The sequence below is a fragment of the Paenibacillus lacisediminis genome (assembly GCF_046567315.2).
In genome coordinates, this window is the sequence record NZ_JBKIAX020000012.1 from 57672 (window position 1) to 115342 (window position 57671).

A 57671-nucleotide genomic window follows, 5' to 3' on the forward strand; every position below is an offset into this window, starting at 1 on the left:
CTCCCAAAAATATCGCTTTTGGATTTCAACTTAGCGCTGGAACCAGAGAAAACGGCCAAACCGTCTGTATCCGCGGCGGCGGCGGGCAGATGGTGCTTGGAGGATTGGATGGTCCGATTCCCTTTAATGCCGACCTTGACCTGGCGTTTGCGAATGTAAAATACAAACTCATCTATCACGATAACATCGATGCTTGGCTGAAAAACCATATCGTCCCCATTTTGGCGCTCACTTACGCCGTAACCATCCATGAGCGCCGGATGAGGAAGATTGCTGGAGACAGCAAACTGCTGCGGCAGATCGTCGCGGCCATGGACGAAGGCTTTCGCGTGTTGGAAGCCCAGGGTTATCCCCTGGTACCGGCCGGGCAAGCTTCATTTATCCGTAAACACCCCACGCTAATGCGTTTGTTTTTAAAAATATATCACCTGCTGCCGGCCAGCCGGCTGGTCGATGGTTCCGCCTACGAAATTGCCGCTTTAAGCAGCGTATTCCGCGTGTGGAAGAACAGGTCTAACGCCTCTACTCCCAACTGGGATATCCTCGAGGAGCAGTTTCTAGCGAAAGGCCCTTTTTGAAATTAGCTATTTTCCATTGATAATCGCCAAAAAATTAGCTAAAATAAATCTATAAATTAGCTAATTCGAGGTGAACCTTATGCGCGTTTCTTCCACCGATATGCAAAACAATTTCGGAAAGTATTTAAAGTTTGCGGAGGCGGGTGAGGAAATCATCGTGACAAAGAACGGCAAGGATGTAGCCAAATTGACGACGTTCACCGGGGAGGTTGATGATCCCTTCCTTAAGGAGGAAGCGGCCAGATACGAAAGCGGCGATTGGGTGACTTATGAGGAGTTTCTCCATCTGACTGAGATGGCTGAACAACGTTTCGAACTTATCGACGGCGTCGTCTATAACCTTGCCTCTCCTTCTTACAAGCACCAACAAGCGGTAAATGAACTACACGGTACGTTTTATCTTTGGTTTAAAGGAAAATCCTGTACACCGCTGACCTCCCCTTTTGACATCACGCTGAAGAAGTCAAAAACGAATATTTGTGTCGTACAGCCGGATTTGGTTGTCATTTGCAACAAAGATCAAATCAACGAGCTCGGCAAATATATGGGCACGCCGGAACTGGCTGTTGAGGTGCTGTCTCCTTCCACACGAAGCAAAGATTTGATCCAAAAGCTCGAATTATACCGGAAATGCGGCGTGAAGGAATACTGGATCGTCGATCCGATGAAGGAGCAAGTGACGGTGTTCACTCTGACTGACGGCGACATCGCGGATATAGCCTATTATTCGAAACCCGGCGACCAGTATGCGGAATCCCAGCTTTACGAGGGCTTGCGCGTTTCGCTGCAGGACTTGTTCGCCTAATCCCCGGCTCGTCAACAAAAAGCAGGGGCCAGCCTAGGCTCCTGCTTTTTTGTCCAGATATTTTCCCATTGTCTTTATGCCTTCTTTGCGTTTTTTGGCATATTCCGCCGTTGCCGTGAACAGCACATCGGAAGATGAATTGAGCGCCGTTTCGAAAGAGTCCTGCAATACGCCGATGATGAAACCTACACCAACGACTTGCATGGCAAGATCGTTGGAAATGCCGAACAAGCTGCAGGCCAGAGGTACAAGCAACAGCGACCCGCCGGCCACGCCTGAGGCGCCTGCTGCAGATATGGCGGAGAGTACGCTAAGGATCAGCGCCGTGCCAAAATCCACTTTTACGCCCAAGGTGTGAACAGCCGCGAGCGTTAAGACGGAAATCGTCACCGCCGCCCCCGCCATATTAATCGTCGCGCCCAAGGGAATAGACACCGAATACGTGTCTTTATCCAGCCCCAATTTTTCGCATAATCTCATATTGACCGGAATGTTGGCCGCGGAACTTCTTGTGAAAAATGCCGTAATCCCGCTTTCCTTTAAGCAACTGAACACGAGCGGATACGGATTCCTGCGGATGTTCAGATAGACGATCAGCGGATTCACCACTAGCGCCATAAACAGCATGCATCCAATCAATACGAGGAGCAGCTTCCCGTAATTGAGCAAGGACGAAAGACCGTTTGCGGTAATGGTGTCAAACACAAGCCCCATGATCCCGAACGGTGCTAATTGAATGACCCATCTGACGATTTGCGATACGGCGTCCGAAAATTGGGTGAGCAGGTTTTTCGTAGGATCGCCAGCGCTTTTTAGCGCCACGCCAAGCAGGATCGCCCAGGCCAGGATGCCGATATAATTGGCTTCGATCAAGGCTTTTACCGGGTTGTCCACCACCTGGAACAGCAGGCCCTTCAGCACTTCGACAATACCGCCGGGCGGAGTCAGGTCTCCGCTGCCGCTAGCAAGCGACAAACTTACCGGAAAAATAAAACTGGCTACAACCGCGATTAATCCGGCCAAAAATGTGCTTAATCCATAAAGGACAAGAATCGATTTCATGTTCGTTTGACTGCCCTTCTTATGGTTCGCAATGGCAGCCATGACTAGGAGCAAAACCAATACGGGAGCAACCGCCTTCAAGGCGGATACGAATAAGGTACCGAAAATAGCAATCCCCGTTGCACCTGGTACGGACAGAGCCAAGCCAATCCCCACGATAATTCCCAGAAAAATTCGATTTACGAGACTCATTCGATTCCACTTGAGTAATAATGTTTTCATTTTCTCCTCCGGGTTTAAATTATGAAAAATATCACCGAGCACCGCCGCGACGCTGTAGCGAGACATAGCGTTAGTTTATCACGTAATTTGGCGGTTGTGCGCGGGTGGAAATATCTGTTTTATTAATTTTCACAGAACTTTCAATTTTTGGTTGCGGCGGTGAAAGCCATTGAAAACGACATTAATGTCGTTTATAATGAATCAAACAATCAAAACGACACATATGTCGGTTTTAGCGAGGTCAAGCCTATGGCTCCAAAAGTAAGCGAGGATTACAAAAAACAAAAGAAATTGGACTTGTTGCAAGCGGCGAAACGGGTTTTTGTCAACAAAGGCTATACCCGGGCAACCATGCAGGACATTATCGACGAGGCCGGAGTATCGCGAGGCGCTTTGTACGCCTATTTCGGCAGCATAGAACACGTTTATCTGGAACTGCTGCAGCATGAAGATCAGCGAGATGTACATTACTTCCGTACGGATGGCGAAGGAACGTCCTGGGAACAGATCGTTCGTTGGATCTTGGAGCGGCGGCGGGAAATGGAAACGATGGACCAAACGCTGTTGCTGGCCAATTCGGAATTTTTCTTGTCCGCCAAATATCAAAAAGACAAACCGGGATACCTCTATACCGTAGCAAGATACGAACAGCTCATTGACGCGTTAACCGGCTTTTTGCGGAGAGGAACCGCTCGAGGCGATATCTCCCCCCGCCTTCCCGTGGAATCCATCCCCCACTATTTCGTCACGTTTATCGATGGGTTGATGATCGATTCCGCTCACCTCGGTTCCGAAACCACGAAGATGAACGAGCAAATCGAAGTCCTGTTGTTTACTATGAAAGCCCTGCTTTGTCCGGTCAAACCAGCAAGCAATGAAAACGACAACGGAGGTAGAAATCATGTTATTTGAATCCGCGAGAGTAAGGCTGAGAAAAATGACGGAAGATGATGCCGCAGTTTACCATAAGTGGAGAAATGATCCCGAAGTGATGAGAACAACCAGTCCGTCCCTAGATCTGTTTACATTTGCCGATACCAAACAATTCGTCGACCATGTGATTTTAGGATCAAGTGCATCAAAGAGCTACCTCATTCTCGATAGGGAGTCTGAGAAGCCGCTTGGAATCACGTCACTCATACAAATCGATTGCAAAAACCGCAATGCTGAATGCATCATCGATATTGGCGACAAAGAGTACTGGGGCAAAGGTTACGGGACAGAAGCGTTGAAGCTGCTGCTCGATTACGGCTTTTTGGAGTTGAATTTGCACCGGGTATCCTTACGCGTCTTTTCTTTTAATGATAGAGCCATAAACATGTACGAAAAAATCGGATTCATGCGGGAGGGGATATCGCGCCAGACCCTCTTTAGGGAAGGAAATTGGCACGACATCATTCATATGGGCATCCTGCAAAGTGAATACGTGAAGCGGTGAAAATTCAGGCAGCCCGATTACTTATCGGCCTAGGGCTCCCTCTACCTTGTAATTCGCCAAATCAATATCGACATCCAATCCAAAAACCAGCTTGGCCAGTTGAAACCCGATATACGGTCCCATCGTTAGCCCCGATGCCCCTAAGCCATTGGCCACGTAAATGCCTGTCCAACCGGGCAAAGTGCCGATCACCGGAAGAAAGCCCGGAGTGAACGGGCGAAAGCCGACTCTCGCCTCCAAAAAGCTGCCTTCCGCAAGCCCGGGAGCATGCTCCAACCCCTTATTCAGAACCTCCTGCAAACCGCCCGCCGTAACGCGCGTGTCGAATCCTTGCGGATCGTTCTCATGGGTGGCGCCGATCACAATCCGCTGACCGTCGAAGGCCAATATATACTGATCGCCGGGCGGCATAACAACAGGCCCATGCCCCGTGTCCGCATCCGGCAAAACCAAATGAACGATTTGCGCTTTTTGATAGGTCACTTTAAAATCCACACCCAATGGCTTCAGCAGTGAATTAGCCCATGCCCCTGCGCAGACCAGGACCGCGTCGGATTCGATGAATTGGTCCTCAACTTGTACCCCGGTAACGGAAGTTCCGGCGAATCGGATTGCGGCTTCTCCGTTTAGCAGCGCAGCGCCATGCCCGATCGCGGCGCGCAGCAGCGCATCCCGCAGGGCGCGCCCATCAACACGGGCGGCCCCGCTGATATGCAGAGCGGCATAGTCGTCCGCCAGCGGAGGAAACAGCCGCTTCACTTCACCGGGATTCAGCAGCGTGATCTCGCCGATTTCCGGGGCATCCTGCCTGCGTTTTGCAGCAAGCTTTTCCAGTTGGACAAGCTTTTCAAGCTCCTTATGTAAACGAAGCGCTCCCACGCGAGCATAACCGGTTTCGTTCTCCCCGCCCTGCTCCAGCTCTGCGATCAAGGGCGGGTAAAACCGTGCCCCCTCCTTGGCCAACCGATACCAGGCTTGGTTGCGCCGCTGCGATATCCACGGGCAAATGATTCCCGCAGCAGCAGCGGTCGCCTGTCCCGGGTCTTTCCGGTCGACAACGACCACTTCCGCTCCCCTTTTAGCCAATTGATAGGCCGTAGCAGCGCCTAAAATCCCCGCGCCGATGACAATAAACTTTTGCATGGTTCAGCATCCTTTTTTGTCTTAAGTCATGATGTATTTTTCCTTACGCTGGCTAATCGCAAACAATATAATCGATAAAATCTGCAAAAGTAACATAGGAATCGCCAGCCAGAGGAAAAAAAGCGATACGATCGGCGCCAAAAGCATCACAACGGCTTCCACGCTCCGAACGTAATTAAATGGAACCATTCTTGAATGGCCTTCCATCAACAAAGAAATAATAGCGGCCACCAGCGCCATGCTAAAAAGAAGTGAAATGTATGCGGCGGTCACGGCCAGTCGGCTTAACGCGGTGTCCTGCACCAGAAACGTCACCAAGTATAAAAATGCAACCACACCCACGGCAAACATGAAAATAATCGGTTTCAGCGGGCTGAACAGTTTGGAGACCGTCTCGACCACATCCGTAGGCATCGTTAATGGAGACAGTTTTTCCTTGACTCTGTCTAAACGATCGATCTCTTTTTGGACAAGGGACAGCAGAGTATCAAGGACAAAAGCATCCTCTCCCGAATAATAATCCCTCAGTATTTGGCGAGTCTCCCTCGTAAAATACGAGCTTGCTTCCCCTAACTTTACGTACAAATGCTGCTTGGCTTGCGAATCCTCCGGGTTGTTGATTGCCTGCGCGATCGCGGCCTCAACCCCGGCGTACAAGTCCATCCGCTTTTGAATTAGCGACAACTTGGCCCGATTGCTCTCTTCCATCATGCCCTTAAATTCTTTATAAAGCCAAACGAGGGCCGCAAATGCAATAGCCATAGTCAATGACCAAACGGGAGAAAGCTTTAAATATTCTATTAATTTGTCCAACACGAACCAAACACCTCATAACCAGAGTTCTTTTGCCACCTTAGCCATTATACTATAATCTGGAAACCTGTCGAACTGAACTTTTTTTGCCGCGGAAAAAATAAAAAGGGCAACTCAGAACTGAGTCGCCTTTAATTTATCATTTCGGCTATTCTATTTATTTCAGCTTTGCTACCGTGACGGCGACCTTCTCGAGCTGTGCCTTGCTTAAGGTATGATCCGGCGAACTCAGCGTGACGAAACGGTCGTCCAGCTTGAAGCTTAAGAAAGGCGTCTCATCCGGCGTATACCATTTCGCTTCACCCCCGCCCTCCAAGGTTACTGTTTTGCCTTCGTAAAGATAAGCATAATCCCGGGGAGAAACATTTATCGTCATGTGGTTGAAGATGAGGTTCACCCCGTCATCCGAGGCGAGGGCCGACTTGAAAGCATCCCCTTTAACCATTTGCATAGGTGCATAAGGCGTCTTGAAGGATTCGAATTTCGCGAACGCATCGGTGATCTCCTTGAGTTGAGCTTTCGTGTAATTCACTTCGGTCAGGCTTAAGTTTGTGCCGCTTTCTCCGGAATTTCCGCTACCAATCAGTACCTGATGCTTTTGCGCGTTATAAGAAACCGGGACATTCAGCACCTCGGCGATTGCCCGTACCGGCAAATACGTTGTGTTGTTATAGGTAATCGGCGTTAATTTGCGGCCTTGTTGGTCGGTCAGGGAATAGGCTTTGCCATCCACCTGGATGCCGATTTGGTGATTCAGATATGCCGTAATTTTCTGTAGCTGCGTTCCTGCGTATACACCGGCTGCTCCCGTAACGGTCATGCCCAGCACGGCCATAGCTATAATTGATTTTTTCATGTTGTTCATTATTTCCATTCCTCTCTGTTCGGTTTATTTAAAATCGATAACCTGTGTAACAATAAGCGATTTTGGGTCGTCTACCGTAATCCCCAACCGCTGGCCGGACGGGCTCCAGGTTAAAGGGTACACGGGATGGGGAACCGGATCGGCAGACGCATAATACGGTGCGAGCGGCGAAACCATACCTGAATGAGTGTCGAAAATATACACTCCGTTCATGCCCTTCGTCTCCTCGGTGTAGACGTCAAACGCCAGTTTCGCGGAATCCGGGGACCAGGAAATATCGGAGATCAGGTCGCCTTTGCCGATAAGCGAGCCCTGGAGAGTCCCGGCGGAATCGTAGATCAGCAGCTCGCTGCCCTGGCCCCCACCCAGCTGGGCAACCGTGGATACGGAAATATATCTGCTGTCCGGCGAGATTTCAAAATTCCAAACATCCTGTATCAGACTAACCGGCGTCGCTTGCCCTGGTTCAAACACCTTCAGCACCTGGCGGTTGTCGGTATAATAAATCCGGCCATGACTGACGCCAAATTGCGTAAACATCTCGACCTCCCGATCTTCCAGCGGAACCATTGTCACCTTCCCGTCCGCCGCCGAGATTTGGCGGATTTCTCCGCGCCCGCTCATGGAGCCGGCCGCCAGAATATACGTATCTTCGTTCAGCCAACCGCCCAGCTCCAAATAGTTATCGCCTTTGATCTGAATCGTTTGGCCAGTAGCGCGATTTTCCACGAAATTGTCCGCCGTGTATTTGTCCTTCCATTTTTGGATGAAGCTGTACCGGCCGTCCGGCGAAATGATTTCCTTGACAAGCATGTATCCGTCCATCTGTCCTCCCCCCTCTCCGGTATTTTCGCGGCTTTGGCCGGTGTCGATATTCACGATCGAAGCCTTATATTCATATTGCGGCTCCTCCGTGGCAGTTCCCGGTTTCACCAGCTTGGTCGTCTGGATGCTGACCTCATCCTCCGACAGCCAGGCCTCAATGTTGGCCGCCTCAATCCGGTGGGTGCGAGCTACCGACACTTCCCGGCCGTCCGGCTGAATCGGTGTCTCTATGACGGTCAGCTTCCGTTTGCCTTCGGAGGAAGGCGCCGCGTTTTGACCCGTCTGCTGTCCGGTCCCGCTTGCGGCGGGATCGACCACGGTCAGCCGGGCTCCAGCCGATTGGCAAGCCGTCAAGGCAAGGGACAACGTCATTGCCGCCAAAAACTTGATGCCATAAGTCCCAATGTTGTGTTTCATCACAGGTACCTCCCGCGTTCCCGCCACAGGTGCTTTACCCAAAGACCGGTTAAAGTGAATCGGTTCGCTTTAGCTTGCCCTGTTGACTTAAGTATAGAAAGAGAATATCTCCGAAAAATATCCGACTTGTAACGATCCTGTAAACTGCAAAAAAACAAGCCCAGACTCTAATCCAAGTCTGGACTTACGCCGGCGGTTATAGTCTCCGGCCGTTCCGGCCGCTGCAGCAGCAGCGTGAGCACGAACGCGGAACCCTCCGGCCCCGTTTCGGCGAGTTCGACTGTACCGTGCTGCTTTTCGGCGAGGCCGCGCACGAGCGGCAGTCCCAATCCCGTCCCCCCGTAAGCTCTCGACCGGTCGCTGCTAACCGTATAAAAAGGATCGAAGATTCTGGTGCGTTCCTCCGCCGGAATACCGATCCCGGTATCCCGGACCGTGATCTTCATCCGGCCTTGTCCCTCCGCATCCCGCGCCGTCTCGTTGGAAAGAAGCACCCTACCGCCCGGCTTGTTGTATTTTATCCCGTTGTCCAGCAAATTCAGCATCATATGCATCAGATTTTCCGGATCGGCCCACACTGTGCCTTCCTCCAGCGCCGTTACGAGTTCGATACCGTATCCCTCCGCCTTGGCTTGCAGGCGGGCGGCCGCCTCTTGCAGCAGCGGCTTTATGTCTACGGATTGCGCATGGGTCTCAAACTCGTACACATCCATCGCGGAAAGTTTCAGCGCCTTCTCGACGAGCCCGTACAGCCGCGCCGCCTCCTGTCCGATTCGCCCCCGCGCTTCCTCCAGAAGCGCCGGGTCGTCCCGATACATTTCCAGCAGATCGGCATAAGCGAGAATCGAGGTCAGCGGGGTTTTCAACTCATGGCTGATGTTTCCGATAAACCGCTTTTGCTGCTGCTCCAGCTCGCGCAGGCGGGTAATCGCCTCGAGCAGCTTGCTTTTTTCGGCGGTCAACTGGCTGAGGGACGCGGATATTCTTCCGCTCATCTCGTAAATGCCCTGCGCCAGCTCGCCAAGCTCATCGTTCCGGCGCACTGTGGGGGCGGAAAGAAAATGGCCCTCCCCAATTTGCCGGGCGGCACCGTTTAACCGGCCGATCACATGGGCCTGCCGCCATACGTAGAGGTAGCCGAGCAGGAAGCCCCCCGCCAGCACCAACACGCCGGCAACCCCAAACAAATTTTTTATCCGATCATAAAAAGCATGCTGCTCCGCCAGCGACACGTGAAACTGGATCGTCCCGATCCGCTCATTATCGGCAAGGTACAGCGGCGCCAAGTACAGCAATTGATCCCCTTCGGTGATATACGCGGCCTTCCCTTGCGCCGTATAGGCCAAGGCATCCTGCACGTCCGCCTTCGGCTGGAACGGCAGCGAGGTGCCGGCAAGCGTTCCGTCCGTTTCATAGAGAGTCACGGGCAGGCCGCTTTGCGCGCCGAGGTCCACAGCCAGCCGCTGGCCGTTTTGCGCCAACAAATCACCCGGAGCCTTCGCGCCGCTTGTCATCGCCTCCTGGCGTACCCGCAAATTCGCGGCCTCCGCCTCCCCGGCGAGCGACTGCTCCAACCGTAAGCGTTGGTCCTCCCGGATGCCGGCCAGCACCAGCAGGCTTAGCACTGCGATGACGGAAGCCAGCAGCAGGGCCAGCAGCACGGCGGCCTTCCACTTTAGGCCAAACCGCCAGGTCCGCCGCTTCATGGGATTTTCTCCGTGCTTTTATAGCCAATGCCGTACACGGTCTGGATCACCTCGTGCCAACGGCCCAGCTTCTTGCGCAGCCGCTGCACATGCATGTCGACCGTCCGCGTTCCGCCGGCAAAGTCCATGTCCCACACCTGCTCCAGTAATGCCTCCCGGGAATAAACCCGTTCCGGATGCTGCGCCAATAAAGCCAGCAGGTCAAACTCCTTGGGCGTCAGCTCGAACTCCGCCGCCTCATCCTCCTCGTGCACCGTGCGGCTGAGCAGGTTGATCGTTAGGCCAGCCAACCGCACTTGCCCCCCAGCCTCGGCGGACCGCTCCTTCGCCATTGGGCTGCGGCGCGACAATGCTTTGACCCGGGCGATGATTTCCCGCATGTCAAATGGCTTGGTCATGTAGTCGTCCGCGCCGAGCTCGAGGCCAAGCACCTTATCGACGATATCGTTTTTTACCGTTAACAGGAGGATCGCCGGCCGCGACTCCCGCCCCTCAAGCTTGCGGCACACTTCGTATCCGCTTACCTTCGGCATCATCACATCAAGCACCATCACGTCCGGATGAAACGTATCGACGCGGTCCAACGCCTCCTGCCCATCCGCCGCTGTTTCCACCGTATATCCCTCTCGCCTGAGCGCATATGCGACAGCGTCGGAAATGCTCGCTTCATCGTCTACGACTAACACCTTGGTCATGGGAATACTCCTTTATTCTATTTAGGCTTCCTTCTGCCCGCCTGTCTCATACAACTCCAGACTAAGAATCATTTAGAATTTCGCTTATGTATGTATGTCCAAGCGGCTGGCTACGATGGAGAACTCGTTTAAATCTGTTTTTGGGGAATCCAACAGTAGACAGAGCTCGAACAGGCCGGATTCCAGCAGATAAACTTCTTCGTACAGACACAAACTACGGACTGGGTCGGCATCGCAATAGAGCGATTTCACCTCAAAAAACTTGCAACGGACCGGGCAAATATTTGAGCATATACGGCTTGATCAGCAAGAACATTTGATAGGCCTCTTCCTCGAAATCCCTGCCGTTCTCCAGATACCAAGCCTTATCTTCTGCCAAATCCTGTTCCGTTTCCGGATAAACGAGATAACCGCGTATCTGCATTTGCTCATACATTTCATTGGTAAAGTACTTTCAACGATTCCCCTCCTTGCCAACTCCCCCTTGCCTAAAGGCAGGGGATTCTTGGGAGCGGCCAGCTAAAGCTGATTCGTATCCAAGTTACACCTTCATATTATTACTGCTCTATGGCCTTTCTTTATTTTAACATTCTAAGAATGTTAATCCGAATTTTTCATCTAATCAGCCTACTCGGCTTCCTTCAGTGGTCAGTGGCAAGCCTTTGCGAACAGCCTTCTTGTCGACCTGGATCATGCCAGCGCCCTTTTTCCCAAGCACTTCAATCTCCTATCTTAGCAACATCTATTGGCAAAGGAGACCTACTTTCTGTACTCGGAAAAGGGCAAGCGAAACATCACCGAACGCAAGCCACGAAAACGAGGCGGAAAAGCCAAATATCGCGGCATAAGAAAATGACTTACTCTGGCGTTCTTGGGCGTGGTCGCATTCGGACAACGAAATTAGATGAGGCGGATGGACCGCTTCAATGGTGTTGCAACCAAATATTTGCAACATTATTTGGCTTGGTTCCGTTATATAGACAGCAAGGAATGTCACCGACACAAACACAAAGCTTCGGCTTGCTGCTTATTCTTGTTAAGCTAACTGGCAGGATACTTCAAGTGATACATTGAAATATTAGAGCGTTTTGAGAAAATGTATGTTAGGAAGGTGATGAAATGGGGCTATCTAACGAAATATTAAATTCATTTAATCTTTGTGGGGATATTATTCCATTGACTGGTGGGCAGAATACAGCAGTAAGAGTTGGTAATGCTGTATTAAAGCCTGTGGATGACATAAATCATTGTGAATGGTTACTTAATATTATTTACAATTTAAATCCTCAGGGCTATAGGTTATCTAAGCCTATTAAAAGTAAATACGGTACTTTTGTGTATAGAGGATGGGCTTGCACTCAGTATGAAATGGGCAAGGATACGAAAGGTCGAATAGAAGAAAAACTTCATGTATCGAGGTTATTTCACCGAGATTTATCTTCAATTAATTTTCATGACTTCCCTTATACTGAAAATCCTTGGTCAAAGGGTCATCGTATAGCATGGCAAATAGATGAATTGTCAAGGGACTTGCCAAGAGAGACGCGAGAAATTATTATTTCTATACTTAGAATGGTAAACCTAAAAGAGCAATATAATATGCAGATTGTTCATGGCGATTTGTCGGGCAATATTCTTTTTGACGAGGCTATGAATCCTTTAGTAATTGATTTTTCCCCTACAATTGCCCCAGTAGAATATGCAGAAGCCATTTTAGTTTGTGATTGTATAGCATGGCAAGGAAGCAAGGTTTCTGAGATAGACCTGCTACCAAATGATAAACTGTATAGAGAAATGATAATACGAGCTATTATTTTCCGTTTAACGGTTTCTGCAATTTTTTCAAAAGGTAATTTTGATAAATTTTCGAAAGAGTATGAGGCATTCAAACCCATAATTGAGTATATCAAGTAGAGTTTATTAATTGAGGACAGGTACGATAGCTTAGAAAACCGCCTTTTCAACAAGGCGGTTTTCTTATGGTCAAATAACATTGGTCACATATTATGTCATGAAGTTTAGCGAAACCACCAAGAGATACGCGCCCACTCAATTCTTCTGCACGAACAATTAAGGCTACTTTTTCTCTGTCACTAACTTCTCGTCCGCAATTACTACATGTTAACTTTGATTTATTCAACACTTCCACTCACCTCTAATCTGAATCTTCAAACTAATTTCTTTATTCTATTTGAAAAGGTACATTATCAAATAATAACACACCTTAAAATGTTAATCCGAAATTTTTAGTTGTCATCGATAAAAGGTAACGTTCTAACGTATATATCACGCCTTATAATACACCGTTCATTCCACCAAATATCCGGCCAAGAACATTAAAATATATCATGATAAAAGATAATATCAGGGATATCGGAAGAATGACCAAAATGTTCATTTTCTTTTTCGGAATGGTAAAAAACAAAACAACGATCATAATTAAATATATTCCCATAAGCAATGGTATTAAATAATAATGCTGGTGAATAGGCAAGTAGGCGTTGCGCAATTCAAACCCTTCTGACAGCAATAGTGTGATTGGAAGGGAGGAAACAATATTAGCGAACAATCCGTTTCCACGCGCATACCACATCAAATAAGCACAAACAGGAGATACCACCGCGCAAATCCCCCAAAAAACAATGGCTCTTTGTGGAAAAAAATGCAGCACCATCGTTGTGTAAGCATAATAAACGGCCAGCATCGCCCCAAAGAAGGCGAATACTTTTACAGCTGCTAGTTTCGGCGAATTGCTGAAAACCGATAATAGTGCTGCAACAAATACCCATATACCAAGACGTCCACCGATATCGTCAAAAATCGGATTGATATTCGGACTATCCACAAGTTTTGCTGCTAAACCCAAAATAACCCCGATAATAATAGCGTATATTATTGATAAAATTTTTTGTTTTCTATTTAAAATCTCTATTTAACTCTCCTCCTTTCAGCCCTTGAGCTGAAGGTGTTCAAAGAATTAATATAGGGGCTGGCAAAATAGAAAAACACCGCTTCGTTTGGTAAAGCGAGAGTGATGAGCTTCTACGATCAGACAGAAGAGGTGTCTTTCATTGTTATAGACCATCAGCCCCGACCTAAATCAGCTGCTAAGGGCGTTGAAAGCTTGAGGATAGGGAAGTGGGGTGAGCGGCAGATCAACACTCGCTGTCCGGAGACTTTGCACGATTATCCCGTTTGATCAGGTAGCAGCAAGAAAGACAAGCTCGGGAGAAAAAAATGCCCCTTCATCGCGATCAGCGCTTCCATGCAGGCCTGCTCGCTGTTATAACGGCTGCTGAATGGTTGAAGTTCCGTTCCCGCATTGATCTCCATGTTCGCTTGCCCCCGAATCACGAATTCACGAACATAAGTTCGATATTCAATTATACCAAACTAACGTTCCCTTATCAAGCCGAAAATCTCACCCGAACCGCCTCATTTTTTCCTCATCTTTTTTTGTTTTTTTCTTTTCTCTTTTTTGGAACCCTTGCTCTAGCCCCCCCTGCTCCCTGAACGATAGGGATAATCGTGCAAAGGCAGGCAACAGGCAGGGACACCAAGACAGCGTGACGGTTTGAAGTTGCTTCTAATACCATAATAAACAGATCACAGCAGCATGGAGGCAGACAAAACTTCGCGATTCAGCAGCTGAGGAGGAAAGAAATTGCCTGGATACTTGATTTATTTTATGACTTTCTGCCCGACTGCAACGCCCTAACAGCTAACCTTTCGGTACTGGTTATCCCAGGCTCATAGATATATATTTGGTCTCCAGGAACTCATCCAAGCCCCAATATCCGCCCTCGCGGCCAAGTCCGCTTTCCTTCATCCCGCCGAAAGGCGCCTGTGCCGTGGCAGGGAAGCCGTCATTCAAGCCGACGATGCCATATTCCAAGGCTTCACACAGGTGGAAGGCCTCTGTGAGCTGCTGACAGAATACATAGGCCGCCAAGCCATAAGGAGTATCATTCGCCTTCCGGATGACTTCCTCAACCGTTTCATAGGCGGAAATAGGCGCGACCGGCCCGAAGGTCTCCTCGGTCATGCACAGCATATGCTCATGAACATCCACTAAAATGGTTGGCGCCACAAAATATCCCTGATCCGGCAACTGCTGCTTGGTCCGAATGACGGTGGCTCCCTGAGCTTCAGCCTCGGCGATATGGCGTTCGACCTTTAACTTGCCCTGCTCATTAATCAGCGCACCGATTGACACATCTGCTTCCAAGCCGTTACCTACCTTCAAGGTTTCAATCGCGGCCGACAGCTTATCTACGAACGCCTCCTTCACGGAGCTGTGCACGTATATACGATTTGGACAAACGCAGGTTTGTCCGGCATTTCTGAACTTCGCTCCTACAAAATGCTGTACAGCCAGCCCCAAATCGGCTGACGCCGTTACAATAAAGGGAGCATGGCCCCCAAGCTCCAGGGATATATTCTTCACCGTCGCTGCGGCGCTGGCCATCAACAGCTTACCTACTCGGGTTGAGCCCGTAAATGAAATCTTTCGTACCCGCTGATCCGCCATCCACAGCTTGCCGATTTGCTCGGCGTCGCCGGTGAGCACATTTAGAACGCCTGCCGGTATCCCGGCTTGCTCCGCCAGCTTGGCTAACAAATAAGCGGTCATCGGTGTAAGCTCGCTTGGCTTAATGACAACCGTACAGCCTGCTGCTATCGCAGGGCTGATTTTACGCGTGATCATGGCAGCGGGAAAATTCCAGGGAGTAATGGCCGCAACAACGCCTACCGGCTGCTTGATGGCGATGATCCGCTTGTCACGATGCGACGCAGGCACCGTATCCCCGTAAACCCGCTTGCCTTCTTCCGCAAACCACTGAACAAAGCTGTTGGCGTAAGCTACCTCTCCAAGCGCTTCCGTGTACGGCTTGCCTTGCTCCTGCGTCATGGTACGTGCTATCTCTTCTTTATGCTCTTCGATGAGCGTATGCCATTTCAGCATGAGTGTTGCCCGTTCCTGCGCGGTGCGTGCTCTCCAGTCCGGCAGCGCCGCGGCGGCTGCATCAACCGCCGCAATAATTTGCGCTTCACTTGCCACCGGTGCGGCGCCAACTTTCTCAAGCGTTGCCGGGTTGATCACCGCGATATGCTGGTCCGTTTCAAGCCACTGACCACCCACAAATAGCTTGCCTGCTCCAATTTGCATTTGCTCCACCTCTTTACTTTACATATACTTCCAGAACATACGGCTTTGTCTGGCTTATGCTTAATGCGCGTTCAAGTGCGGATGCCAACTGCTCCTTATCGCGAACCGTCTCCCCCTCAACACCAAAGGACTCAGCCAGTTGCAGCATATTAGCGGCCCCTTTTAATTCTAAGGAGGGAATCGCCTTTTGTCCAAGCGGGGCGCCGATCGCTTTAAGCCCTTGCTTCAAGACATGATAGGCTTCATTTTGCACAATCAAAAAAAGCACCGGGATTCCGTACGCCACCGCGCTATAAAGAATTTGCGGATAATACAGGAAGGTGCCGTCTCCCACTGCGCAAACAACCATACGCTGTGGATCGGCAAGCTTGATGCCGAGCGCCTGACCCACACCATGCCCAAGCCCGCCCCCCTTGCCGGCCGTATAATGACGAGGCTCCCACATGTGCATATATTGAATAAACGATGCGGCGTTCGATACCGACTCATTCACTAGCGTAAAACGGCCTGCTGCAAGCTTCTCCAATTGATGGTTCAACTCATCCGCCAGCACGGAAGCCATAATGAGGTCATCAGCTTGGTCATGCCTTAGCTGCTCCTGCAAGTTCTGTCGCCGACGCGTGGATACCGCCACCGTTTCATGCCGTCTCTCCTCCACACTTTGCCGCAAAGCATGATGTTCTATCATTCCCGGCGTCACTTGCACCAGTTGCTGCAATAATTCACGAATAGAGCCCTGAAAGCCGTAGGCTATCCCTGTATTTTTGGCAATTTCCCAAGCATCCTGCTGGATGTAGAAAACCGGCTTTTGCTCCTCCACCAAATACCCTTGCCCATCCGACAGGGCTACCGGCAGTTGAACCGTTGTTCCGACCATCACTAGGGCATCGTACTGTGCATAAGTCTGTCTAATGATGCCCGCATTCATGGGAAATGTTCCTATATAATGGGCATGGCTCGAATCAAAATTTTGCCGTGTGGGCATGCCTTCAACCATTACCGGCGCACCCAGCATTTCAGCCCATTGCTGCAACACACCTGCCGCATGCTGGTCCCCCACCTGATCGCCGCTGATCAATAAAATCCGGTCATATTTCAGCAACTCACCCATGAATTGCTTAACCCCCGGCTCGGATGCATAAGCGGCCTGTTCAAACAGCCTAGGCTTCTGGATGCTTGCCGTGGTTGGCGTCAAAGAGAGATTATACGGAATGGATAAGAACACAGGCCCCTTGGGCTCCGTCATAGCTACCTTAAAGGCACGCTGCATGGCTACGGGATATTCGGCGATGCTGCGAATTTCGTGTGCCCATTTGGTCATGCTTTCTACCTGCTTCACATGATCTCCAGCCAGGATCGGCTCCCCCAGCAGTAAATCGCTATGATGCTGTCCTGCAATAATGACCAGCGGAATTCCTGCTCGATAGGCATTGTAAATATTCCCCATGGCATTGGCAAGCCCAGGGGCAACATGCACAATAGCGACTCCCGGCTTTTGCGATTGTCTGGCATAGCCCATGGCCATGGACACTGCGTTTGCCTCATGAAGTGCTGAAATATATTGAATATGCTCATACTGCTCGGCACCGTCTATAAACGGAAGCTCTGAGGTTCCCGGATTCCCGAATACATAAGGAACCTCGTACGCCGTCAGCATATCAAATAAGAGATCGCGCCCCAGCCTTTCCGATGATTGCTTATTCATGCATCCGCTCTCCCTCCCTACTTCAGTGTGAATCCATGCTCCACTAAAAATGGTGCCAGATCACGGCGAAAATCGTTGCCTCTCGCCATTCGTCTGGCCGTGTGCTCTATCCATCCGTAGTGCTCCGGCTCAGATTCAGGCGTAATTCCAGGTATGACGATCCGTCGCCCTTCATAAATGTTTGTGCTTGCCATCTTGGCATCATAGGCTTCTATTCCTTCAGCAAGCGAAGCTGCCGAGTATTCCTCGCGGTGAACAACAACTTGCAGCGGCAAGCGAGGCTTCACCTTGTTTTCGCGAGCAGGATACCCTACCGCTAAACCTACGGTAGCATAGCATAATGGAGGCAGCTTCAGCAGCTTGGCCACCTCTCTGGCTTGATTGCGAATCGCTCCTACCATGCAGCAGCCCAATCCCATCGATTCCGCGGCAGTTGCCGCATTTTGCGCAGCAAGCATGCTGTCAAAGCTGGATACAAGCAACAATTCCAAATAATCCGAGTTAAAGGGATAGCCTTGACGTTCGGTTACATATTTATGCCGGGAGGCGTCAGCACAGAAAACAAAGAAAACGGAGGCTTCACCGATAAAAGCCTGATTATCGCATAGCTTCATCAACTGTGTTTTACGCTCTTGATCTTCAATCACAATAACACTCCATGACTGAAAATTGGAGGAAGTAGGAGCACTTTGCGCCGAAGCCAGCATCATTTCTACGGCCCCTTCTTTCAAAGCACGATTTTGCTCAAAGCTCCGTACCGACTTATGCCGCACCAGTTGATCAATAACCGGATTGCGAAGCTCTTCATAGGACAAAATTCCATCTACTTCGAAACGATCTCCACTCATGAATGTTCTGTCCCCTCTAAAAATGCCGGATTCAGCACCTTTTTCATGAACACCGTCATCCCCAGTTCACGCACAGGGGCGTACGCCTTATGAAATAGGGCGTGAATTTCCTGCGCATCCTCTAAAGTTGCGATCCGAAATGTTGCCATGCTACGCCTCCTCTCTCCATTCAACACCAACAAATGCTACCCGGTCACCGGCATCCACAGGCGGATTCTTACGACTGGCTATAATGTAGGTATCTTCCTCGGCCAACACCTCTTGAACCACCGAGAACATATCGATGATGGAGCAAATTCGTTCTCCCTTTCGTACAATGCTGCCGCTTGGAGCTTGATGAACGACCAGACCGCCTTTATCTGTGTACAAGAACTTGCGTTTCGTTAACGTCTTGGTTTGCGTATGAACCGGAGGCTGCGGAGCTTCCGCCCACATGCCCAGTTCGTGCAGCACGGCCCAAATGCCTCGAAGGCCGTAGCTCACCATATCCTTCTGAATATGACCTCCGGATCCCAGCTCCGTCATAAAAGCCGGTATGCCATGCATCAGACACTGAACATCCAGGAAGCCCGCGACATTGCCCGGAAGCTCATTCAAGCTTCCGTTCAGATCTACACAGCAATGCACGGAGCCGCCAAATACCCGCGCCATGCGCTCGCCCTGCTCGCTGGCTCCTGCGTTGTCATTGGGGACTTTTTTAAATACGGTATACGGCAAGGCATCATAGGGGGTTCCCAAAGAATGGAAGTCTATTAAATGAGTACCATAGGCCTTGATCTTCTCAAATAAATAGTAAGCCAAGCGTTGCGATAGAGTACCCTTGGGGTTGCCGGGGAACTGCATGTCCATATCCAGCTCATCCTGAGGGGTATTTTTTCGTCTGGCCTGCCATGCGTACGGGTTAGAGACCGGGGTTGCAATTACAGCTCCCTTCAGCTTCGCCGGGTCTAACTGCGGTATAAACTCCCGAATGGCCATCGGACCATTAAGCTCGTCACCATGTATTGCGCCATTCAGCCACAGCACAGGGCCATCCTCAGCGCCATTTACGATCATGACCGGCATTTCAATCGTTGCCCAGTTGGACAGTTCTCCTACCTTGATATAGCCGCTGACCGACTGACCGGGCTCGGCTATTAAATGATCCCATTGTATGTTCATTGTGCATCCTCCGTTAAATAGCCTGTTTCTCTTGCCGAAAATAGGCAGAGATTAATTTCACTTCTATTCATCATCGTTCCTTCCTTTCTTTGCCCAAGGTCAATCCGCTACTTGCCAACCCAAGGATAATAATCCTTATCCACCTTCAATGCCGGCTTAATGACTTGCACCTGCCGATCAGATGGTAAAAGCGACCTGCAGCTTAACAGCTTCTTATCGTCCACCTGAATCAGGCATGCCCCGCAAAAGCCACGCTTACAGCTATGCTCATAAAAAGCAAAGCTTGGATCTAATTCATCGGCAATGAAACGCAAAGCGTCCATATGGGTCATGCCTTCCTCATACGGAACCTCATAGCAGACGGTGTAGGGTTCAGAGCGTGCACTTTCTCTTCTTTCCACGTATAACCGCTTGGTTTCTGTTTTAGCATCAGACAATGCATTCCCCCCCCTGGCAAAGGCATTTATAAATTACGTCTAACGTGAAATGAGTGTATGCGGCCACCTATGGGGGCTATATCTCATAGCTACACTAACTTGATATTCAGACTGCTTCTCGGGAAAATCAGCTCGATTGTGAGCGCCTCGGCTCTCGCGACGCTCAAGCGCGCTATAGATTACAGCTTTGGCAACCATCAGCATATGCCTCAGTCCGATCGCTTTCATCCGATCCTTGTTATAGGGCATGCTCTTATACGTAACAGCAAATTGGCTGCATAACGCATCCTCAATATGCTCACACTCCAGTAATGCCTGGCGGAGCTTCGGCTCCGAACGATTTACGCCTACGTTACGCTGCATCGTGCTTTTTAATTGCTTCGTCCATTGCACAACGCCGCCACTGCCGGTTAAAGCTTGGCGCGAATCAAACACAAAACCCCAATGTGCTTGAAAATAGTCGGTCGTGGAGCTGTTTAAATTTCCTTGGAATCCAGGCACCTCCGGTATTCGGCTCAGTGCATACCCTGCCGCTTCATGTCCGGCAATGGCGCCAAACACCTGATTTTCCGACAGCGCATTTCCGGCAAGCCGATTGGCTCCATGCAAGCCGCCGGTACATTCTCCTGCGGCAAATACACCTTTGACGGAGGTTGCCGTATGAGGATCTATGCGAATGCCGCCCATAAAATAATGAGCCCCGGGCGCAACCTCATACCTTTTGGAGGCACCATCCACCCCTAAATCCGTTAAAAGCTGCTGCTGTAATTGAGGCAGGTCCTCATCGTCCACCGTAGAAGCATCAACAATAAGACCGCCATTCTCCGTCCCGTAGCCCGCCCCAATCTCCGCAGCCATCACTTTGGACATCATATCTCGGGTTGCCCGCTTTATATCCCCTGCCCGGTTTCTTTCCCATACATCCTGTCCATGAGTATTCTTGATGGTGGCTCCTCGGGGAATGACGATACCCGAATTAAACATCAGGCCCCGCGTTCCCCTTGGGGCAACGAGCACGGTAGGATAAAATTGCACGAACTCCATATCCACAAGCTCAATTCCGGCCTGCAGCGCCAAGCTATAGCCATCGCCCGTGGCTTCTACAGGATTCGTATTCAGCTCGTAAAGCTGCGACCCTCCGCCAGTTGCGATAACGACCGCCTTAGAAGAGTAATATCGCAGCTCGTCAGTGGGATAATGATAAGCAAACAAGCCTTTATATTGGCCCTGTTCAACATGCAGTTGAAGCACCTGGGTAAAAGCATGAATTTCTACCTGCTGTTTTTGCAGCCGCCGCATCAGCATTTTGGTCAAATCACGGCCCACTACGTTTCCTACATGAAACGCTCTGGCATGAGTATGTCCTGCCACCCACCCCAAGTGATAATCGCTGCCATCCTCAGTGCGATCAAATTTGACGCCAAGGGCCTCCGCGTAGGCTATGGCCTCATAGGCTCGCTCCGTTAATACACGAACAAGCGACGGGTCACTGATTCCCTCGCTTGAACGAATAATATCTTCTGCAAATTGTTCCGGTGTGTCTCCGATAGACGAGATAGGAGGGACCGCGCAGAAGGAGTAATGCGCAGACAGAGTCCCGCCAGAGCGCTGCGGCTCGCCTTTGGTTAAGACAAGCACCTTGGCCCCTTTCTCAACAGAAGAAAGCGCTGCTCTCAGGCCGGCACCTCCACTGCCCACTACGATGACATCATATGCTGTCTCTACCCTGTTCATATCGCAAGCCCTCTATTCCTTAGCAGTTGTCTGCTTGTTTTTTTGAGTGAGCGTGCTAACCAGCTTCATGATCAGCGGCCAAATCGTGACCAGAATCCCCACAACCAGTAACGTCCCGGAAATAGGACGAGTCAAGAACATGGTCAGATCGCCTTTGAAAATCAAGGTGGATTGATTAAAGGAATTTTCCAGAGTCGGGCCAAGCATCACACCTAGAACCAGTGGGGACGGCTCCATCTTCGCTTTGCGAAGCAAATATCCCAGTGCTCCGAAAATAACCATAATGACAACGTCCGCCATACTGCTTCTTACAGAGAACGCACCTACAATACAAAAGATCAACACGATCGGCATGAGTACCGCAGAACGCAAATGAGCGATTTTCGCAAAGAGGCCAACCATAGGCAGATTCAGAATCAGCAGCATGATATTGCCAATATACATACTGGCAATTAACGCCCAAAATATCGTGGGATGCTCTTGAATCATCATAGGACCGGGAGTAATGCCTTGAATCATAAAGGCACTAAGCAAAATCGCAGGAAGCGGTGAGAAGGGAACCCCCAGGGAAAGCAAGGGAACTAAAGCTCCAGTGCTTGCACCATTATTGGCAGATTCAGGTCCTGCAACCCCTTCAATCGCACCTTCTCCAAATTTCTCCGGATTTTTGGAAATTCTCTTCTCCAAACCATAGGAAGCATAGGTGCTAAGAATGCTTGCAGGCCCAGGAATCAAGCCCATAATGAATCCCAACAAGCCTCCCCGAACCATTGGTCCTGTACTGCGCTTAAACTCATCTTTGGTAGGCATTAATTTTTTTAACGACAAATCCGCCTTGACTGGCTTGGTATCATTGTTCTCCCAAGCCGAAAGGACCTCACTTAAACCGTACAGCCCCATAATAATCGGAATAAAATCCAGTCCATCAAACAAGGAAGGCAAGCCAAACGTTAATCGCAAGCCGCCGCTAACCGGATCAATACCAATGACCGAAATTACAACGCCGCAGGCAATAAGCAAATAACTGCGAATTAATGATTTATCCGTCAAGCGAGACAATACCAGCAACCCGACAAGCACAATGGAAAAATATTCCGGGGGCCCGAATTTCAAGGCCATTTGTGCCAGCGGTGGAGCCAGAAAGGTTAATAGAATAACTCCAATCGTGCCGGCAACAAATGAGCCGATCGCCGCAATGGACAAGGCAGCACCGGCTCGTCCCTTCTGCGTCATTTTGTACCCATCAAGGGTCGTCACCACCGAAGCGGCTTCGCCCGGAACGTTTACCAAGATCGAGGTGGTTGACCCCCCATACATACCGCCGAAATAAATGCCTGCAATTAAAATTAAAGCCGCTAAAGGCTCCATGGAAAAAGTAATCGGCAGAAGCATGGAAATAGCGCCAACCGGCCCTAAGCCAGGCAATACGCCTACCAGAGTCCCTAACGCGACACCCAGTAAGCAAATGAGAAGATGCTTGAATGTAACGGCCGCCAATATACCCTCTATGATTTGTTCTGACATTTTGCTGCTCCTTCCAACACAGTTGCTATAACGTTATGAGAACCATACTCCCGATGGCAAAGATAGCATGAGCCAAAGATCAAACACTAGCCATATGACCAAGGTGGTTGCTGCAGTCAGCACTCCCAAACGCCAGCCTTTTAGCCCAAGCGCATAGCCTGCCGCGAATATAGCCAATAGAGAAGCGATGATGAAGCCAGCAAAATGATTGATTATGATAAAACCCACAAGTATGGCTAAAAACACACCAAATCCCTTCATGCTAGTTATATTATCTTCCGTCTCTACTTGATTGACTTGTCCACGACGATAGGCCACAAATAACGAAACAAGCATGATTATACTTAAAATAATCATTAAATTGCCAAATAGCGTCGGGAAAAATCCCGACCCTATTCGTTTTAAAGTGCCAAATGGCAAGCCGGCTGTTTCCATTCGCGTGATGATCCCTGCCCCCAGCATCAATAAGGCTGTAAGGATGCGGGAAATAAAAACGGAGCGGCTCATTATTTAGTTTTCCCTAGCTTTTTATAGATTTCTCCGGTGACTTCGTACCATTTTTGAACTTCGGCACGAGCATCGTCCGCATTCTTATATCCAAGCTGATAGCCCGCTTGCTCCATGAGCTGCTTGAATTTATCGGATTCGTATACTTTCTTGGTCAACTCATCGATCTTCGCAACGATTGCAGGATCTACGTTATTCGGAATAATAATGAAGTGACCTGCGCCGCCGCTTACTCCCTCTACGCCCGCTTCGGCAGCCGTTGGCACATCAGGAACAAGGTCCACGCGGTTTTCACTCAGAACAGCTAGAGCACGGAGCTCTCCGGCTTTCACTTGGGAGGCTACCTCAGGCACGTTCATAATACCTGCGTCCACATGTCCACCCAGAACGGCTGGAAGCAATTCGCCGCTGCCTTGGAACGGAACGTGCTGCAGCTTCGTTTCTGTACGATCCTCCAACAAGTAAGCCAGCATGGCAACAACCGTGGCTTCACCCGCGTTGCCGATCGTCAGCTCGCCAGGATTTTCTTTCGCATAGTTGATCAGGTCTTCAAGCGTTTGAAAAGGAGAATTCTTAGGCACGACGATGATCGCGGCCATATCCCCAACTTTGTTGACGATCGTATAGTCGTCCATGGTATACTCGGCCGGTGTAATATGCAGCGCTGAAGAGAGATGTCCGGTTGCGGCCCATAGCCACGTATATCCATCCGGCTTCGCACGAACAAGCTCGTAGTTGCCGACGGTTCCGGAACCGCCATTGACGTTCTTGACCGTGATGGTCGTATCAATAATATCCGATGCGGCTTCAACAAAGCTGCGTGTTAAAATATCCGATACTCCGCCTGCACTAAACGGAACGATAATTTCAATATTTTTTTCAGGGTAGCTATCTGCTGCGCTGGTTTCAGCAGAAGTATCTCCCCCAGTATTTGTAGATGAACTGCTCTTGCTGCCATTATTTCCGCATGCGGCAAGCAATGAAATAATCGTGATCACTAAGACGAGACTGTACCATTTTTTAGCCATTTCCTTCTGTCCCCTTCACTTGTTGAAAAATTTTTGTCTATCTAGGAAGTTTTAAATGCATTTATCCTAGCGATTTAGTATGATTTGAATATAAAAACTTTGTTGAAATTTGTCAACATAAATTTTCCTGTGGGGGTTTCATTCACCTCCACCCTGCTTACCCAGTGGTCCGCAGCAATTCAGGATTGAAATGAAAATTCATAAAATAGTACCTAACATAAGAAAAACGCCTGACGGCGTCCTTTAATGCTTCTGACTTCTACATTGGAGCGATTGGAGGGACGAGTATGGGGTTTCACCCGCTGTTAAAGTCAACTTTCCACCCATATCCATTCTTATCTTCGGTTCTACTCCGAGAACCCTTCCCCTTCTTTCATGAACCGAAGCACCGAGGACTTCGGCTCTTTCAAATCTGTGGACGCTTCTCTAACGGACACCAGCGACCTTATCCGCCCATTTCCCCAGTATTTCCCAGCCTAAAGGACCCACATGACTCTATTTGCCTCAAAACCAGTTCATCCGGGCCGATTTGAGGTAAATAAGGTCATCTATGTCCTTCCCATTTTGCAAACCTCCGTTTTTCCGCAGATAACGGCTCTGGTGTCCCTTAGCCTCCAGACTCCTCTTCTCTCCCCTTTCTACCTGCGCATCGTCCTCTACCCCGCCGGAAATTTTATAAATATGTTAAAAAGAACGCCCTCAAGGCGCTCTCTTGAACATTCCTAATTCCATATAATGGGGGGGATTGCAGATATAACCCGCCCCGGCAAACGGCCAACGGAACGAGTTATTTTGTCTTCTAATATCACTTCCGGGCTCCAATGCCCCTTGCTGGCTTTCAAATCTTGAGCAACCTGCCTGTAGGTATAGTTCAACAGATGCGGCTGTCTGGTCAAATAATGGATAACACGGTTTAGATAAGCAACGGCTTCCTCTACGCGGTTCCAATCGATTACCGCCAAATACAACTTGATTACAGTATGCTTCATGGTTTCATTTGGCCCAAGGCAGTCAATAATCCCCAAATATAACGGAGCAAGGGAAGACTGTTCACAAATCAATGAACGATCTGGAGCCGGCTAATGATTGAGCTAGAAATGAAAATGCAGCCAACGTATCTACAGCAATTACAAGCGAGGTGACGTTGACATCCCAACAACCATATAAAATTAAACTGGCAGGCTTAAACCAAACAAGCATCGGCTATCTCTTGAACCGGATCCATAGGAAAGAGCCTTATCCTGAGGAGCCGGCAGACATCTCCCCTTGCTTTTGCCGGAAGCGTGTGCTACAGTGAAACCATATCATTGAAAAAGGGTGACTGTGAAGCCGATGAGCCGATAATCCTATCCAACACTAAGAAACTGCATGAAACAGTTTTTTCGGATAGGATTGGCCTGGGCTTTTTTATAGGTATGTGGCAAGGAGCGGAGCATTCCCCCAATGAAAGGGGATTTCTCTTTTCTTTGCGCACGCTCGCCGCCCCCTGTCCGATTCCGGACAGGGGGCTTTTTTGCGTTGTGCAGCAACGGGCGAACGGCGACGCTAATCCGTCTTTTTCAATGAAAACAATCCTATGGAGGTTGATGATCTATGCGGCAAAACAGCATGCAAACGAAAGAGGCGTTCACGATGAGCCATGTAACAATACGAACGAAAACAAGGAGACTGATTCACGATGAACACGATCAATATCGGGATTCTGGCGCATGTCGACGCCGGAAAGACAACCCTGACGGAGCATATTTTACATGAGGCGAACATCGTCGGCCAGCCGGGTAGCGTCGACAAAGGGAACACGCTGACAGACTCTATGGATCTGGAGCGCAAACGAGGCATCACGATCAAGGCGTCGGCCGTTTCTTTTATGCTGGGAGACCTGAAGGTCAATGTGCTGGATACGCCGGGGCACGCGGACTTTATTTCCGAGGTGGAGCGCTCTTTGCGCGTGCTGGACGGAGCGATTCTCGTCGTATCGGCGGTGGAAGGCGTTCAAGCGCAGACGAAGGTGCTGATGAGATGCTTGATGAGACTGCGCATTCCGACGATGATTTTCGTTAATAAAATCGACCGGAGCGGCGCCGATTCCGGAAAAGTCATCCGCACCCTCCGGCAAAAATTGACCGACCACGTCATTCCGCTGTATCAGGGGGTGCATGAGGGCTCGGACAGCGCGGCGATCGACGACTGCGACTGGAAGGGCGAACGGGATGGCGGCGATTTTGTGGAATCGTGCATCGAGACGCTGGCGCTGCGGGATGAACGGCTGCTGGAGCAATACGTAAATGGGCGGACGCTGACGAAAGAAGCGCTGCTCGGCGAAATCGCCGCGCATGCCCGCCGTGGCGATGTGTATCCGCTGCTGGTCGGTGCCGCCGCCAAAGGAATTGGCGTGAAGGAACTGCTGCGCGGCATCGAGCGGTTTCTGCCGAGCAACAACGGAGCGGAGAGCGGCGCGGAAGCCGGGCTTTCCGGCGTCGTGTTCAAGATCGAACGGGAAGCCGCAGGAGAGAAGAAGGCGTACGTCCGCTTGTTTTCCGGCACGATCCGGTTGCGGGAGGAAGTGCGGATATGGAGCGGCGGCGACGCGGAGCGGGGCGAGCCCGGTAAAGCCAAGATCAAAAAGCTGAGCGCGCTGGTGAACGGCAAGCAGGCGGCCGCCGAGCGGATCGAAGCGGGCGATATCGGCGTCATACATGGGCTGTATGAATTGAGAATCGGCGACGTGCTCGGCGAATGGAACGACCGGATTCGCACGGTTGCCTTAGAAGAACCGAACCTGGAAGCGGTCATTCAGCCGCGACATAGCGGCGATGCGCACCGTCTGTATCAAGCGTTGACCCGGATGGCCGATGAAGATCCGCTCATTCGGATTTCCCGGAACGCACGGCGGCAGGAGATTTCCATCCGGCTGTTCGGCGAAGTGCAGAAGGAAGTCATTCAAGCCGTTTTGCTGGAGAAGTACGGTATTGCGGCTGAATTTTCGGAAACGAACGCTATCTGTATTGAGAAGCCGACAGGTTCGGGCGCGTCGCGCGCGGTTATTTTTGAAGAAGGCAATTTGTTCTATGCTACGGTCGGTTTCCGCGTGGAGCCGGGGACGGAAAACAGCGGGGTTGTCTACGGGCTTGGCGTGGAGCTTGGCTCTTTGCCGCTGCCTTTTCACAATGCGATTAAGGAAAGTGTGCTCGAAACGTTGCAACAAGGGTTGTACGGATGGCAAGTGACGGATATAAAAGTAACGTTGACCGACAGCGGGTATGCCAGCCCCGTCAGTACGGCGGCGGATTTCCGCAAGCTGACGCCGCTTGTGCTGATGGAAGCGCTGAGCCGGGCCGGAACCGATGTGTATGAGCCGATGAACGGCTTCGAGTTCAGCCTGCCGGTCAACGCGCTGGGGACCGCGCTGTTCCAGTTATCGAAGGTGCGGGCCGAGCTGCATGAGCCGTTGTTGAACAAAGAAGAGTACCTGCTTACCGGCACGATTCCTGCGCAAGTAACGGAGCCGTTCAAGGTGGAAGTCCGTTCCTACACGGAAGGCGAAGGGATGTTCATCGCCAAGCCGGCAGGCTACCGGAAAGTGGCCGGCGAAGCACCGACACGGCCGCGAAGCGACTACAACCCGCTGAACAGGAAAGAGTATCTGATGCACATCATGGGGGCTACCCGGAAGCAGGTTTGAAGGCGGCGGCATTATGGATCACAGTCATGGCTCCCGGGCCATGATTGTGACATACTGCCGCTCCTGCCACGTTACGTAGTATAAGGAAGAGAGGGTAATCCCACGAAATGCAAAAGCGCAGGCGGTTTTTGTCGAAACTCCTCTAAACCCGTGGTTCAAATGCAAAAGCGCAGTTCATTTCCGGTCAAAAGTTACTTTTTTATTGTATAGCCCTAAATGAGATGTACTTTTGCAGTTGAATCCAGCAAGCCGTCCTTCTTCCCATTGTCTTCCCATTAAAAGCGAACATCTGCCAAAGCTCGTACGGCGTTCAGCACAATTCCCGGAGCTGATTCATAAAGTCGCTGGCCGCACCGAAAGTTGAGTTATAAATCCTTGCGGACAAAACAGCGTAGCCCAAGGCAAAAGAGCAAAACAGTGTAAAGTAACGAGTAGACCAAAAAGGCTGTCGAGGGAATTTCGCCGATACCGAACGGTCCAGTATCGCCCACCGGTATAAGTCCGCTGATATCCTCGAAGCTGAACAGCACCGCCTGCATTTTCCGCTGCAGCGCGTCGGCCGGCATAATCAGCTGCAGAACACCTGCCACATTGTTCAAGGTTTGCAATGGCTGCAGCTCCAGATGGAGCGAACCGGCAATTTTACTGATCATGCCGCCAAGCCAACCTGCCCCATAGAGCATCGTCATCACCACACCGTTCGCAACGGAGGACAAGTAGCCGGAACCGAACATGGACACGGTAACGAGCAAAGGAATAACCGAGGCATAGAGCAGGAATGCCTGAACCAGTACAACCGGGTCACGTGGAATTGCGGCATGGATATCGGTAATCCACAAAATCAGGCTATATAAAATCAAGGCATAAAGTACGCCCAGAGAAACGTAACCGAGCCAGCGTCCCGTATACCATTTCCACCTCGGAAGCGGCCGCGGCAGCATCGCCTGCATCACCCCCTGCTCTGCCTCGCCGGCAATCGCGGAAAACGAACTGAATATAGCCAAAAAAGCGAGCACAAAGCTGGCGAAGAAAAAACCGAGCATCAAAATAAACATCCCGACCGTATATTGCTGGATTAGTCCTTCGTTATTATTTGTGTTTATGGTTCCCCTGTCCCCGATGGCTCCGGCAATAAACCAAAAGCCAAGCAGGAATACGGCTGTTAATAAAAGCGTAAGCAGCAAGACACGTTTACGCAGCAGCTCCTTCCAGGTCATAACCCAAATTATTCTCATTCCTGTTCCCCCCTATGATTGAGCCCGGCAACAGCTTCCATGAACCACTCCTCTAAACGTTCACGGACTTTGGCAACTTCATACAGCGTCATTCCTTGACCGATCAGCAGCGTATTAATCCAACCTGCCTGTTCTTCGCTCTCCATCTCCGCTTCAAGCCACACGGTATCATCCGCACTTCCTGCGCCAGTCATACCGGCTTCGCCTTTTTCATCGGCAGCTATCCGAAAGCTGAAGCCTGTCGTCTCTTGAAGCCAGGACAGCAAAAAAGGCGAAAATCCGCCGACTTTAAAACGCCAGCAGACTCGCTTCTGAAGTACTTCGGCTACCCGTCCATGACGGAGCACCTGCCCGTTATTCAAGAGCGCCATGCGGTCGCATAGCACTTCCACATCCTCCAGCAGATGGGAGTTCAAGAATATCGTTTTCCCCTGCTGCTTTAATTCTTCGAGGATCGCCCGGACATGCATTCTGCCGACAGGATCCATGGCGGACGACGGCTCGTCCAGGAAAACTACCGCCGGATCGTTTACGAGAGCGCAAGCCAGTCCAAGCCGCTGCTGCATGCCTTTGGAATAGTGCTTAACCCGGTCCTTCCCCCGTTTGCCCACACCCACCCTGTGCAGTAGCTCAGGGATTCTCCGGTTCGCCTCCTGCTTGTCCAAGCCGCATAGCCGCGCGTGCAACCGGACGACCTCATCGCCGGTCAGCCATTCCTGATACCGGTACAGCTCAGGCAAATATCCGATCTGCCGATTCGCCTCAATTGTACCAATGGGCGCACCCATGATGCTCGCCTCGCCGGCCGTTGGATGGATCAGTCCGACCAGCATTTTCACGAACGTGCTTTTGCCGGCACCGTTAGGACCGAGGAAGCCAAAGGCTTCCCCTTTTCCTACGGTGATGGTGACATTGCGGCAGCCGCGTCCGTTGCTGTATTCCTTGGTCAACCCGTTAGCGTCGATGGCCGCCTCCGTCATGCCCCAACCAGCTCCTTCAATTTGTTCATGAAATCAGCTTCCGTTGCGTAGGCAGACCCTCCTTGAAAGCAGAACAACTGTCCGTCTTTAATCCAGATAGCCGTACGGTCTGTCAAGCTGCTGTACTCGCGTTCTTCAACAAGCACCTTGGTGCCGCCAATCGTGAGATCATCGGTTTTGGCGTTTTTATCAACGATATACGGCATTGGAATCGATCCTGAAAGGATGCGGGTCTGCTGCAACTGGTCTTTCAGATTGGCAGGCAAAATCGGCAGCTGCAGCACAGCCTCGAGAGCTTCTTCCACATCAACAGTCGGATCCACCGTAATTTCCGGCGCCTGCATCTGTGCCAGGGATGCCCAATGCCCCTGGTCTGTATTCAAATCGTAATTTACGCGTTCATGAAGGGTTAAGGTGATCGCTTTTCCGTCAATCGATTCCGGCAGCAGCTTCGTTGCGCCCACACGCTGCATGGCCTGATTCAACTCTTTGACATTCATCTTCATTGCGATTTCGTTCGAAGGGCTAATGTATACCTTCTCTTCACCGCCTGTAAGATCAGGGGACAGAAGCTGATACCCCAGCCGGGAAGCCGCCTGTTCGCGGGTAAATTCCCCTTGAACGGTTCCTCCCTTGGTTGTAAACTGCCCGAATGTATTGTCCTTGCTGAACGTTTCGCCTGGAGTCAACTGATAAAACAGGCTTTCAAGCGTATCGCTGTCAACCGTTGCAATCTCCTGCACCCGGAACTGGTTCAAAATCGCCGCAAGCGCGTTATTTCCCATAGGGGTGGCAAGAACGGCGCCGAAGATGACGGCTGCCGCTGCGGCCGCTACCCACTTGCGGGCACTGCTTGCCCGGCGGCGGGAGGTTTTTGCCGGAGCCGGAGCTTCAGTTGTCAATTGAGATGCCTCATTGGAAGCTACGGCTGAAACCGCTGGCGCCGTAAGAGAATCGACAAGCTTCAAATCGTTCTGCTCACTCTCCGAGCCCCATGTCTCCCATTTGTCGTTTATCGGCTCCGCTGCCAGTTTCTCTTGCAGTCTTTCCCAAGCTTCGCGTGTTCTTTTATCCTCACCAGAGTTATGCGGATTGCTCATCATATTTTTTCAATCCTTTCCGATTATTAATCCTGCCGGGCTATGGCCTTGGTGGCTGTGGCCTGCAGCTTGCGTGTCGCTCTTTGCAGCAGACTGCCGATCAGCGGCTGCCTGACATTAAGCTCCTGTGCGATCTCCGCGTAGCTGTAACCCGAATAGCGGAGAAGCAGCGCCTGGCGGTCCCGTTCGGGAAGGCTGTCCAGCCAGGCCCGGACTTCTTCCTGATCCATTTGGCGCATAAGCGCCTCTTCTCCGGACTCAGGAGCGGCCTCCCTCTCATACATCATTTCCTGCTTGTTTTGCAGCTTTCTCTCTCTTGCTTTTTTCTCCAGGTAATCGTATCCGATTCTTGTCAGTACCCGGTGCAACCATGCCCCCAAGGCTTCCGGGTTGTCCGGCGGGTTTCTGTACAGCCTGAGGAATACTTCCTGCGCCAAATCGTCGGCTGCGGCTTCATCACGCACCAGGGCGTTCAGTTTTCTGTGTACGGTTGAATAATGCTCATAAAATATGTTGCGGAATGCTGAGGATTCCGGAATACTCATTTCGTATTTGCCTCCTTTCAGCTGCAGCTATTAGAAAGACGAATCCTTTTTATGTTTTGTAGCATGATTTGAAGAATTTTTTCGGACCAGTCATATTTTGATTCTACGGGTGCAGTCCCAAAAGTAGCTAATTTATAGAAAAAGGGCAATCCCTGAGCCATTTTCAATGACTCTTATGAGACTCCCCCTGTTACCAATAAGGTTTTCAATTTTTGCTTACTGAACTTTTTTTACTTTGTTATTCTTCTCTATATAGGTCCAAGTATAATATGCAGCCCAAAATAAGAGAGGAACGACTAATGCTAGGGGCTTAAATTGTTGAGGTAAATAAATTACAAGGAGTATTCCAACTACAAAAAAAGGAGGAAGAAGAATCCAATATTTCTTATTGAACTTTTTTAGCATATTTTGAACTCCTTTTATTTACTATTTGCTCTATTTTACCACCCAAACTATATAGATATCGAGGCTGCCCTGATCCATACAATTAATAGTTCAACTTATATAGATTTGAATAAGCTTAATCTGCATTATACAATGAATAAAGGTTTATGCTAATTATCTGTTAGGGTTTACTTTGAAACCGAATCGATCATGCAGCGTAACAAACTGGCAAAGGTTCTTTAAGGAGGATGAACGGTATGATTATGACCACAACATCAACGATTGAAGGTTATCCTGTAAGACAGTATCTAGGTATCGTAACCGGCGAAGTAATCATGGGCGCCAATGTGTTCAGAGACTTTCTCGCCTCGATTACTGACGTTGTCGGAGGTCGCTCGGGCGCTTACGAAGGCAAGCTGCAGGAAGCGAGAGAGACCGCGCTCGAAGAAATGAGACAGCAGGCTTCGCGTCTTGGAGCAACGGGCATTATTGGGATAGACATCGATTATGAAGTCGTCCGCGAAGGGATGCTTATGGTTTCCGTTAGCGGAACAGCAGTGCTTGTGTAACGAGGGGATTAAAGCAGCCGGACATGTTAAATGGCCGGCTTATTTCACTTTTGAACGATGATTGTCTTACACCAGTAAGACAGACTTTAGCCCCGATTCTTGAGGCCACAACTCATCTCAGCATTGTGAGCGAGATTCGGCACTTAAAGAGACGTGTGCAGCATACAAGCTTAACATAAAGACAAAAAATGTCGCTATTTCGGCCATATCCCCCGTTTTGAGCGAAATAGAGGAATATGATGTCGTTATTTTCTCGAATCACAAGGAAATGCCTGCGTTCCGGACCATTCATAGGAAAATAAGGACAAAAAGTGCCGCTAAAGGGGAAGTACATGCCCGGCTCCAGACAATAAGATCATAAAATGCCGCTATTTTTAAAGCGGGGGGCCCAACTAATCACTGCGAAAAAAATGAAAAGCAAACCGCACCATCAAACCTACGGTCTGCTTTTAGAAGCTGTTTTATGTTCGCGTTATTTCATCCCTCCAACGATCTCTTCACTCGTCCGCACCTTGCCGAGCCGCGGGAAAATGTACTTGCAGACATAATCATGTTCTTCCTGTGTCGATGCTGTCATGGCGTCTTCGGCGAAGATTTGCTGATAGCCGTGCTGGAACGCCTCTCTGGCCGTGGTGTCCACGCCGATCGAAGTGGAGATGCCGCACAGCACGATCGTATCGATGCCCCGGCGGCGCAGCTGCAGATCAAGGTCCGTGCCGTAAAACGCGCCCCACTGCCGTTTGGTCACAAGGTGCGCATTTTTCACGCCGGCCAGTTCGGGCACGAGGCGATCCCAGCCCTCGGGATACTGCACCGGGCTCGGGCTCATATCCGTCTGCGGCTTCAACGCATCTTTCCCGTCCGTGAACGACAGCCTGACCAGTACGACAAAACCGCCTTTTTCCGCAAAGGCATGCGCCAGCTTGCCTGCGTTTTGAATCACCTGCCCGCTCGTAAAAGGGGCGCTTTGGCGCCCGGAGTGGGCAATGCCCTCCTGCAGGTCGATCACCACCAGCGCCGTTTTCTCAACATGAATTTCCGTCACTTTTGCATCCGCCATATCTTATTTCCACACTCCTATCTTTTGCTTATTTCGGAAGACCCGTCATTTCGGGCCGGTTCATGGTCCGGTACACTTTAAAATATACCCAAACCGCATTGATTAATAGCAAGACGCTCGTCGTGATGAATACGTATTCGGCGCCCAGCCAAGCCGCGATCTGTCCGCCCAACACCGAACCGGCGAACACGCCTAGGTATCCGGCCGCCATGCTGAACCCGAACACCCGGCCCGTCAGGGCATCCGGCGTGATTTTCTTGATCAGCGTATTGACCGACGGGCCCAGCCCTGCCGCCGCGATCCCCAGCAAAAACCGCAGCCCCGTCAGCTGCCAGGGGTTCGTGACGAAGGCTTGGGGGATGAACAGGATACCGGCCGCAATCAGCGCTGCCAAGATCACTTTGTGCGCCCCCACCCGGTCGGATAGCTTGCCGAGCCTCGGTGCGGTCAGAATATTGGCCAGACCCGAAGCGGAAAAAGCGATGCCAGCTATCAGCGCAACGTGGCTGGAGCCTTGAGCAATCTGTTCGACGTACACCGTGATGATCGGCTCAACCGAATACAAAGCCACGCTCAGGATGAAAAAAGTGACGAACAAGGTCAGCGTCAGGCTTTTTTCGGGAATCCCGCTCCAAATTTCCTTCATCCCCTGGACTTTATTCTCCGTTCGGACAAAATCCTCTTTGACGAAAAAAAGCGTCAACAAAAAGGCGATCAGCATCAGCATGCCGATGAGAAAAAAGTCGTTTTGCATCCCGAAGTTTTCCCCGATAAATCCGCCTATCGTCGGTCCCAGCAAAGACCCGGCAATATTGGCCGTGGACAGCGTGCCCAAGGCAAACCCCGCATGCTCCTTATCCGTCTGGGTGGCGATCAGCGTCGTACAGGCGGTGCTGTAGCCCGTAATCACCCCCTGCAGCAGGCGAAGTCCGATCAGCACGTACACATTCGGTGCAAATCCCATACAACCGATCACGATCGCCATGCCTAGGCTGGCCCGCAGCAGCATCGGCTTGCGTCCGTATTTGTCGGCGGCCAGCCCCCAGATCGGCGAAAAAATCGCCGACACGATAAACGTAATCCCGAAAGCGAGTCCGGAGAATCGCGCGATCTCCCCGGCGTTGCTAACGCCAAGCTGCTTGATGTACAGTGGCAAAATCGGTGCGAGCTGGCTCAAGCCAATCCCCGTCACGAACATGCCGAACCAGCAAACAAGCAAATTTCTTTTCCAAATCGGCATAAAGTAAAGCCTTCTTTCCACTAGAAACCTGATATTCCATGCACGCACAATGAAAAATCTTGCAGGAATATCTTAACCAAAGAATTCACCTTTTTCCATGCACAATCTTATAAACCATGGACGATTTTGCCGTGATATTCCGATGGGCTGATCCCCTCTGTCCGCTTAAAAATCCGGCTGAAGTAGAATTCATCCGTAAATCCGAGCTCCCGGGCGACTTCCTTCACTTTTTTGTCCCCCTCGGCAAGCAGCTCCTTGGCTTTATCCACTTTGATTTTGTTGAAATATTCGATGACGGAATACCCCGTCATGTTCTTGAACGCCCGCGAAAGGTAATATGTCGACAGATGAACCAGCTCGGCCAATTCCGCCAAAGTCACCCGCTGCCCGATATGCAGATGCATGTATTCGATCACTTTTTCAATTTTCAGGCTGACCGCATGATTTTCATGTTGCTTCTGCCGAAACTGAGAAATTTCGAACAGCAGTTGGAGAAGATACGCTTTGGAAATAAGCTCATACCCCGGCCGCTTCGAATCCCAGCTATCCACCAGCTTTTTGAAGGTATCCGTGATTTGATAGCCGTTTTTGAGCATCTGCGCATCCTGCAGCGGCAGCGGATGGGCTTCGTTCCCAACCGACCAGGCGCCGTCATCGAAGCGAACGTTCGCATAACTGAAATGCACCGTCAAGCAGCTTATCGGTTCACGGGCGTCGACCTCAATCGTATGTAAAACATCGGGACGGATGTAGCACAGCGTGCCTTCCTGCACCGTGTGACTTCTGTTGTCCACGATAAAACGGCCTTTTCCTCCGGTCACCAGAAGCAGTTCGTGATGCTGGAGTGTCCGGGTGATCAGGGTTCGCAGCTTCCGCAGATCGTTCGGGGACCGGCTGTTGCAGTAATGGATATAGGGAAAAACGTTTTTCAGATTCATGGCTCCTCCTTGAATTGCCGCTTCGTAATAAAACTCCCGCCCCATAAGCGGTTCATAGAGGCGGGAGTTTCTTTCATGATATTTAACGGTACAGGTTAAGCTCGGCGATGGACCACCACCACTCCGGCGTATTTTGCGTCAGCTCGATGGTCACAAACCGGGCCGATTGCACCGGGAAGCTTTCCAGAATCAGCGGCGAGTGCGATTCGTTATCCAGAACCAGATCCCAGTTCTCCCCGTCTTTGGATACGAGCAGCCGGAAGCCGCGGGCGTAGTCATTTTTGCTGCCGCCGGAATTCATGCTGATTAGGCTGAAGTTTTGCACACTTCCCAAATCGAGCTGAATCCATTGGCCCGCCGATTGCCCCGCGGAGGAAGTCCAGCGGCTGCTCTTGTCTCCGTCCACCATCGCCATGGCGTCTCCGTACGTTGACGACGTGACGGTCCAGCCCGAACGGTCCAGCGCTTCGGGGACGGCGCCTTCCTCCGGCGCCCATGGCTCGTCGTCCGCCGTAAATACGCTCCATTCCGCAACGGACCACCAATGCGAATCCGTTCCGGTCTGAACCACCTTGATATACCGCGCGGTTTGCAGCGGGAAGGTGGCGGTGACCACCGTCCCCTTGCCTTCGCCGGCAGCGGCTGGAGCGCCCCAGTTTTGTCCGTCGACGGATGTGTACACCTCATAACCGCGGGCGAAATCATCCCGGCTATGAGCGCTGTCCAGTACGATTTGGTCGACCGGCTGCGCCGTTCCCAGATCAAGCAGGACCCATTCGCCGCCCGCCTGTTCACGGCCTGAGGTCCAACGGGTGTCTTTAAGGCCGTCCAGCATGGCCTCCGCGTTTTCGCCGGATGAAGCCGTTACGCTCCAACCGTCCGCAGCAAGCCGCTTCTGCTTGCCGTTGCCGTAATTGTGCACGTACAGCTCCGCTACCGACCACCATTTCGTAGCATCGCCGATTTGCACGATTTTAATGTAACGGGCGGTTTGTACAGGGAACGTGATCGACAGCGTCCCCAGTTCGCCAGCACCGCCCGCAACGGCGCTGCCCCAATTTTCGCCGTCGCCGGAAACATATACCCTGTATTCGCGAGGATAATCGTCCGCCGAATTACCCGGATCGAGCACGATCGTATCAAAGCTGTGCTCCGCGCCCAAATCGACTTTCAGCCATTGGCCGTTCGATTGCTCGCGGCCATTCGTCCAAAGCGTTCCGGAATCTCCGTCCAACATGTTGGCCGTTACGTCTTCGCCAAAGGTGGAGGATGCCGTAACGACCCAACCCGAACGGTCGTCCAGCGCACCCAAATCCGGCTGAGGCTTTTTAGCCGTCTGCGAACCGAAGAGGGCCAGCTTTAACTCGGAGATCGACCACCAGCTGTCCGCCGGCGCCGTCAAGACGATTTTCACGTATCTGGCCTTCTGTTCAGGCAGCGAGACCGCCAGGCTTGGCGAATTTCCTTTGCCGCCGGCTGACGCCTCGTCCCAATTCTCGCCGTCGGCCGATACGAATACTTCGTACCCGTGTGCATAGTCTCCCCAGTTCGTGCCGGAATTCATGAACAGTGTATCAAAAACCTGCTCAGCGCCCAAATCGAGTTGCAGCCAGTCGCCGGCCGCTTGGGCTTGCCCCGAAGACCAGCGGGTCGACAGGTCGCCGTCGATCATACGCTCGGCCGGTTCGGAACTGGAGGATGCCGTAATCACCCAGTCTGTGCGATCCAGATATTGAACGCCCTTCGCGGGGTCCGGACCTTCCACCACCGTGTCCTCCAGCGGATTGACGGCAACGAGCGCTTTGGGGTATACCCTGGCGGAACCCAATGCACCGTCTTCATTGAAGAAATGAACGGTTTTGGCCGCGTCCCCCGGATTCCAAATCTGCGCGGTGTAGACGCCTTCTTTTTCATAGACCGTTACCGCCGGATCGTCTGCCCAAATGTCCATCGTTCTTGTGCCCGTCGTCACCATGCTATGAATAAACCAGTAGGCGTTAAACACTTCGTTTTGCTGCATATTGCTGGTATCCCACTTGGCCAGTGTCCCTTCCGGATCGCTGATCGATTGGAACGGCCAGATGATATGCTCCCAGGTACGCTCCGGCGTGCCGCCGAGGTCCTCGATCAGACCGGCGTACAAATCCGCCGTTTTCTGCGGATCGCGGCCGTAATAAGTCATCCATTCCGCCGGCGGAAGCCAGTGGATGCCGTAAATATGCTCCGGATCGCCGGAGAAATAAGTACCGTACAAATAGGCGCTGCCGTAGACATGCCCGACCGTTGCGTGCTTGTATCCTTCCACCCAATTGTCATGGTCATAGTTGAACCAATACTGCTCGGCGGCTTTTTCCTCGGTCGTAAAGCCCCAGATGCCCGCATCGCGGTAAGCGTCGTTGCCGGTCACCAGGCCCCACATGTATTCGCCGACCCAGCTGAACAGCGCTTCCCCGGCCGCTTCCTGGTTGTTGCCGCTCCGGTTGTCCGCATAGCCGCCGGCCCAGGAGTGGCCCTCATAAGGATCGAAGTTGCGGAACCAGGGGAATAACTCATCCGTTCTCGACGGATTGGCGTAATCGCGGATCAAAAGCTCCACCATATCCCCATAATCCCGCAAAAATTCCCCGTCATACGTGGCAAGAACAGCAGAGGCAAAAATATAATACCCGTACGTAAAATGATGGTCGGTTAATCCGGTATTCACGCCGAATCCGCTGGCATACGGGAACACGGCCCCCCATGTGTCGTCATAATGGAAATAGGTCGAATGCACCTTCTCATCCGGCGAATACGTGTACCAGTCCGTCAAAATCGTCCGCAGCAACGCCAGATAATGATCTTTACGTTCAGTATCGCCCAGCTGATCGCTGATCAAAACCGCCAGAGCGAGCGGGTGCAGCTTTTTCCCCTGCCAATAAGGATCATCGCCCATCGCTCCGTTCGCCACATCCGCGTCCAGTTGATCGAGATAGGCGGTTAATTGCGCGCGGGAGTATGTCGGATCGTTAGGCTCCACAAACTGCGGAATGATGCCGTAAAACCGGTCCTGCGTCGTAAACATATTGCCTTCGCTGACTTTCAGCACACCGCGGATCGAAGGATACGTCAGATCGGTCAGCGACGTCACGGCGATCTTCCATTGATGCGGCAGCAGCGCCATCAACGTTTCCGCGGAAAATCCCGGCCGTTTCAGCTCGGTGATCGCTTCAAAGCGGGTGGTTACGAGCGATTCCGCCTCATTATATTCGTATTCTACCCTCGTATCCGTGACGAAGGCATACGCATGACGATAGTAATCGCCCAGATCGTCTGCAGTAGGCAGCGCCGCCAAAGATAGGTAGTTTTCACCTTGTCCGAGCTTGATTTTGATCGTGCTTCCAAGCTTCATAAACGTCGTTCCCTCAGGAGCAAACACACCGTAGTTGCGCACAAAGGTTTGCGGCACAGGCGCTCTGTCCTTATTGGTCACTTCGATGCCGATATGGTCGGCCGTCAGCACATCCCCGTCATTCAGCAGGATTGGCTGACCATTGTCGTCATATAGCCGGGTGATGACCGGTGATTGGAGAATGACGGCGTCCGGGTTCTCGTAGGTGTTGTACAGGAACGGCGACCCCTTCACAAACGTCGTGGTCATCTTGGCCGTCTCGTCATCGCTCATCACGACGCTCGCGGAAAAATCCCCGTAGCCGGAAATTTTCGTGACCACATCGGCCGGATTGATGTTGGCCAGAGACAGAATCAAATCCGGATCGCCGTCGGCGTCGATCGAGCCGCCGTCCGCCGAAGCATAACCGGCCCCAGGGTTCAAAATGTTCAGCCCCTGCTTGGTATAGCGGTTTTTCAGCGGGAGCGTGATCAGGCTGTTGCCGCCCCCCAGGTTTTCGACCAGGATCGATTGCCACCAGTCGTTGGATGGAATCGGGGCCTTGACGTCCGCGGTGCGGTATTTCGGATTTTTCGGCGCCAGCATCGTCACATCGTTGATTTCGTAGCTGCCCGCTCCGACCTGAACCGAAGAAACCGCCGGAATGTCCGGAATATCGTAGGTTGTTTTCGGATCGCCTTCGCGGTAAGCGTACACGCCGAACTCGTACATCGAGTATCCGTTCGTGGAGCCGCGTCCGAGCCCGGCCATTTTGACGTAACGGGCCTTCGCGTAGACGGGAATCGTCTCCGTTCCGCCCGATCCGATCAGTTGCCGGTACACGGTGGTCCAGTTTTGGGCGTCATCCGACACTTGGATGTCGTAAGCTCTGCCGAAGGCGGCTTCCCATTTGAACGACACGCTGCCGATTTCGCTGGATTGCCCCAGGTCCACATAAATCCATTCGTTGTCGGCGTAGATGGACGACCAGCGAGTATCGCCGTTGCCGTCGGTGGCGTTCTTGGCCAAATAATTCCGTTCTTCCATCTTGGCTTTGTCTTCGGGTGATCTGCTAGGCTCGTCGATCTCCAGCGAAGACGCCGTGACCGATTTGCCCAGCGCCAGGTTGACGGCCTCCGGTTTAGGCGGCAGGTTGACGCCTCCGGTGCCGTACACGCTGAATTCCCAAATCGATATGCCGTAAGCCTTTTGCGCACGGTCCGTGCTGTAGACGCGAACATACCGGCCCTGCTCGGCCAGTTTATCCGCTTCGGTCACCCCGCCTTCGCCTTTGGTCGTGGAATAGACCGGCTTCCAGTGAATTTCGTCATCCGATACCTGAAGCTCAAACGACGTGGCATATGCGTTTTCCCATTTTACGGAAATCTTCGAGATGGATGCACTCTTGCCCAAATCGACGTAAATCCATTGCGGGTCCTTTTGCCATACGCTCTCCCAACGGGTATTTTCGTTGCCGTCGACCGCCATATCCGGCGTATTGCCGCCCAGCGACGACGAACTATAGACCGGTCTGTTTAGAGAAAGCAAATCATCTTGCTCTTGCGCAAAAGCAGCCGGCATGGAAAACATCGGAACGCTGCTAATCAGCAACATGACGGCCAACGCAAAATGAATCCAGATCCTGCGAGCCTTCCGCTTGCTCAGGAAAAATATCTTCATGTCCTCTCTCCTTCAATAATTGGTCTATGGAGCAGATGCTGATGGAACCAATCAGATCTCCGCTACTTGTCCTTTTTTTGCGGCCTCCTCTCGCATCTCCAAAATATTTGGTTGCACCCCATATTATGGAATTTGAATAAATATACAATTGTTTTATCGTCTCACGGTATAACGATATTAATAGAAATATGTAAAAGTTCACAAAATAGGTATAAAGAACTATTGGTTTTCACTGATGATGCGAACGCAAAAAACAGGAGAGTCCCTAACGGTAATGGACTCCCCTGTTTTTTTACATATGACCCTGCAGGTCAGTATCTCTATTCGTTTGGAATCAATTGGCCTTGCAGCCCGCAGACTCGAATCTAAGAAGAAAGAAGAGGCGGGAACCTGGAAAATCCCACGAAATGCAAAAGTGCAGGCGGTTTTCGTCGAAACTCCTCGAAACAGGTGGTTCAGGGGTAAAAGTGCAGTTCATTTCGGGTCAAAAGCTACTTTTTTATCGGGTAGCCCTAAATGAGATGTACTTTTGCATTTCAAGCGCCTCAACGTGTTGATTTACGGAAAATAGAATGCACTTTTGCAGTTGATAACGCCTTCGACTTAAGAAAGTCGACTTAAGAAAAACGACGATCTGCGTTAATGCGAACTTCCTGTCTCAAACCGGTCGATGCTGGAAAAACTGAACCGGCCCACCCCGGCCACCGTGACCTCCACGGGATAAAACCGCGCCTTTATACCGTTGGAAAAAAACCATTCCCGCTGATCCCGGACGACGATCAAAAGCCCCTGCTCATCGCCAACCGGAGTGAATTCTGCGGAAGCCTCCCGCCAGTTGGGCAGTCCGGCCGCATTCAGCTCACTTACCAGTGGCAGGGTTTTCTCGGCCACGATGCCAATCTCGCTAACGCTCATCACGTCACGAGCCGTAAACGCATGATCAATACCACTCGCCAAATTATGCCTGGCGATAAGCTCCATGATATTGCCGGCCGGATCCTCAAAATAAATCGAATGGGCGTTCCAGGAGGTGAAAAACACCTCGTCATCGCCCTCCTCCTCAATCAAAGGTACTTTGGAAGCCGCCCACATTTTCACTTCGGTAAATTTATTCTCCGGTACATTCATAGCGAAATGATAAAACGGCCTCTCTCCCGCAGCCGCCGCTTTAAAGGTCACCAAAGTCGCCCCAGCCTGGATCGTAAACCGGTTCTCCCCCTGCTCCGCAAGCTCAAAACCGAACCGGTCGGCATAAAACGCTTGTGTCTCCCGGAGTTTTGACGGATTGATCTCAAAGACTACGCGCTCAAAAATCATGTTCCCATCTCCTTTCCCCGGTGCAACTCTAACCTATGCTTGGCCCGCCAGGCTTTACAAGCTTTCCAAATACTCTTTGATTTGCCCCGGGGTTTTGGCGAATTTGCTGTGCAGATGGGCGAGCTTTTCCCCGTTTTTGTAAACGAGCAGGCTCGGGATGCCCCGAACTTGATTCGCTTCGGCAATCGGCTGGAACTCTTCCGCATCCATGGCGTAAAACTCTTTGTCCGGATGCTCCGCGATAATATCACCGATAAAACGGTCCAGGTTTTTGCAATCCGGGCACCACGTCGTATCGAATTTAATAACGGTAAATTGGTCTCTTTGAATCAGTTGTTCGAATTGTTCGGCGGATTGTACTCTCTCCATGCGGATCCTCTCCTTTTAAAGCAAAAAATGCTTAAAATTTTATATACGTGTTGTCTCTATTATATACGATTCGGCCGAAATCACCTAGTTTTTGAGGGCAGGGCAGTCGTAAGCCATGTTACAATAAGTCAAAAAAGGAATGGGGATGCTCATACGGTGATATTTTCGATTATACTATTTGTGGTCGCAGGGTTAGCGGAAATTGGCGGAGGGTATTTGGTCTGGTTATGGCTGCGTGAATCTAGGCCTTTATGGTACGGCATTGTCGGCAGTCTTATTTTGGTGGCGTATGGGATCATTCCTACGCTGCAGAACTTTCCTTCCTTCGGGCGAGTGTATGCGGCGTATGGAGGCGTGTTTGTCGCTTTAGCTGTGCTTTGGGGCTGGTGGGTGGATAAAAAAACACCCGATGTCTACGATTGGGTAGGGGCCGCGATCTGCCTCGTCGGCGTGTCGGTGATGTTGTGGGCGCCGCGCCATTGATGGCATGGTTCCGTGATGCGTAATGCCATGATGCTATAAATAGCGTGATACCGTAATGCCTGATAGCAAATCCCCCGCGCTGGCCGCGTTATGCATGAAAAACGGTTTTTACTGCACCCTAAATTTAGAATACATACCTGCATCGGCATAAGGAAGGTACCTATGAATTTGTCATCTATCGCTTCGGCCATAGCGCCGATAAATTTAAGAAGCTGCTTAATCAGCCGGCAAGGCCGGCTGGTGTTCGAACATTACCGGGATCGGCAAACGGCCAGGCAAATCGCCAAAATCAACTCCTGCACCAAAAGCTTCCTGTCCGCGCTGATCTGCATCGCCTTTGACCGGGGACTGTTGCCTCCGGCAGATACGCCGATATGTGAATTTTTCCCACAGCTTTTGGACAAGGATGACGATCCCCGCAAGCAGCAAATCACTCTGCGGCATCTCCTGACGATGTCGGCCGGGTACAACTGGACGGAGTTTGGCGGGCATAACTCGTTTCCACGCATGACCCGGTCCCCGGATTGGGTGCGGTTCGTGCTTGAGCAGCCGATGTCCGACCGCCCCGGCGACCGGATGGAATACAATTCCGGCGCGTCGCAGCTGCTCTCGGCTATTCTGGTTCAAGCCGCAGGGCTGCCGGCCGCCCGCTTTGCCGAGCTGCACCTGTTCGGTCCGCTTGGCATCGAAGCATACAAATGGGAGCAGGATCCGCAAGGCGTGCATACCGGCGGTTTCGGACTGTGGCTCCGCCCCGGCGACATGCTGAAGTTCGGGCAGCTTTATTTGCAAGGGGGAGTCTGGGAAAACAAGCCGTTGATTTCGACGGAGATGGTCTCGCAGTCCGTCAAGCCGGCGATCGGCGTCGAGGCCCCCCGCCGCGGCTGTTATGCCTGGCATTGGTGGACGGATACCTGGCTGCCGGCCGCAGGCCCGGGGGAGGACAACATGACTTCCGCTTCGGATCCTGCGCGGGATGGCGGCCGCTTCACCGCTTCCTCCTCATCCCCCGCCTTCGATTATTTTTACGCTCGCGGCTACGGCGGAAATTTTATTTACGTCATCCCGAGTCTGGAAACGATCGTGGTGCTGACCGATGACAAGCGCAAAAGAGACCGGCCGCCTGCAGACGTATTCCGGCAGTTAATCGCGCCCCATATTTAAGGACTCGCCTTATATGGTGGGGAGCGTGCCTCCGTCAATGACGTATTCTTGGCCGGTAATCGAGCCCGCTCGCTCGGAAACGAGAAAAGCGACCAGTTCGGCCACCTCTTCCGGCAGGCCGGGACGGCCTAGCGGAATGCCGCCAAGCGACTGCATCAGCTGCTCCAAAGCGCTGTCCCGGCTGCCCGTTTCCGTGGCGATCCGGCCGATCAGCGCATCCGCGGCTTCCGTTTGGATGAACCCCGGCGCCACCGTATTAATACGGATGCCGCGTGCGGCGAACTCCTTCGACAAGCCTTTACTGTAATTCGTTAGCGCAGCCTTCGCCGCAGCGTAGGCTAAAGTCGTTTCATACAAAGGCAGCCGTCTTTGTATCGAGGAAATATGGACGATGGCTCCTTTCCCTTTCTCCAGCATAAGCGGCAGCAGGCCCCGGTCCAAACGGACCGCCCCCAACAAGTTCCAGTTCAGCGCGTGGAGCCAGTCCGCATCGCTTAGCGCCAGCGCCCCGCCGGGCGGCGTATTCGAACCGCCTACACAGTGGACGAGGATATCCAAACCGCCCAATTGTTCCTTGACGCCGCGGATCACCCGATCGGCTCCTTCAGGCGTGCTGAGATCCGCCGCCATGAACAGCTGCGCTTCGTAAGCCGCAGCCGGCATGGAGCGGGCCGTGGTCATCACCGTGGCGCCCGTACCCCTAAGTCTTGCCGCAATGGCTTGCCCCATCCCCTTCGTTCCGCCGGTGACAAGCGCTTTTTTGCCTGCAAATTCACTTTGGATGTTTTCAAAAAGATTACTCATCAGTTAATTGCTCCCTTCATACGCCCGAAGCCATTCGGGAATAGATTCGGTGTTCCTAATCACATACGCGGGCATCGCGTTCCCCCTTCGGTAAATGGATGGCGATCTCATCGCTAGGTACAGGCTTATTGTACGATTGACCCGCTTATAACGTCTAATTTATATTAATAATGAAAATAATAAATAAATTTCATATAAGGTGATATAGTGGAACTTACACAATTAGAATACTTTTTGACTGTCGCCCGGCTTCAGCATATGACGCAGGCTGCCAAAGCGCTGAATCTGACCCAGCCAGCGCTGAGCCATGCGATCGCCAAGCTGGAGAACGAACTCGGCGTCCCCTTGTTCGAACGCAACGGCCGCAGCCTGGAGCTGAACCGTTACGGAAAAATGTTTGCAAAATGGGGGGAACAGGCCATGCAAAGCCTTGGAAACGGGATGCGGGAGCTGGCGGAATGGACCAATCCGGACACAGGCGTCGTCGCCCTCTCCTATCTGAACATCCTGGGCGTGGACCTCGTACCCTCGCTCGTTAGGGATTATCGGCAAAGCCATCCTCAGGTCCGTTTTGAATTGACGCAGGGGAACCTCGGAGATATTGAAGATCATTTGGACAAAGGGCTTAGCGATCTTATGATCACGTCAAAAGAATCTTTGCTAGAGCTGCATGAATGGATCGTAATCCGCACGCTGCCGCTATATATCGTCGTATCCGCCCAGCACCGCTTCGCGGATCGCCGGACATTAAGCTTGACGGAGCTTTCCGGCGAACCGTTCGTCGGCCTGAAAAACAACTGCGGTCTCAAAGCTACCCTCACCGCCCGCTTTCAAAACACCGGCTTTATGCTCGCACCGACTTATGATGCCGAGGATTTGATCACGGTCGCCGGGTTCATCAAGGCCGGCCTCGGCGTTTCAGTCCTGCCCAAAACGATGGGCCTGACTCTGGACGGACTGGTCTGGATTCCGATCGAAGAAGAGGGCTGGCAGTGGGAGCTTGGCCTGAAATGGCGAAAAGACCGTTACGTATCGCCGGCCGCCAGACGGTTTATCGAATATGTGGAAGGGATGCGAACTTAGCGGCAACGGCGAATAAGCCCATTTCGTTCTGAAGTGGGCTGCCGATGGATTCCAAGATTCAGCTCTCCAACGCTTCCTGCGTGATCCGTTTGATATCGATGGGCGACATTCCCCCCTCGTTCACCATGTCGGTTAAAATTTCGCTAAGGAAATAATCGACGCATTTCAGCTTGATGTTTTTAATTTTCACCAGGGCATCGCGGTACATTTTGACAAACTCTTTTTCCGTATTGCCCCGCTGCATCTCGGCAAACGCCTCGTAGACTTGATCCAGCTTGTCGGCGACTTCCAGAATCAATCCCTCGACCGAATCGTCCTTGCCTTCGCGCAATTGATTGCGAAAAATGCTCTTAAACTCATCGGGAATGTGCTCTTCGATGAAATGATGAACCATGCCTTCTTCAACTTGCAGGATCAGATTGCGCAGTTCCATCGAGTAATGTTTGACCGGGGTTTTGATATCGCCGATAAAAATCTCTCCGTAATCGTGGCTGCTCGTGATCTCATAAAGCTTCTTCCAATCGATTTGCGCCCCATGGCGTTCTTCGATATCGGCCAGTGTTTTGGCGTATTGCACAACTTTCCAGGAGTGCTCGGCAACGCTGTGTTCCTCGAACTTGAATTTTCCCGGACAGCGATAAATTCGCTCCAATTCGTTCAACGACCGAAAATAAGTATGAATGCCCATCTTATCAGCCATCCTTCTTTTTAGAGATATGTACTCCTAGTATAGACAGGGAATGTTAACGAATAATCAATTCCGGCATGCAGCAGAAAAAAAGGAGCTACGCTCCGGATACAATAGTATCCCCGGAACATAGCCCCGATATGAAAGTAAGATAGCGATTATGGCCGCTGCCACCGCAAATAAGGATAGCCGCCGGCGTCGATCGCCCAGATCGAACCGAAATCCCAGCCCGAAAAGGTGGCCTGCTGCTGCATTTCCACCGTCGTTTTCGGCGTGCCTTTGCCGGTGTCGGTTTGCCCGGTGGTGTCCGAGTTGTAATAAGAGCCGATTACCGCGCCGCCGTCGGTCACCCCAACAAGTCCGCCCAGAGATGTTCCTATGCTGTTGATGTTTCCGGCAGCATAGGAATTGATCACTGCGCCTCTGTTTATGCCAAGGAGACCGCCAACTACGGAACTTGCTCCCGTAACGTTGGCAAGCGAATAAGAGTTAATGATCGTACCGTAATGAGTGCCAACCAGCCCGCCTAAATTGACGCCGTTTACGAACACTTCCCCGGTAGAATACGATTCCGCTATGGAGGAAGCAGCGCCGGTCCTGCCAACAAGTCCACCCAAATAGTAAGTGGCGCTGAGGTTTACATCAGTGGCCGAGGACCTGCTGAGCGTCCCTCCTTCCATATTGCCAATGAGGCCACCGGCGTAAAGCAGATTTTCGGAAGCTCCGTCAATGGTTACATGTTCCGCATGAACTCCGCTTATCGTCCCGGAATTCATATAACCGGCCAACCCTCCTACGTAAATAGAACCTGAAACGGTTACGTCGCTAAAGTTCAAATTCTTGATGGTAGCCCCGTCGATATAACCAAACAATCCGATCAACCCATAGCGATGTGAAGTTAAACGGCGAATCGTATGTCCTTGGCCGTCTAAGGTCCCCGCGAACCCGGCTTGATCGCTGCCGATCGGCTCCCAGCCCTGACCGCTGCTGTAGCCGCTTAGATCGATATCGCCGCCCAAGACAAAATGGCCGTTTAAATGGTTCCTAACGTTATCCAATTGAGCCGCCGAGGTAATCACATATGGCGAATCGGCCGTCCCGTCGCCCGACCCAAAAGCATGGACCGCAATCGGCGTGCTGGAGACTGAAGGCAGCGAACCCGCCGTGAATTGCAGCGCGATTACGGAGTTGTCCCCTGCCAATCCAAGATCTGTATAGGAGGCGATTCCGTCTACCGTTTGGACAGCCGTTGTCCCCATAAGCGTTGCCGCCCCGTTGCCTACGCTGGCCGTGACGGTAAGGGACTCGTTCGTCAAATTGCCGAAAACATCCAGCACGCGGATGACGGGCTGAACCCGGAAGATTTCCCCGCTCGCGACAGAATCGCTTGGCTGAGTCACGATGCGAAGCTCTGCCGCAGCCGCAGGTACAGGCGTGATCGCGAGTTCTGCCATCGGCTGAGCCACGCTTTCAACCGTAAGCGTCAGCAACTGGGCGTCCGCTTTGTTCAGGGTGATGGCGATTTGTGCTTCACCAGCTTCGAACTGAACGTTCACTCCGCCCGTAATGTCAGTCAAAGATGTGCCGGCCAGCCTGCCGTAACTACCGTCCGGCGCCTGCTTGACCCCTGTGAGCGTCAGCTTTTTCATACCTGAGAAGTCCGTGTCCAGACTGCCGTCGGATTTTTCCACGCGCAGGGTCACATTAATGTCCGAGCCGGCAACCGGGCCATCCGACGTGCCGCTCAGTGTTACCCGATATGCCGGCGTAACTTCCGGCACAACCGTCACCTTGACTGGAATCCGTATCGTTAGCCCGCCGTATTCGGCGCCGATCCAGGCTTCGCCTTCGCCTTGCGAAGTGACGGTCCCGCCAGCGACGGTCGCCACCGTTTCATTCTCGGTGAACCAAGCGGCCACTCCGGTCACGTCAACTTCCGTGCCATCGCTCAGCACCGCTTTCAGTATGACGCGGCCTTCTTCGCCGACATCATCAAAGTTCAACTTGTCGGGACTATATACGAGCTCCGTCACTGTCGGCGTTGGCGTTGTCTCTGCCTCAACCTTGACCGGAATCCGCATCGTTAACCCGCCGTATTTGGCGCTGATCCAAGTTTCACCTTCGCCTTGCGAGGTGACGGTCCCGTTAATTACAGTTGCCACCGCTGTATTCTCGGTGAACCAACTAGCCGCATCAGTAACGTCGATTTCTTTACCATCGGTTAGCATTGCCTTCAGTGTAACGCTGGCATCTATCCGTACGGCATCAAATTTCAATTCCCCAGGACTGTACACCAGTTTCGTTACCGTCGGTTCCGGGTCGGGCGGATTCGTTGGGGTAGTCGGCGTGGTAGAACCGCCGCCCCCACGCGATCGTCCGCGATCCCCCTGTACACCATTGCCCCATTGAATCTGCAGAACCTGGCCCTGTCCCTCAAAAGTAACCGCGCTATTCAACACCGCAACAATCACTTTCGTGCCTTGTGCCAAGTAAATTACATTGTTCACGGCTCCGCTTTCCACTTCAATTCTGTCAATTTGCCCGGATAGCAGTTCGAAACGTATACCGGACGCCGCAACCCGAACGGTTTCTGCAGTACCGCGAAACTGCGCCAAAGATGACTTCGGCACTTCCGGGGAAACATCGATAAGCACGAAACCTTGCCCTTCCCCGGTCAGCCCGCTCTCCTCAAGAATAGCTCCCGAAGACAGCACCGTCGTATCCAAGGTCGTATTGCCGGAGGCTACGATCCGGACTTGACCGTCCTTTTTGTCCACGGTCAGCCGTTTTGCTGCGGTGTCCTGTAAATAAACGCTGTTTGTGCCGCCACCGTTTACGCGAAGTTCTCCCTCGACGGTGACGCCCGCTAAACGGACTTCCCCGGAGCCGATCCCCTCCGCTAAAGTCAAATTCCCTTTAACAACGGTATTTTGCAGTGTAATCCCGTCCGCTTTAATGAACGCATCACCGGCGATTTCCGCAGTTCCTTCGGCCGGGCCGTAAACGCCGGGCCGGTCCATATCGCCGGATAGGCTTTCGATCTCCGTGGCAAGATTTGCCCTGAACGCCCGATCCAATGTGACAACCGCCTCAGCCCGGGTAAACGGCTCTGCTCCACGGAAAGTGCCGTCGGGATAGCCGTTCATCCATCCGGCACCCACGACGGCTCCGATCTCCCCCTTGCTCCATACCGGGAGCTCATCTTTAAAAGATGCTAACTCGGAGAGCGGCTCAAGCATGCCCAACCGACTTAGCATCACAGCCGCTTCGGCTCTCGTTACCGGAGCATTCGGCCGGAGGGTGCCGTCGGCGTAGCCGGTGATGTATCCTGCCTGGGCCGCGGCGGCGGCATCGGCAGCAAACCATGCTGTTGGCTGCACATCTTTGAAGGACGTCGTCCCTCCTTCCGTGTTAAAGCCAAACCACCCGTTCACCATCGCCATCCACTCCGCGCGCGTCACTGGCTGATCAGGTTTGACCTTCCCTTCCGCATAGCCGGAGATGAGTCCCTGTTCAAGCCAACGGGACAGAGCTTCTTCGGCCCAATGGTCCTTTAGATCCGCCGGGAGTTCCGAAGCCGCAAACACCCGCCCGGGTCCCGCCAGCGGACTCACGGGGATCAGCAGCAGCACGGCAAGCAAGGCCAATGCCGCCTTATGTTTAATACCTCTACCCATCACTTCTCTCCTTCTAGATAACTTGTATCTATTAATAATGACTATCAGATAAGAGTATAAAAAAAGGGGAGTGGCAAAGTAAACCAATCCCTTAAAAATTGAAACATTTTTGAATCATTGTTGTGAACGGTGATCGTCGATGTGTCCGCAAACACGTTGCTCGTAAACATCAGGGGGTATACACATCGCCCGCCCCGTTCGGACCCAGGACAGCATACACACTTCCCTCCGCCACCTTCAAATCGATTCCGCGCAGCACCTCCACATTCCCGTAGGATTTTTCAAACCGCCAACTTCAATTGCATATTTGATCAGTCCCATTGCTTCCTCCTTTTGCCTTTGATACACTCAATCTTATTACATTGATGCAAATGCTAAGGTTATCGATTAAAACCCTTATTATACTAAGGTTAAAAGAGTTATTAGATTTACTTTGTACTTTAATCTTTTTAGTTAAGGAGACAAAAGTTCTTGAACATAAGGCCAATCGATATCGCCAAGAAACTGAAGATCAGCACCAGCGCACTGAGGCATTACGAGGATTGGGGCATTATCCCGGCCGTAGAGCGGGGTCTTAACGGTTACCGGGTCTATACGGAGCTTCATGTGGCGTATTTCGAATGCCTTCGCGCCATGAGCCTCGGGTTTGGCATGGATACGACGAAAGCCGTGCTCAAAAAGCTGCTCAAAAAGGAAGTCGACGAAGCTTTATGGATGGTGAACGCGGCGCAAGCCGAGCTTCATAAGGAGAGGTTGAAGGCCGAGAAAACGATTCAAATCCTGGACACAAAGGAACTGGATCATCTGGACACTCGGGGAAAAAAACGCTGGATGACGATCGGGGAGATCGCCAAAGAAACGATGATCCCCGCTTCGGCCATTCGCCATTGGGAGAAGCGGGGCCTCATTGAGGTGTCGCGCAACCCGGACAACGGATACCGGTCATTCAGCCCCGCACAGATCCGCCGCATTCTCATTATCGGGACGCTGCGCACAGCGGTGTGGTCGCTGGACTTCATCAAGGAAGTGATCCGGGAGCTCGATCACAACAATCTGGAACAGGCGCGGCGGATGGCCAGGGATTCGTTGCAGTACCTGGACGGGGTAAATCGTATGCGCATGCGCGGCATCCGGTATTTGGACCTGCTGATCGAGTTGCAGGAAGACGAGGATCGTAAGGGAACTGCGGGAGATCCGCAGAGTGATTAAACCAATCATGCGGATCGCCCCGCGGCCAACTCTTATTGCATCACCGCGCTCAGGGCCAATACCCCCAGCAATCCGCAGACCGCCAGTATGGTCGTATAAACGGATCTTGATTTGATCGCATCCAGCAGCGACAGGTTAAAGTATTCTTTGTACATCCAGAAGCCCGGATCGTTGACATGGGAAAAAATCACACTGCCCGATGTCGTGGCCAGCACCATCAACTCCGGATTGGCCCCGCTCATGCTGAGCAGCGGCAGCACGATGCCGGAAGCCGTCATGACGGTGACCGTGGCCGATCCCAGCGCCAGCCGCAGTACGGCTGCGATAATCCAGGCCAGAATCAGCGGCGAAATGTCAAGACCGGTCATTATATCTTTGATATAATCAGCAACTCCGCTGTCCACCAGCACTTGCTTGAAGGCGCCTCCGCCGCCGATGACGAACATGATGGTGGCGATCGATTTCATCGAGGAGCCGACGCTGCCCATAATATCCTTCATTTTACGGCCGCGGGCAATGCCAAACGTATAGATGGCGATCAGTACCGAAATCAACAGCGCAATCCCTGATTCCCCAAAGAAAGCGATGATTTTAAAGGCACCGGAATCCTGCGGCATCGCCATTTCGGCCACGGCCAGCACCGCCATGAGCGCAATTGGCACGAGCGCGGTGAACAGACTGACGCCAAAGCTTGGCATCTCTTCCTCCGTAAACTCTTTGGCATTGTACAGCCCCTCCGGAATTGCGGGATTCATGCCGCGGATCAATTTTGTTTTGGAGAAAAATATCCCCGCAATAATCGCCGATGGGATGGCGATAACCAGCCCGAGCAGCAGCGTCTTGCCCATGCTGGCGCCAAACACGCTGGCCACGGCCGCCGGTCCCGGATGGGGCGGCAGAAAGCTGTGCGTCGTGGACAAAGCCACCGCCATCGGCAGGCCGATATACATCAGGTTCACTTTCATCCGCGAAACAATCGTAAAGACGATCGGAATCAGCAGGATAAAGCCGATTTCAAAAAATAAGGTAACGCCAAGCACAAAAGCGGTAATCAGAATCGCCCACTGCAGTCTTTTTTCGCCGAATTTGGCGGTGAGCGTCATGGCGATCCGCTGCGCGGCGCCGCAATCGGCCATCAGCTTGCCGAGCATCGCGCCAAAGCCGATAATCAGCGCCAGATGGCCGAGCTGCCCGCCGATCCCTTCTTCCACCGAATTCACCACATCCGAAAACGTCAGGCCGTTCAGCAAACCGACTACAATCGCGACAAGAACCAGCGAAATGAAACCTTCGAGCTTAAAACCCACCATCAGCACAAGCAGCAGCGCCACCCCTAGCGCAACGATTAACAACGGCATCGTCTATTCCTCCAATCATCCATTCTGTGGTTAAGTGAGTTAATCCGGGTTAAGCATGTAAGCACTTTCCGGTTTCTGAACACAAACGTATCTCCTCCCTATGCCATCATCGAAACATTTCAGTAAGCGCTTTCAATAGGACGCTTGAGCAATATGCAGATTTATAGCTGCCCCTGGCCTGCGCCTCTTCTTTAGAAAATTGCCGCGATGCGTATACCTCTTAGCGAAATATGTCTTATCATCACTGCTCCAAGATCATCCCGCTCTCCGGTATAGTTAAAATATAACAGTATGTTCCTTGGTTCACATTGTTTGCCCATCCAAAATCGCCGACGTATTTCAACGGGAAAATTGTGCTCCAGAACAAGGGTTGCGGCGCCGCTCAAATCGGACAAGTCGTGGCGAGCCTGGGGCTATTTCGTTACTCCTGCAGCCGTTCGAAAGTAAGCAACAGCTTCATTTTGACGAGATCGTTGAATTTGCGATAATCCAGTTGCAGGAGTTGGGATATTTTATCCAGACGGTAAAACAAGGTGTTCCTATGCACATGCAGCAAGCCCGCGGTTTGCTTCACATTCAGGTCACAGTCCAGAAACGTGCGCAACGTCAGCTTATATTCCTCGTTAAGCGTTTGGGGGAACAAGCCGTATTTTTGCAAAAATTCCGTTCTCGCTTCCGGCGGCACCATCTCAAGGTAAGGAACGATTCCCCAATCGTCGATCAAGCTTGCGCTCTGCGGCGGACGTCCGAATTTTCGGCTCAGGCGTATGCAGCGGCGGGCTTCGCCGTACGATTGCTTGTACCCCGCAAGACCGCTGCGCGGACGTCCGACACCGATACAGTAGCGGTAGCCCCGCCGGCTCAGACAAGCTTCAATTTTGCTGACCAGGGGCTGGAGGAAATCGCTTACGGGAATGGCGATAAAAAAAGCGCCGTCCTCCACATAGGCGTACAGCGCCTGCATACTGACCATCGCCTTGAGATCGTTCAAAAACTGCTCCTTACGCTCGCTGGTTTTCTGCAGCATCTCACCACTTATCGTATCGTCCGGCCATTTCATCTCTTCGATCTCCACGACCATCACGCTGCGTTCGGCGTTGACGTCGATCTGCAGCGTACGCGCTGTCACCCGCAGCTTCTTTTCGGAAAATTCATACGGGCTGATCAGCTCCATAATAAAGCTCTCCAGCACCATCTTGCGGAAGTGCAGCTGCTTGTTCATATGGATCTGCTGCAGGAGCGCCTCCACGTTCATCTTGATGATCTTTCCGAAGCGGTACACTTCGTCGGGATTGCCGGTGATCCCAACAACGCCGACAATGTTCTCCTGAAATTCAATCGGCAGGTTTACTCCAGGTTTGGAGCCCGGCAGACTCAGGCATTCCTCTTCTCCGATCAGCACCTGTTTTCTGGAGCCAAGCACCTGCAGCGCGCCTTCATGCAAACTGCCGATCCGCTCCGTTTCCCCGCTGGCGACGATAACCCCTTGATCGTCCATAATGTTGATATTGAACTCCATGACGGACATCAATTGGACCACAATAGGCAAGGCCAGCTCGGTCGTTATTTTCATCTGAATCTCCTCCAGGCGCAAAAATAGGACAGGCCAACTATTGTTGTTACAATAGCTGGCCCGGCTCCCTGCATGATTCTTTGATTTTTCATTGATCTTGACTTGACCGAATAGCCCCGAGCCCTTCCAAAATCCCCCTAATCTTACCCAGGTTCTCCTCTGTGCAAGAGGTATTGGGCAAAATCGGCTTGCCTGCTTGGAGTCCGATCAAATTGACCGCATCCTTTGTCGCTACCGGGAAGCTCCCGAGGTTCCAGGCCATCCGCAGCGGAGCCAGCCTGTACTGCGCCTCCAGAGCGCCCTGGATGTCGCCCGCCATGAACTTATCGTAAATTTCCACGACCAGCCGCGGCACCACGTTGGCGGTTGACGCCACGCAGCCGGCGCCCCCATATACAAGCGTGCTTAGAATCATGATGTCCCTGCCCGCCAGCACCTTAAATCCCTGGGCTCTGGTGCGGCGGATGTATTCGGCGGTCAGCGTCTGATCGCCACTGCTGTCCTTGATCCCCACAATATTCGGAACTTCAGCCAGCGGCTCCAGCAGGGCGGGGGTAATGTTGTTGCCGACTTTGTCCGGATTGTTGTACAGCAATACCGGCAATGAGGTTGCTTCCGCGATTTTCTTGAAATGGTGAAACAGTTCGTCCTGTGTCGGCGAAATAAACATCGGGGGCAGGATCGAGATCGCGCGTGCGCCGAGCTCTTCGTATTTGCGGGCCTGCTTTATGCCTTCCCGTGTTGAGATCGCCGCGATTCCCGCATAGATGGGAATACGCCCTGCACTTTGCTGAACAGTGACCGCCACCACCCGCTGTTGATCCTCCGGGTCCAATGCGAAAAATTCACCGTTGCTGCCAAGCGCCAAAATGCCGTGTACGCCGCCTTCGATAACATGATCCACAATGCGGCGCAGCCCCAGCTCATCGAGCCGCTCTTCGTCGTCGACCGGGGTTACAATCGGGGGAATGACCCCGCGAATAAAGCTGGTATCCATTTCATCGCTCACCTCACTCATTATCGTTTGACTTCGGTATGGGCCATTTTCTCATAATGGCGGATCAGCGCCCCGTGATCGGCGGTCCCGAGGCCGTCGGCTTTGAGCGCATGCATCATTTCCAGCACGGAGGCCGTCAGCGGCAGCGGCACCCCGATTTCATGGGAAGTGTCCAGCGCGTTGGTCAAATCCTTGATATGCAGGTCAATGCGGAAGCCCGGGTCAAACTTGCGGTCCATCACCAGCGGCGCTTTCGCCTCCATCACCGTGCTTCCCGCCAGCCCGCCGCGGATCGCCTGAAATACCTGCTCGGGCTCCACGCCGGCTTTGCTTGCCAGCACAAACGCTTCGGACATGGCGGCGATGTTGAGGGCGACGATCACCTGGTTGGCCAGCTTGGTGATATTGCCGGAGCCGACATTGCCGGTATGCACAACCGAACCGGCCATCGCCTTGAGCAGGTCATAATTTTGCTCGAACACTTTTTTGTCGCCGCCGACCATGACGGACAAGGTGCCGTCGATCGCCTTCGGCTGGCCGCCGCTGACCGGGGCGTCCAGGAAAGGAATACCCCGCTCCGCCAGCGCCGCCGCCACTTCGCGGCTGACCAGCGGCGCGATGGAACTCATGTCGATGACTACGTTCCCGGCTTTAATCCCTTCGACGATGCCGTTTTCGCCAAGCACGACTTCTTTGACGTGCGGAGAATTCGGCAGCATGGTGATAACGACATCCGCCTGCCCGGCCACTTCTTTGGGGGAAGCGGCCGCCGTCGCTCCGGCTGCCTGCAGCTCCTTCACCGCCTCTGGGTTGCGGTCCATCACCACCAGGCTGTAGCCCGCCTTAATCAGGTTGAGGCTCATCGGTTTGCCCATGATGCCCAGTCCGATAAATCCGATTGTCTTCATCTTTGTTTCTCCTCCCGTTTTATAGTCAGCCTTCCTATCAGACAGCCTTTTTTATAATCAGCGAACCAGACAAGGACGCTTATTATCGAATTTCCAGCCCGGCACAAGGTACTGCATCGCCACGGAATCGTCCCGCGCGTTCAAGCCCATGCTGTTGTACAGCTTGTGGGCCTGCTCGATTCGCTCCATATCGATCTCCACGCCAAGCCCCGGCCTCTCTGGCAGCTCGATCGCTCCGCCGGCGATTTGGAACGGTTCCTTGGTAAGACGTTCGGCGCCCTCCTGCCAAATCCAATGCGTGTCGATCGCCGTAATTTTCCCCGGAGCCGCCGCAGCCACATGCGTGAACATCGCCAGTGAGATATCGAAGTGGTTATTGGAGTGCGAGCCCCAGGTAAGGCCCCATTCGCGGCACATTTGCGCCACCCGCACCGAGCCCTGCATCGTCCAGAAATGCGGATCGGCCAGCGGGATGTCCACCGACTGCAGCGAAATCGTGTGGGCCATCTGCCGCCAGTCCGTGGCGATCATGTTCGTGGCCGTCGGCAGGCCGGTCTGTCTGCGGAATTCGGCCATAA

48 protein-coding genes and 2 pseudogenes (2 of these 50 cut by a window edge) are annotated in these 57671 nt (G+C 52.0%); 12 read left to right on the forward strand and 38 right to left on the reverse strand.

Going from position 1 to position 57671, the window contains the following annotated elements:
- Nucleotides 1-578, forward strand: partial view of a ketopantoate reductase family protein gene (locus tag ACLD72_RS21565; RefSeq protein ID WP_411001965.1) — the 3' portion only. It extends 355 nt beyond the left edge of the window; the window shows 578 of its 933 coding nt (coding positions 356-933); its start codon lies off the left edge, out of view; its stop codon occupies nucleotides 576-578.
- 79 nt (nucleotides 579-657) lie between these two features.
- Nucleotides 658-1383: a type II toxin-antitoxin system prevent-host-death family antitoxin gene (locus ACLD72_RS21570; RefSeq protein WP_411001966.1), complete on the forward strand. Its 726-nt coding sequence runs from the start codon at nucleotides 658-660 to the stop codon at nucleotides 1381-1383.
- Nucleotides 1384-1416: 33 nt separating this feature from the next.
- Here the strand turns inward: ACLD72_RS21570 and sstT are convergent, their stop codons facing one another.
- Nucleotides 1417-2667, reverse strand: a complete 1251-nt coding sequence (sstT, locus tag ACLD72_RS21575; protein ID WP_411001967.1) for a serine/threonine transporter SstT — start codon at nucleotides 2665-2667, stop codon at nucleotides 1417-1419.
- A 249-nt stretch (nucleotides 2668-2916) separates the two neighbouring features.
- Here sstT and ACLD72_RS21580 point away from each other — a divergent pair, with 249 nt between their 5' ends.
- Together ACLD72_RS21580 and ACLD72_RS21585 are read left to right on the forward strand one after the other, a co-directional pair.
- The gene (locus ACLD72_RS21580) at nucleotides 2917-3579 is read left to right on the forward strand and encodes a TetR family transcriptional regulator (protein WP_458476153.1); all 663 of its coding nucleotides are present in this window, start codon (nucleotides 2917-2919) and stop codon (nucleotides 3577-3579) included.
- On the forward strand, nucleotides 3569-4105 hold the full coding sequence (locus tag ACLD72_RS21585) for a GNAT family N-acetyltransferase (RefSeq protein WP_411001969.1): 537 nt from the start codon (nucleotides 3569-3571) through the stop codon (nucleotides 4103-4105). Before ACLD72_RS21580 ends, ACLD72_RS21585 begins: the two co-directional genes overlap by 11 nt.
- Before the next feature lie 21 nt (nucleotides 4106-4126).
- On the opposite strand, the gene ACLD72_RS21590 is transcribed toward ACLD72_RS21585, so the two are convergent.
- The 7 genes and pseudogenes from ACLD72_RS21590 to ACLD72_RS21620 form a co-directional block, all read right to left on the reverse strand.
- A complete protein-coding gene (locus tag ACLD72_RS21590; protein WP_411001970.1) occupies nucleotides 4127-5248 on the reverse strand; it encodes an NAD(P)/FAD-dependent oxidoreductase in 1122 nt (373 codons plus the stop codon).
- A gap of 21 nt (nucleotides 5249-5269) precedes the next feature.
- Entirely contained in the window at nucleotides 5270-6010 is a 741-nt protein-coding gene (locus ACLD72_RS21595) for a hypothetical protein (protein ID WP_458476154.1), read from the reverse strand.
- 208 nt (nucleotides 6011-6218) lie between these two features.
- Nucleotides 6219-6926 carry a stalk domain-containing protein gene (locus ACLD72_RS21600; protein ID WP_411001972.1) on the reverse strand — a complete coding sequence of 236 codons (708 nt, stop codon included), beginning with the start codon at nucleotides 6924-6926 and terminating at the stop codon, nucleotides 6219-6221.
- 24 nt (nucleotides 6927-6950) lie between these two features.
- Nucleotides 6951-8168 (reverse strand): WD40 repeat domain-containing protein, encoded by a 1218-nt coding sequence (locus ACLD72_RS21605; protein WP_411001973.1) that lies wholly within the window; start codon nucleotides 8166-8168, stop codon nucleotides 6951-6953.
- 167 nt (nucleotides 8169-8335) lie between these two features.
- Nucleotides 8336-9874, reverse strand: a complete 1539-nt coding sequence (locus tag ACLD72_RS21610) for a sensor histidine kinase (protein WP_411001974.1) — start codon at nucleotides 9872-9874, stop codon at nucleotides 8336-8338.
- Nucleotides 9871-10569 (reverse strand): response regulator transcription factor, encoded by a 699-nt coding sequence (locus ACLD72_RS21615; RefSeq protein WP_411001975.1) that lies wholly within the window; start codon nucleotides 10567-10569, stop codon nucleotides 9871-9873. The genes ACLD72_RS21610 and ACLD72_RS21615 overlap by 4 nt, the downstream gene beginning before the upstream one ends.
- A gap of 253 nt (nucleotides 10570-10822) precedes the next feature.
- Nucleotides 10823-11008, reverse strand: a pseudogene (locus ACLD72_RS21620) (hypothetical protein); the annotation flags it as partial.
- Between the two features lie 315 nt (nucleotides 11009-11323).
- Between ACLD72_RS21620 and ACLD72_RS21625 the strand changes: the two are divergent.
- Together ACLD72_RS21625 and ACLD72_RS21630 are read left to right on the forward strand one after the other, a co-directional pair.
- Nucleotides 11324-11614: pseudogene (locus ACLD72_RS21625) on the forward strand (IS1595 family transposase); the annotation flags it as partial.
- Nucleotides 11615-11688: 74 nt separating this feature from the next.
- Nucleotides 11689-12483, forward strand: coding sequence for an RIO1 family regulatory kinase/ATPase domain-containing protein (locus ACLD72_RS21630; RefSeq protein WP_411001976.1), 795 nt, complete (start codon nucleotides 11689-11691; stop codon nucleotides 12481-12483).
- 379 nt (nucleotides 12484-12862) lie between these two features.
- Here ACLD72_RS21630 and ACLD72_RS21635 read toward each other — a convergent pair whose 3' ends face one another.
- The 12 genes from ACLD72_RS21635 to ACLD72_RS21690 form a co-directional block, all read right to left on the reverse strand.
- Complete coding sequence (locus ACLD72_RS21635; protein WP_411001977.1) at nucleotides 12863-13414, reverse strand: hypothetical protein; 552 nt, start codon at nucleotides 13412-13414, stop codon at nucleotides 12863-12865.
- 341 nt (nucleotides 13415-13755) lie between these two features.
- Nucleotides 13756-13902 (reverse strand): hypothetical protein, encoded by a 147-nt coding sequence (locus tag ACLD72_RS21640; RefSeq protein WP_411001978.1) that lies wholly within the window; start codon nucleotides 13900-13902, stop codon nucleotides 13756-13758.
- Nucleotides 13903-14308: 406 nt separating this feature from the next.
- Nucleotides 14309-15739 carry an NAD-dependent succinate-semialdehyde dehydrogenase gene (locus ACLD72_RS21645; RefSeq protein ID WP_411001980.1) on the reverse strand — a complete coding sequence of 477 codons (1431 nt, stop codon included), beginning with the start codon at nucleotides 15737-15739 and terminating at the stop codon, nucleotides 14309-14311.
- A 13-nt stretch (nucleotides 15740-15752) separates the two neighbouring features.
- Nucleotides 15753-17444: a thiamine pyrophosphate-binding protein gene (locus ACLD72_RS21650; protein ID WP_411001981.1), complete on the reverse strand. Its 1692-nt coding sequence runs from the start codon at nucleotides 17442-17444 to the stop codon at nucleotides 15753-15755.
- A gap of 17 nt (nucleotides 17445-17461) precedes the next feature.
- A complete protein-coding gene (locus ACLD72_RS21655) occupies nucleotides 17462-18292 on the reverse strand; it encodes a nitroreductase family protein (RefSeq protein ID WP_411001982.1) in 831 nt (276 codons plus the stop codon).
- On the reverse strand, nucleotides 18289-18441 hold the full coding sequence (locus tag ACLD72_RS21660) for a hypothetical protein (RefSeq protein WP_411001983.1): 153 nt from the start codon (nucleotides 18439-18441) through the stop codon (nucleotides 18289-18291). The genes ACLD72_RS21655 and ACLD72_RS21660 overlap by 4 nt, the downstream gene beginning before the upstream one ends.
- 1 nt (nucleotide 18442) lies before the next feature.
- The gene (locus ACLD72_RS21665; RefSeq protein WP_411001984.1) at nucleotides 18443-19453 is read right to left on the reverse strand and encodes a M14 family metallopeptidase; all 1011 of its coding nucleotides are present in this window, start codon (nucleotides 19451-19453) and stop codon (nucleotides 18443-18445) included.
- Between the two features lie 107 nt (nucleotides 19454-19560).
- On the reverse strand, nucleotides 19561-19890 hold the full coding sequence (locus ACLD72_RS21670) for a 2Fe-2S iron-sulfur cluster-binding protein (protein ID WP_411001986.1): 330 nt from the start codon (nucleotides 19888-19890) through the stop codon (nucleotides 19561-19563).
- A 39-nt stretch (nucleotides 19891-19929) separates the two neighbouring features.
- Nucleotides 19930-21624: an FAD-dependent oxidoreductase gene (locus tag ACLD72_RS21675; protein ID WP_411001987.1), complete on the reverse strand. Its 1695-nt coding sequence runs from the start codon at nucleotides 21622-21624 to the stop codon at nucleotides 19930-19932.
- Between the two features lie 12 nt (nucleotides 21625-21636).
- Nucleotides 21637-23148: a tripartite tricarboxylate transporter permease gene (locus ACLD72_RS21680; protein ID WP_411001989.1), complete on the reverse strand. Its 1512-nt coding sequence runs from the start codon at nucleotides 23146-23148 to the stop codon at nucleotides 21637-21639.
- Nucleotides 23149-23181: 33 nt separating this feature from the next.
- Complete coding sequence (locus tag ACLD72_RS21685; RefSeq protein ID WP_411001990.1) at nucleotides 23182-23655, reverse strand: tripartite tricarboxylate transporter TctB family protein; 474 nt, start codon at nucleotides 23653-23655, stop codon at nucleotides 23182-23184.
- Nucleotides 23655-24683 (reverse strand): tripartite tricarboxylate transporter substrate binding protein, encoded by a 1029-nt coding sequence (locus ACLD72_RS21690; protein ID WP_411001991.1) that lies wholly within the window; start codon nucleotides 24681-24683, stop codon nucleotides 23655-23657. Before ACLD72_RS21690 ends, ACLD72_RS21685 begins: the two co-directional genes overlap by 1 nt.
- Before the next feature lie 1678 nt (nucleotides 24684-26361).
- On the opposite strand from ACLD72_RS21690, the gene ACLD72_RS21695 reads away from it, so the two are divergent.
- Nucleotides 26362-28365 carry a GTP-binding protein gene (locus tag ACLD72_RS21695; protein ID WP_411001995.1) on the forward strand — a complete coding sequence of 668 codons (2004 nt, stop codon included), beginning with the start codon at nucleotides 26362-26364 and terminating at the stop codon, nucleotides 28363-28365.
- A 365-nt stretch (nucleotides 28366-28730) separates the two neighbouring features.
- On the opposite strand, the gene ACLD72_RS21700 is transcribed toward ACLD72_RS21695, so the two are convergent.
- Genes ACLD72_RS21700 through ACLD72_RS21715 form a run of 4 tightly spaced genes read right to left on the reverse strand, consistent with a single transcriptional unit; the run spans nucleotide 28731 to nucleotide 32225 of the window.
- Nucleotides 28731-29600 (reverse strand): ABC transporter permease subunit, encoded by an 870-nt coding sequence (locus tag ACLD72_RS21700; protein ID WP_411001996.1) that lies wholly within the window; start codon nucleotides 29598-29600, stop codon nucleotides 28731-28733.
- Nucleotides 29597-30580 carry an ABC transporter ATP-binding protein gene (locus tag ACLD72_RS21705; protein WP_411001998.1) on the reverse strand — a complete coding sequence of 328 codons (984 nt, stop codon included), beginning with the start codon at nucleotides 30578-30580 and terminating at the stop codon, nucleotides 29597-29599. The genes ACLD72_RS21700 and ACLD72_RS21705 overlap by 4 nt, the downstream gene beginning before the upstream one ends.
- Nucleotides 30577-31683, reverse strand: coding sequence for a hypothetical protein (locus tag ACLD72_RS21710; RefSeq protein ID WP_411001999.1), 1107 nt, complete (start codon nucleotides 31681-31683; stop codon nucleotides 30577-30579). The genes ACLD72_RS21705 and ACLD72_RS21710 overlap by 4 nt, the downstream gene beginning before the upstream one ends.
- A 23-nt stretch (nucleotides 31684-31706) precedes the next feature.
- A complete protein-coding gene (locus ACLD72_RS21715; RefSeq protein ID WP_411002000.1) occupies nucleotides 31707-32225 on the reverse strand; it encodes a sigma-70 family RNA polymerase sigma factor in 519 nt (172 codons plus the stop codon).
- A 641-nt stretch (nucleotides 32226-32866) separates the two neighbouring features.
- Here ACLD72_RS21715 and ACLD72_RS21720 point away from each other — a divergent pair.
- Nucleotides 32867-33178 (forward strand): YbjQ family protein, encoded by a 312-nt coding sequence (locus tag ACLD72_RS21720; protein ID WP_036623643.1) that lies wholly within the window; start codon nucleotides 32867-32869, stop codon nucleotides 33176-33178.
- 472 nt (nucleotides 33179-33650) lie between these two features.
- Here the strand turns inward: ACLD72_RS21720 and ACLD72_RS21725 are convergent, their stop codons facing one another.
- The 6 genes from ACLD72_RS21725 to ACLD72_RS21750 form a co-directional block, all read right to left on the reverse strand.
- On the reverse strand, nucleotides 33651-34238 hold the full coding sequence (locus tag ACLD72_RS21725) for a hydrolase (RefSeq protein WP_411002002.1): 588 nt from the start codon (nucleotides 34236-34238) through the stop codon (nucleotides 33651-33653).
- A 28-nt stretch (nucleotides 34239-34266) separates the two neighbouring features.
- On the reverse strand, nucleotides 34267-35478 hold the full coding sequence (locus ACLD72_RS21730) for a multidrug efflux MFS transporter (RefSeq protein WP_411002003.1): 1212 nt from the start codon (nucleotides 35476-35478) through the stop codon (nucleotides 34267-34269).
- Between the two features lie 107 nt (nucleotides 35479-35585).
- Nucleotides 35586-36416, reverse strand: a complete 831-nt coding sequence (locus ACLD72_RS21735; RefSeq protein ID WP_411002004.1) for an AraC family transcriptional regulator — start codon at nucleotides 36414-36416, stop codon at nucleotides 35586-35588.
- Nucleotides 36417-36498: 82 nt separating this feature from the next.
- On the reverse strand, nucleotides 36499-41463 hold the full coding sequence (locus ACLD72_RS21740; protein ID WP_411002005.1) for a discoidin domain-containing protein: 4965 nt from the start codon (nucleotides 41461-41463) through the stop codon (nucleotides 36499-36501).
- Between the two features lie 639 nt (nucleotides 41464-42102).
- A complete protein-coding gene (locus ACLD72_RS21745) occupies nucleotides 42103-42780 on the reverse strand; it encodes a VOC family protein (protein ID WP_411002006.1) in 678 nt (225 codons plus the stop codon).
- A 54-nt stretch (nucleotides 42781-42834) separates the two neighbouring features.
- Nucleotides 42835-43149, reverse strand: coding sequence for a thioredoxin family protein (locus ACLD72_RS21750; RefSeq protein ID WP_411002007.1), 315 nt, complete (start codon nucleotides 43147-43149; stop codon nucleotides 42835-42837).
- 156 nt (nucleotides 43150-43305) lie between these two features.
- Here ACLD72_RS21750 and ACLD72_RS21755 point away from each other — a divergent pair, with 156 nt between their 5' ends.
- Together ACLD72_RS21755 and ACLD72_RS21760 are read left to right on the forward strand one after the other, a co-directional pair.
- Complete coding sequence (locus tag ACLD72_RS21755; RefSeq protein WP_411002008.1) at nucleotides 43306-43632, forward strand: YnfA family protein; 327 nt, start codon at nucleotides 43306-43308, stop codon at nucleotides 43630-43632.
- A 162-nt stretch (nucleotides 43633-43794) separates the two neighbouring features.
- Complete coding sequence (locus ACLD72_RS21760; RefSeq protein WP_411002009.1) at nucleotides 43795-44796, forward strand: serine hydrolase domain-containing protein; 1002 nt, start codon at nucleotides 43795-43797, stop codon at nucleotides 44794-44796.
- Between the two features lie 9 nt (nucleotides 44797-44805).
- Here the strand turns inward: ACLD72_RS21760 and ACLD72_RS21765 are convergent, their stop codons facing one another.
- The gene (locus ACLD72_RS21765) at nucleotides 44806-45600 is read right to left on the reverse strand and encodes an SDR family oxidoreductase (RefSeq protein ID WP_411002010.1); all 795 of its coding nucleotides are present in this window, start codon (nucleotides 45598-45600) and stop codon (nucleotides 44806-44808) included.
- A 207-nt stretch (nucleotides 45601-45807) separates the two neighbouring features.
- Here ACLD72_RS21765 and ACLD72_RS21770 point away from each other — a divergent pair, with 207 nt between their 5' ends.
- On the forward strand, nucleotides 45808-46683 hold the full coding sequence (locus ACLD72_RS21770) for a LysR family transcriptional regulator (protein ID WP_411002011.1): 876 nt from the start codon (nucleotides 45808-45810) through the stop codon (nucleotides 46681-46683).
- A 58-nt stretch (nucleotides 46684-46741) separates the two neighbouring features.
- Here the strand turns inward: ACLD72_RS21770 and ACLD72_RS21775 are convergent, their stop codons facing one another.
- Both ACLD72_RS21775 and ACLD72_RS21780 read right to left on the reverse strand, forming a co-directional pair.
- The gene (locus ACLD72_RS21775; RefSeq protein WP_128633956.1) at nucleotides 46742-47371 is read right to left on the reverse strand and encodes a YfbR-like 5'-deoxynucleotidase; all 630 of its coding nucleotides are present in this window, start codon (nucleotides 47369-47371) and stop codon (nucleotides 46742-46744) included.
- Between the two features lie 158 nt (nucleotides 47372-47529).
- Nucleotides 47530-51048 (reverse strand): S-layer homology domain-containing protein, encoded by a 3519-nt coding sequence (locus ACLD72_RS21780; RefSeq protein ID WP_411002012.1) that lies wholly within the window; start codon nucleotides 51046-51048, stop codon nucleotides 47530-47532.
- 471 nt (nucleotides 51049-51519) lie between these two features.
- On the opposite strand from ACLD72_RS21780, the gene ACLD72_RS21785 reads away from it, so the two are divergent.
- Nucleotides 51520-52257, forward strand: coding sequence for a MerR family DNA-binding transcriptional regulator (locus ACLD72_RS21785; RefSeq protein ID WP_411002013.1), 738 nt, complete (start codon nucleotides 51520-51522; stop codon nucleotides 52255-52257).
- A 32-nt stretch (nucleotides 52258-52289) separates the two neighbouring features.
- Here ACLD72_RS21785 and ACLD72_RS21790 read toward each other — a convergent pair whose 3' ends face one another.
- From ACLD72_RS21790 to gudD, 5 genes are all read right to left on the reverse strand, one after another.
- Nucleotides 52290-53615 (reverse strand): gluconate:H+ symporter, encoded by a 1326-nt coding sequence (locus tag ACLD72_RS21790; protein ID WP_251586069.1) that lies wholly within the window; start codon nucleotides 53613-53615, stop codon nucleotides 52290-52292.
- A gap of 421 nt (nucleotides 53616-54036) precedes the next feature.
- Complete coding sequence (locus ACLD72_RS21795; RefSeq protein ID WP_411002014.1) at nucleotides 54037-55188, reverse strand: CdaR family transcriptional regulator; 1152 nt, start codon at nucleotides 55186-55188, stop codon at nucleotides 54037-54039.
- An 88-nt stretch (nucleotides 55189-55276) separates the two neighbouring features.
- Complete coding sequence (locus ACLD72_RS21800; protein ID WP_411002015.1) at nucleotides 55277-56185, reverse strand: dihydrodipicolinate synthase family protein; 909 nt, start codon at nucleotides 56183-56185, stop codon at nucleotides 55277-55279.
- 20 nt (nucleotides 56186-56205) lie between these two features.
- A complete protein-coding gene (gene garR, locus ACLD72_RS21805; RefSeq protein ID WP_411002062.1) occupies nucleotides 56206-57138 on the reverse strand; it encodes a 2-hydroxy-3-oxopropionate reductase in 933 nt (310 codons plus the stop codon).
- Nucleotides 57139-57150: 12 nt separating this feature from the next.
- Nucleotides 57151-57671 carry the end of a glucarate dehydratase gene (gudD, locus tag ACLD72_RS21810; RefSeq protein ID WP_411002016.1) on the reverse strand. It continues 847 nt past the right edge of the window, so the window shows 521 of its 1368 coding nt (coding positions 848-1368); the start codon falls outside the window, past its right edge — the gene reads right to left on this strand; it ends in the stop codon at nucleotides 57151-57153.

What these genes read in the sequence shown, in the direction of transcription:
- ACLD72_RS21570 (WP_411001966.1), top strand. Translation starts at nt 658, where the DNA reads ATGCGCGTTTCTTCCACCGATATGCAAAACAATTTCGGAAAGTATTTA.
- sstT (WP_411001967.1), bottom strand. Translation starts at nt 2,667, where the DNA reads ATGAAAACATTATTACTCAAGTGGAATCGAATGAGTCTCGTAAATCGA.
- ACLD72_RS21580 (WP_458476153.1), top strand. Translation starts at nt 2,917, where the DNA reads ATGGCTCCAAAAGTAAGCGAGGATTACAAAAAACAAAAGAAATTGGAC.
- ACLD72_RS21585 (WP_411001969.1), top strand. Translation starts at nt 3,569, where the DNA reads ATGTTATTTGAATCCGCGAGAGTAAGGCTGAGAAAAATGACGGAAGAT.
- ACLD72_RS21590 (WP_411001970.1), bottom strand. Translation starts at nt 5,248, where the DNA reads ATGCAAAAGTTTATTGTCATCGGCGCGGGGATTTTAGGCGCTGCTACG.
- ACLD72_RS21595 (WP_458476154.1), bottom strand. Translation starts at nt 6,010, where the DNA reads ATGGCTATTGCATTTGCGGCCCTCGTTTGGCTTTATAAAGAATTTAAG.
- ACLD72_RS21600 (WP_411001972.1), bottom strand. Translation starts at nt 6,926, where the DNA reads ATGAACAACATGAAAAAATCAATTATAGCTATGGCCGTGCTGGGCATG.
- ACLD72_RS21605 (WP_411001973.1), bottom strand. Translation starts at nt 8,168, where the DNA reads ATGAAACACAACATTGGGACTTATGGCATCAAGTTTTTGGCGGCAATG.
- ACLD72_RS21610 (WP_411001974.1), bottom strand. Translation starts at nt 9,874, where the DNA reads ATGAAGCGGCGGACCTGGCGGTTTGGCCTAAAGTGGAAGGCCGCCGTG.
- ACLD72_RS21615 (WP_411001975.1), bottom strand. Translation starts at nt 10,569, where the DNA reads ATGACCAAGGTGTTAGTCGTAGACGATGAAGCGAGCATTTCCGACGCT.
- ACLD72_RS21630 (WP_411001976.1), top strand. Translation starts at nt 11,689, where the DNA reads ATGGGGCTATCTAACGAAATATTAAATTCATTTAATCTTTGTGGGGAT.
- ACLD72_RS21640 (WP_411001978.1), bottom strand. Translation starts at nt 13,902, where the DNA reads ATGGAGATCAATGCGGGAACGGAACTTCAACCATTCAGCAGCCGTTAT.
- ACLD72_RS21645 (WP_411001980.1), bottom strand. Translation starts at nt 15,739, where the DNA reads ATGCAAATTGGAGCAGGCAAGCTATTTGTGGGTGGTCAGTGGCTTGAA.
- ACLD72_RS21650 (WP_411001981.1), bottom strand. Translation starts at nt 17,444, where the DNA reads ATGAATAAGCAATCATCGGAAAGGCTGGGGCGCGATCTCTTATTTGAT.
- ACLD72_RS21655 (WP_411001982.1), bottom strand. Translation starts at nt 18,292, where the DNA reads ATGAGTGGAGATCGTTTCGAAGTAGATGGAATTTTGTCCTATGAAGAG.
- ACLD72_RS21660 (WP_411001983.1), bottom strand. Translation starts at nt 18,441, where the DNA reads ATGGCAACATTTCGGATCGCAACTTTAGAGGATGCGCAGGAAATTCAC.
- ACLD72_RS21665 (WP_411001984.1), bottom strand. Translation starts at nt 19,453, where the DNA reads ATGAACATACAATGGGATCATTTAATAGCCGAGCCCGGTCAGTCGGTC.
- ACLD72_RS21675 (WP_411001987.1), bottom strand. Translation starts at nt 21,624, where the DNA reads ATGAACAGGGTAGAGACAGCATATGATGTCATCGTAGTGGGCAGTGGA.
- ACLD72_RS21680 (WP_411001989.1), bottom strand. Translation starts at nt 23,148, where the DNA reads ATGTCAGAACAAATCATAGAGGGTATATTGGCGGCCGTTACATTCAAG.
- ACLD72_RS21685 (WP_411001990.1), bottom strand. Translation starts at nt 23,655, where the DNA reads ATGAGCCGCTCCGTTTTTATTTCCCGCATCCTTACAGCCTTATTGATG.
- ACLD72_RS21690 (WP_411001991.1), bottom strand. Translation starts at nt 24,683, where the DNA reads ATGGCTAAAAAATGGTACAGTCTCGTCTTAGTGATCACGATTATTTCA.
- ACLD72_RS21695 (WP_411001995.1), top strand. Translation starts at nt 26,362, where the DNA reads ATGAACACGATCAATATCGGGATTCTGGCGCATGTCGACGCCGGAAAG.
- ACLD72_RS21700 (WP_411001996.1), bottom strand. Translation starts at nt 29,600, where the DNA reads ATGAGAATAATTTGGGTTATGACCTGGAAGGAGCTGCTGCGTAAACGT.
- ACLD72_RS21705 (WP_411001998.1), bottom strand. Translation starts at nt 30,580, where the DNA reads ATGACGGAGGCGGCCATCGACGCTAACGGGTTGACCAAGGAATACAGC.
- ACLD72_RS21710 (WP_411001999.1), bottom strand. Translation starts at nt 31,683, where the DNA reads ATGATGAGCAATCCGCATAACTCTGGTGAGGATAAAAGAACACGCGAA.
- ACLD72_RS21715 (WP_411002000.1), bottom strand. Translation starts at nt 32,225, where the DNA reads ATGAGTATTCCGGAATCCTCAGCATTCCGCAACATATTTTATGAGCAT.
- ACLD72_RS21720 (WP_036623643.1), top strand. Translation starts at nt 32,867, where the DNA reads ATGATTATGACCACAACATCAACGATTGAAGGTTATCCTGTAAGACAG.
- ACLD72_RS21725 (WP_411002002.1), bottom strand. Translation starts at nt 34,238, where the DNA reads ATGGCGGATGCAAAAGTGACGGAAATTCATGTTGAGAAAACGGCGCTG.
- ACLD72_RS21730 (WP_411002003.1), bottom strand. Translation starts at nt 35,478, where the DNA reads ATGCCGATTTGGAAAAGAAATTTGCTTGTTTGCTGGTTCGGCATGTTC.
- ACLD72_RS21735 (WP_411002004.1), bottom strand. Translation starts at nt 36,416, where the DNA reads ATGAATCTGAAAAACGTTTTTCCCTATATCCATTACTGCAACAGCCGG.
- ACLD72_RS21740 (WP_411002005.1), bottom strand. Translation starts at nt 41,463, where the DNA reads ATGAAGATATTTTTCCTGAGCAAGCGGAAGGCTCGCAGGATCTGGATT.
- ACLD72_RS21745 (WP_411002006.1), bottom strand. Translation starts at nt 42,780, where the DNA reads ATGATTTTTGAGCGCGTAGTCTTTGAGATCAATCCGTCAAAACTCCGG.
- ACLD72_RS21750 (WP_411002007.1), bottom strand. Translation starts at nt 43,149, where the DNA reads ATGGAGAGAGTACAATCCGCCGAACAATTCGAACAACTGATTCAAAGA.
- ACLD72_RS21760 (WP_411002009.1), top strand. Translation starts at nt 43,795, where the DNA reads ATGAATTTGTCATCTATCGCTTCGGCCATAGCGCCGATAAATTTAAGA.
- ACLD72_RS21765 (WP_411002010.1), bottom strand. Translation starts at nt 45,600, where the DNA reads ATGAGTAATCTTTTTGAAAACATCCAAAGTGAATTTGCAGGCAAAAAA.
- ACLD72_RS21775 (WP_128633956.1), bottom strand. Translation starts at nt 47,371, where the DNA reads ATGGGCATTCATACTTATTTTCGGTCGTTGAACGAATTGGAGCGAATT.
- ACLD72_RS21780 (WP_411002012.1), bottom strand. Translation starts at nt 51,048, where the DNA reads ATGGGTAGAGGTATTAAACATAAGGCGGCATTGGCCTTGCTTGCCGTG.
- ACLD72_RS21790 (WP_251586069.1), bottom strand. Translation starts at nt 53,615, where the DNA reads ATGCCGTTGTTAATCGTTGCGCTAGGGGTGGCGCTGCTGCTTGTGCTG.
- ACLD72_RS21795 (WP_411002014.1), bottom strand. Translation starts at nt 55,188, where the DNA reads ATGAAAATAACGACCGAGCTGGCCTTGCCTATTGTGGTCCAATTGATG.
- ACLD72_RS21800 (WP_411002015.1), bottom strand. Translation starts at nt 56,185, where the DNA reads ATGGATACCAGCTTTATTCGCGGGGTCATTCCCCCGATTGTAACCCCG.